General features: G+C 64.7%; 54 protein-coding genes and 1 pseudogene (2 of these 55 cut by a window edge). 26 read left to right on the forward strand and 29 right to left on the reverse strand.

Features of this window, described 5'->3' with window-relative positions:
- From DES45_RS05770 to DES45_RS05810, 10 genes are all read right to left on the reverse strand, one after another.
- A protein-coding gene (locus DES45_RS05770; RefSeq protein ID WP_114769039.1) for a branched-chain amino acid ABC transporter permease crosses the window boundary here: on the reverse strand, window positions 1–677 show its 5' portion. Its footprint begins 445 nt before the window's first position; only the first 677 of its 1122 coding nucleotides appear in the window; it begins with the start codon at window positions 675–677; its stop codon lies off the left edge, out of view.
- Window positions 674–1696, reverse strand: coding sequence for a branched-chain amino acid ABC transporter permease (locus DES45_RS05775; protein WP_114769040.1), 1023 nt, complete (start codon window positions 1694–1696; stop codon window positions 674–676). The genes DES45_RS05770 and DES45_RS05775 overlap by 4 nt, the downstream gene beginning before the upstream one ends.
- Window positions 1693–2418 carry an ABC transporter ATP-binding protein gene (locus DES45_RS05780; RefSeq protein ID WP_114769041.1) on the reverse strand — a complete coding sequence of 242 codons (726 nt, stop codon included), beginning with the start codon at window positions 2416–2418 and terminating at the stop codon, window positions 1693–1695. Before DES45_RS05780 ends, DES45_RS05775 begins: the two co-directional genes overlap by 4 nt.
- Window positions 2411–3175, reverse strand: a complete 765-nt coding sequence (locus tag DES45_RS05785; RefSeq protein ID WP_114769042.1) for an ABC transporter ATP-binding protein — start codon at window positions 3173–3175, stop codon at window positions 2411–2413. Before DES45_RS05785 ends, DES45_RS05780 begins: the two co-directional genes overlap by 8 nt.
- Before the next feature lie 18 nt (window positions 3176–3193).
- Window positions 3194–4384: a substrate-binding domain-containing protein gene (locus DES45_RS05790; protein ID WP_114769043.1), complete on the reverse strand. Its 1191-nt coding sequence runs from the start codon at window positions 4382–4384 to the stop codon at window positions 3194–3196.
- A gap of 88 nt (window positions 4385–4472) precedes the next feature.
- Window positions 4473–5390, reverse strand: a complete 918-nt coding sequence (locus DES45_RS05795; RefSeq protein ID WP_114769044.1) for a DMT family transporter — start codon at window positions 5388–5390, stop codon at window positions 4473–4475.
- Between the two features lie 85 nt (window positions 5391–5475).
- Complete coding sequence (locus DES45_RS05800; protein ID WP_114769045.1) at window positions 5476–6390, reverse strand: SMP-30/gluconolactonase/LRE family protein; 915 nt, start codon at window positions 6388–6390, stop codon at window positions 5476–5478.
- A 15-nt stretch (window positions 6391–6405) separates the two neighbouring features.
- Entirely contained in the window at window positions 6406–7242 is an 837-nt protein-coding gene (locus DES45_RS05805; protein ID WP_170151403.1) for a universal stress protein, read from the reverse strand.
- Between the two features lie 44 nt (window positions 7243–7286).
- The gene (locus DES45_RS25025) at window positions 7287–8093 is read right to left on the reverse strand and encodes a GNAT family N-acetyltransferase (RefSeq protein WP_170151404.1); all 807 of its coding nucleotides are present in this window, start codon (window positions 8091–8093) and stop codon (window positions 7287–7289) included.
- A 29-nt stretch (window positions 8094–8122) separates the two neighbouring features.
- Window positions 8123–8947, reverse strand: a complete 825-nt coding sequence (locus DES45_RS05810) for a polyphosphate kinase 2 family protein (protein ID WP_114769047.1) — start codon at window positions 8945–8947, stop codon at window positions 8123–8125.
- 141 nt (window positions 8948–9088) lie between these two features.
- Between DES45_RS05810 and DES45_RS05815 the strand changes: the two genes are divergently transcribed.
- Window positions 9089–9724, forward strand: coding sequence for a glutathione S-transferase family protein (locus DES45_RS05815; RefSeq protein ID WP_114769048.1), 636 nt, complete (start codon window positions 9089–9091; stop codon window positions 9722–9724).
- A gap of 6 nt (window positions 9725–9730) precedes the next feature.
- Here the strand turns inward: DES45_RS05815 and ligD are convergent, their stop codons facing one another.
- From ligD to DES45_RS05850, 8 genes and pseudogenes are all read right to left on the reverse strand, one after another.
- Entirely contained in the window at window positions 9731–10612 is an 882-nt protein-coding gene (ligD, locus tag DES45_RS26310; protein WP_425374268.1) for a non-homologous end-joining DNA ligase, read from the reverse strand.
- Between the two features lie 54 nt (window positions 10613–10666).
- Window positions 10667–11314, reverse strand: a pseudogene (locus DES45_RS26315) (DNA polymerase ligase N-terminal domain-containing protein); the annotation flags it as partial.
- Window positions 11315–11355: 41 nt separating this feature from the next.
- Window positions 11356–12990 (reverse strand): ABC transporter ATP-binding protein, encoded by a 1635-nt coding sequence (locus DES45_RS05825; protein WP_114769050.1) that lies wholly within the window; start codon window positions 12988–12990, stop codon window positions 11356–11358.
- A 1-nt stretch (window position 12991) separates the two neighbouring features.
- On the reverse strand, window positions 12992–14134 hold the full coding sequence (locus DES45_RS05830; protein ID WP_114769051.1) for an ABC transporter permease subunit: 1143 nt from the start codon (window positions 14132–14134) through the stop codon (window positions 12992–12994).
- 8 nt (window positions 14135–14142) lie between these two features.
- On the reverse strand, window positions 14143–15063 hold the full coding sequence (locus DES45_RS05835; RefSeq protein ID WP_114769052.1) for an ABC transporter permease subunit: 921 nt from the start codon (window positions 15061–15063) through the stop codon (window positions 14143–14145).
- A 78-nt stretch (window positions 15064–15141) separates the two neighbouring features.
- A complete protein-coding gene (locus DES45_RS05840) occupies window positions 15142–16725 on the reverse strand; it encodes a peptide ABC transporter substrate-binding protein (protein ID WP_114769053.1) in 1584 nt (527 codons plus the stop codon).
- A 152-nt stretch (window positions 16726–16877) separates the two neighbouring features.
- Window positions 16878–17312, reverse strand: a complete 435-nt coding sequence (locus DES45_RS05845; protein ID WP_114769054.1) for a GlcG/HbpS family heme-binding protein — start codon at window positions 17310–17312, stop codon at window positions 16878–16880.
- Window positions 17313–17378: 66 nt separating this feature from the next.
- A complete protein-coding gene (locus tag DES45_RS05850) occupies window positions 17379–18605 on the reverse strand; it encodes a urate hydroxylase PuuD (protein ID WP_114769449.1) in 1227 nt (408 codons plus the stop codon).
- Between the two features lie 212 nt (window positions 18606–18817).
- On the opposite strand from DES45_RS05850, the gene uraH reads away from it, so the two are divergent.
- From uraH to DES45_RS05880, 6 genes are all read left to right on the forward strand, one after another.
- Window positions 18818–19171 (forward strand): hydroxyisourate hydrolase, encoded by a 354-nt coding sequence (gene uraH, locus DES45_RS05855; RefSeq protein WP_114769055.1) that lies wholly within the window; start codon window positions 18818–18820, stop codon window positions 19169–19171.
- Between the two features lie 6 nt (window positions 19172–19177).
- Window positions 19178–20620: an allantoinase PuuE gene (gene puuE, locus DES45_RS05860; protein WP_114769056.1), complete on the forward strand. Its 1443-nt coding sequence runs from the start codon at window positions 19178–19180 to the stop codon at window positions 20618–20620.
- An 85-nt stretch (window positions 20621–20705) separates the two neighbouring features.
- Window positions 20706–21152, forward strand: a complete 447-nt coding sequence (gene lysM / locus DES45_RS05865; protein WP_114769057.1) for a peptidoglycan-binding protein LysM — start codon at window positions 20706–20708, stop codon at window positions 21150–21152.
- 69 nt (window positions 21153–21221) lie between these two features.
- Window positions 21222–21539, forward strand: coding sequence for a rhodanese-like domain-containing protein (locus tag DES45_RS05870; protein WP_114769058.1), 318 nt, complete (start codon window positions 21222–21224; stop codon window positions 21537–21539).
- Window positions 21540–21680: 141 nt separating this feature from the next.
- On the forward strand, window positions 21681–22118 hold the full coding sequence (locus DES45_RS05875) for a c-type cytochrome (protein WP_114769059.1): 438 nt from the start codon (window positions 21681–21683) through the stop codon (window positions 22116–22118).
- A gap of 60 nt (window positions 22119–22178) precedes the next feature.
- Window positions 22179–23138 carry a c-type cytochrome gene (locus DES45_RS05880; protein WP_114769060.1) on the forward strand — a complete coding sequence of 320 codons (960 nt, stop codon included), beginning with the start codon at window positions 22179–22181 and terminating at the stop codon, window positions 23136–23138.
- Window positions 23139–23152: 14 nt separating this feature from the next.
- On the opposite strand, the gene DES45_RS05885 is transcribed toward DES45_RS05880, so the two are convergent.
- Together DES45_RS05885 and DES45_RS05890 are read right to left on the reverse strand one after the other, a co-directional pair.
- On the reverse strand, window positions 23153–23770 hold the full coding sequence (locus DES45_RS05885) for a helix-turn-helix domain-containing protein (protein WP_114769061.1): 618 nt from the start codon (window positions 23768–23770) through the stop codon (window positions 23153–23155).
- Between the two features lie 137 nt (window positions 23771–23907).
- On the reverse strand, window positions 23908–24840 hold the full coding sequence (locus tag DES45_RS05890) for a DMT family transporter (RefSeq protein ID WP_245429764.1): 933 nt from the start codon (window positions 24838–24840) through the stop codon (window positions 23908–23910).
- A gap of 190 nt (window positions 24841–25030) precedes the next feature.
- On the opposite strand from DES45_RS05890, the gene DES45_RS05895 reads away from it, so the two are divergent.
- Both DES45_RS05895 and DES45_RS05900 read left to right on the forward strand, forming a co-directional pair.
- Window positions 25031–25846: a UDP-2,3-diacylglucosamine diphosphatase gene (locus DES45_RS05895; RefSeq protein ID WP_114769063.1), complete on the forward strand. Its 816-nt coding sequence runs from the start codon at window positions 25031–25033 to the stop codon at window positions 25844–25846.
- The gene (locus tag DES45_RS05900; protein ID WP_114769450.1) at window positions 25846–26853 is read left to right on the forward strand and encodes a glycosyltransferase family 4 protein; all 1008 of its coding nucleotides are present in this window, start codon (window positions 25846–25848) and stop codon (window positions 26851–26853) included. The genes DES45_RS05895 and DES45_RS05900 overlap by 1 nt, the downstream gene beginning before the upstream one ends.
- Window positions 26854–26871: 18 nt before the next feature.
- Here the strand turns inward: DES45_RS05900 and DES45_RS05905 are convergent, their stop codons facing one another.
- Entirely contained in the window at window positions 26872–27423 is a 552-nt protein-coding gene (locus DES45_RS05905) for a hypothetical protein (RefSeq protein ID WP_147282352.1), read from the reverse strand.
- Window positions 27424–27551: 128 nt separating this feature from the next.
- Between DES45_RS05905 and DES45_RS05910 the strand changes: the two genes are divergently transcribed.
- The gene (locus DES45_RS05910; protein ID WP_114769065.1) at window positions 27552–28724 is read left to right on the forward strand and encodes an MFS transporter; all 1173 of its coding nucleotides are present in this window, start codon (window positions 27552–27554) and stop codon (window positions 28722–28724) included.
- Here DES45_RS05910 and dgcA read toward each other — a convergent pair.
- Window positions 28703–29686: an N-acetyl-D-Glu racemase DgcA gene (gene dgcA / locus DES45_RS05915; protein WP_114769066.1), complete on the reverse strand. Its 984-nt coding sequence runs from the start codon at window positions 29684–29686 to the stop codon at window positions 28703–28705. The genes DES45_RS05910 and dgcA overlap by 22 nt on opposite strands.
- A gap of 119 nt (window positions 29687–29805) precedes the next feature.
- Between dgcA and DES45_RS05920 the strand changes: the two genes are divergently transcribed.
- Genes DES45_RS05920 through DES45_RS05935 form a run of 4 tightly spaced genes read left to right on the forward strand, consistent with a single transcriptional unit; the run spans window position 29806 to window position 34018 of the window.
- Window positions 29806–30918, forward strand: coding sequence for an ABC transporter permease (locus DES45_RS05920; protein WP_245429765.1), 1113 nt, complete (start codon window positions 29806–29808; stop codon window positions 30916–30918).
- A 4-nt stretch (window positions 30919–30922) separates the two neighbouring features.
- Window positions 30923–31723 (forward strand): ABC transporter ATP-binding protein, encoded by an 801-nt coding sequence (locus DES45_RS05925; RefSeq protein WP_114769068.1) that lies wholly within the window; start codon window positions 30923–30925, stop codon window positions 31721–31723.
- 8 nt (window positions 31724–31731) lie between these two features.
- Window positions 31732–33300: an MlaD family protein gene (locus DES45_RS05930; RefSeq protein WP_114769069.1), complete on the forward strand. Its 1569-nt coding sequence runs from the start codon at window positions 31732–31734 to the stop codon at window positions 33298–33300.
- Window positions 33301–33328: 28 nt separating this feature from the next.
- A complete protein-coding gene (locus tag DES45_RS05935; protein WP_342633505.1) occupies window positions 33329–34018 on the forward strand; it encodes an ABC-type transport auxiliary lipoprotein family protein in 690 nt (229 codons plus the stop codon).
- 176 nt (window positions 34019–34194) lie between these two features.
- Here DES45_RS05935 and DES45_RS05940 read toward each other — a convergent pair whose 3' ends face one another.
- A complete protein-coding gene (locus DES45_RS05940) occupies window positions 34195–38964 on the reverse strand; it encodes an apolipoprotein A-IV repeat region-like domain-containing protein (RefSeq protein ID WP_114769071.1) in 4770 nt (1589 codons plus the stop codon).
- Window positions 38965–39280: 316 nt separating this feature from the next.
- On the opposite strand from DES45_RS05940, the gene DES45_RS05945 reads away from it, so the two are divergent.
- A complete protein-coding gene (locus DES45_RS05945; protein WP_114769072.1) occupies window positions 39281–39601 on the forward strand; it encodes a 2Fe-2S iron-sulfur cluster-binding protein in 321 nt (106 codons plus the stop codon).
- A gap of 15 nt (window positions 39602–39616) precedes the next feature.
- Window positions 39617–40042 (forward strand): universal stress protein, encoded by a 426-nt coding sequence (locus DES45_RS05950; protein ID WP_114769073.1) that lies wholly within the window; start codon window positions 39617–39619, stop codon window positions 40040–40042.
- 107 nt (window positions 40043–40149) lie between these two features.
- Here DES45_RS05950 and DES45_RS25995 read toward each other — a convergent pair whose 3' ends face one another.
- The 5 genes from DES45_RS25995 to DES45_RS05970 form a co-directional block, all read right to left on the reverse strand.
- Window positions 40150–40281: a hypothetical protein gene (locus DES45_RS25995; protein WP_281024064.1), complete on the reverse strand. Its 132-nt coding sequence runs from the start codon at window positions 40279–40281 to the stop codon at window positions 40150–40152.
- A 184-nt stretch (window positions 40282–40465) separates the two neighbouring features.
- Entirely contained in the window at window positions 40466–41035 is a 570-nt protein-coding gene (locus DES45_RS05955) for a hypothetical protein (protein ID WP_114769074.1), read from the reverse strand.
- Between the two features lie 6 nt (window positions 41036–41041).
- Entirely contained in the window at window positions 41042–42217 is a 1176-nt protein-coding gene (locus DES45_RS05960) for a vWA domain-containing protein (RefSeq protein ID WP_114769075.1), read from the reverse strand.
- 75 nt (window positions 42218–42292) lie between these two features.
- Window positions 42293–44137 (reverse strand): cation:proton antiporter domain-containing protein, encoded by a 1845-nt coding sequence (locus DES45_RS05965; RefSeq protein ID WP_114769076.1) that lies wholly within the window; start codon window positions 44135–44137, stop codon window positions 42293–42295.
- Window positions 44138–44309: 172 nt separating this feature from the next.
- Window positions 44310–45596 (reverse strand): cystathionine gamma-synthase family protein, encoded by a 1287-nt coding sequence (locus DES45_RS05970; protein ID WP_114769077.1) that lies wholly within the window; start codon window positions 45594–45596, stop codon window positions 44310–44312.
- Between the two features lie 100 nt (window positions 45597–45696).
- Between DES45_RS05970 and DES45_RS05975 the strand changes: the two genes are divergently transcribed.
- From DES45_RS05975 to DES45_RS05990, 5 genes are all read left to right on the forward strand, one after another.
- The gene (locus DES45_RS05975) at window positions 45697–46548 is read left to right on the forward strand and encodes an AAA family ATPase (RefSeq protein ID WP_114769078.1); all 852 of its coding nucleotides are present in this window, start codon (window positions 45697–45699) and stop codon (window positions 46546–46548) included.
- Window positions 46549–46783: 235 nt separating this feature from the next.
- The gene (locus DES45_RS24730; RefSeq protein WP_147282353.1) at window positions 46784–47515 is read left to right on the forward strand and encodes a hypothetical protein; all 732 of its coding nucleotides are present in this window, start codon (window positions 46784–46786) and stop codon (window positions 47513–47515) included.
- A 149-nt stretch (window positions 47516–47664) separates the two neighbouring features.
- Entirely contained in the window at window positions 47665–48420 is a 756-nt protein-coding gene (locus tag DES45_RS05985; RefSeq protein WP_342633506.1) for a recombinase family protein, read from the forward strand.
- A gap of 436 nt (window positions 48421–48856) precedes the next feature.
- Window positions 48857–49252 carry a hypothetical protein gene (locus DES45_RS24735; RefSeq protein WP_147282354.1) on the forward strand — a complete coding sequence of 132 codons (396 nt, stop codon included), beginning with the start codon at window positions 48857–48859 and terminating at the stop codon, window positions 49250–49252.
- Entirely contained in the window at window positions 49249–49974 is a 726-nt protein-coding gene (locus tag DES45_RS05990; RefSeq protein WP_114769081.1) for a ParB N-terminal domain-containing protein, read from the forward strand. The genes DES45_RS24735 and DES45_RS05990 overlap by 4 nt, the downstream gene beginning before the upstream one ends.
- 146 nt (window positions 49975–50120) lie before the next feature.
- On the opposite strand, the gene DES45_RS05995 is transcribed toward DES45_RS05990, so the two are convergent.
- On the reverse strand, window positions 50121–51362 hold the full coding sequence (locus DES45_RS05995) for a DUF6538 domain-containing protein (RefSeq protein ID WP_170151405.1): 1242 nt from the start codon (window positions 51360–51362) through the stop codon (window positions 50121–50123).
- Between the two features lie 203 nt (window positions 51363–51565).
- Here DES45_RS05995 and DES45_RS26000 point away from each other — a divergent pair, with 203 nt between their 5' ends.
- From DES45_RS26000 to DES45_RS06020, 5 genes are all read left to right on the forward strand, one after another.
- On the forward strand, window positions 51566–53224 hold the full coding sequence (locus DES45_RS26000) for a calcium-binding protein (protein ID WP_114769083.1): 1659 nt from the start codon (window positions 51566–51568) through the stop codon (window positions 53222–53224).
- Between the two features lie 151 nt (window positions 53225–53375).
- On the forward strand, window positions 53376–53900 hold the full coding sequence (locus DES45_RS06005; protein ID WP_114769084.1) for a SixA phosphatase family protein: 525 nt from the start codon (window positions 53376–53378) through the stop codon (window positions 53898–53900).
- A gap of 79 nt (window positions 53901–53979) precedes the next feature.
- The gene (locus tag DES45_RS06010; RefSeq protein WP_114769085.1) at window positions 53980–55053 is read left to right on the forward strand and encodes a hypothetical protein; all 1074 of its coding nucleotides are present in this window, start codon (window positions 53980–53982) and stop codon (window positions 55051–55053) included.
- Window positions 55054–55122: 69 nt separating this feature from the next.
- Entirely contained in the window at window positions 55123–56571 is a 1449-nt protein-coding gene (locus tag DES45_RS06015) for a YcjX family GTP-binding protein (RefSeq protein WP_114769086.1), read from the forward strand.
- Window positions 56568–57181, forward strand: the 5' portion of a protein-coding gene (locus DES45_RS06020) for a YcjF family protein (protein ID WP_114769087.1). Its footprint extends 373 nt past the window's final position; 614 of the gene's 987 nt are visible here — the first part of the coding sequence; the start codon lies at window positions 56568–56570; the stop codon falls past the right edge of the window. Before DES45_RS06015 ends, DES45_RS06020 begins: the two co-directional genes overlap by 4 nt.

A 57181-nucleotide genomic window follows, 5' to 3' on the forward strand; every position in this document is an offset into this window, starting at 1 on the left:
AAGGGGGAGTTCACGACGCGCAGCAGAAGCAGGAACACGCCTAACGAGACGAAGAACACGAGGTAATAGGCGAGAAGGCGGCCGTTGACGGCCGTGCCGAAGACCGGCTCGGACAGGAGACGAAAGGCCGGGCGTAGCGCCGGAGGCAACTGGAACGAGAGACCATCCTCGCCGCCGGTGATCTCCGAAAGCTGCGATGCGAGCACCGCCATCGCCGAGGCGACCGCCAGGGTGATCATGGAGAAGAAGATCGCACGAACGCGCAGGGACAAAAGGCCGATGGCAGCCGCGAGGGCAGCCGAAAGCGCCAGGGCGGCCAGGAGGCCGATCCCCACAGACGTCCAGGCCGCTCCAAGGCGCTCGAGGGCGATGGCGACGCCGTACCCGCCGATACCGAAGAACATGGTGTGGGCGAAGGACACGATGCCCGAATAGCCCAGCAGAAGATCGTAGCTCGCGACGAGCACGATGAAGACGCAGATCTTGGCGGCCGTGCTGAGCGGCTGGCTGCCCGAGAACAGGAAGGGCGTTGCCGCAAGCAGGAACAGAATCGCCACAAGGATGAGAGACAGCACCCGCGACCGGGGCGGATCGGAGGAGAGAAGGCTCTGCAGAACGCCGCTGCGGACCTTGGTCTCGTCGAAGGGAATGTTCGTCGGGGCGGAGGTCGCGGTCATCGGCGTGCTACCGGGAAGAGGCCCTGCGGGCGCCAGATCAGCACCAGAGCCATGACGAGGATATTGGAGATCAGAGCCAGTTTCGGCGCCAGGAAGCCGACGTAGTTGGCGACCAGCGCGACCAGGATCGAGCCGACGAAGCAGCCCCCGACGGAGCCGAGGCCGCCGATGATGATGACGATGAAAACCAGCACCATCACCTCCATGCCCATGCCGGCCGTCAAGGTCTGACGGTAGAAGGCCCACATCACGCCGCCGAGGCCCGCGAGTGCGGAGCCTGCCACGAAGACGCTTACGAAGAGACGTTTGATCCGGTAGCCGAGAGCCTCGACCATCTCCGGGTTCTCGACCCCAGCCCGGATGAGGAGGCCGATCCGGGTGCGGTTCAGCATGAGCTGCATGGCGACGAACACCGTCAGACCCACGGCGACTGCGACCACGCGATAGCGCTCCATGACGATGTCGCCCAGAACGAAGGCACCGCGCAAGGTTTCGGGCAGCGGAATCGGGATCGGGGAGGCGCCCCAGATGGCATGGATCGCCTGTTCGGCGACGATCAGCCCGCCCATGGTGACCAGGATCTGCTTGAGGTGGCTGCCATAGACGGGGCGCACGATCACGCGTTCGAACACGGCGCCGACGACCCCGGTCACCGCCATGGCGACGAGAATGCAGAGAAGGAGCAGCGCGAGGTTCAGTCCGACCGAGTCGGCCTGCGCCCAGCCGGCGAGGGGGCCGAGCACCAGAAGGGTCGCGTAGGCTCCGAGCGAGATGAACACGCCGTGCCCGAAATTGATGATGTCCATAAGGCCGAACACAAGGGTCAGGCCCGAGGCCATGAGGAAGATCATCATGCCCATGGCGAGGCCCGCGACGGTGAGTGTCACCCAGGTGGAGGGCTCACCGACGAAAGGCAGCGCAAGGAGCGCCAATGCCGGGACGAGGGCGAGGGGAACCCAGTCCGTCTTCGTGCGCGGAAGCTCGGCAGCGGTCGTGGCGTCGGCGGTCATGTCGCTCATTGGTGGGCATCCAGGGAGAGGCCGAGCAGGCGCTGCTGAAGGGATTGGTCCGCCACGAGGTCGCTCATGCGGCCCGAATGCACGATGCGGCCGTCGTCCATGATCAGCACGTCGTCCCCGAGCGCCGACGCTGCATAAAAGTTCTGCTCCACGAGGAGGACCGTCTCTCCTGCCTCCTTGAGTGCCTTGAAGGCCTCGATCATGCTGCGCACCATGACGGGCGCGAGCCCCTTGGTGGGCTCGTCGACGAGCAGGAGCCTGCGCGGCTCCGCGATGGCCCGCGCGATGGCGAGCATCTGCTTCTGCCCGCCGGAGAGATTGCCTGCCGGAAGGTTCCAGAACCGCCTGAGCGCGGGGAAAAGCCCCAGCATCCAATCGAGCCGGGCACTGTCGATGGGACCGCTCCGGGCCGCCAGCACGATGTTCTCGCGCACCGTGAGATCCGTGAAGATCCCCATGGATTCCGGTACATAGGCGATACCCGCGCGGGCGATGTCGGGTGTGGCGCTCGCGGTGATGTCGCGCCCGTCGAAGCGGATGCGGCCCGCCGAGGCCCGCCAGAGCCCCATGATCGTGCGCAGGGTCGTGGTTTTGCCGGCACCGTTGCGGCCGAGCAGCATCGTCAGACTGCCGGTCTGAACGCCGAAGCTGACGCCATGAAGGATATGATAGGGGCCGATATGGGTCTGGACCGCCTCCAGCTGGAGCAGGGGCTCAGGCACGGGCTGCCTCCAGTCCGAGATACGCCTCCTGCACGACGGGCGAGGCGATCACCTCCGCCGGTTCGCCATCGGCCACGAGGGAGCCGTTGTGCAGCACGACGATGCGGTCGGCGAGCGAACGCACCACATCCATCTTGTGCTCGACGAGGAGCACGGTGGTGTCACCGCGTTGCTTGATGCCGTGGATCAGTTCGAGCACGGTCGGAACCTCGTCGACGCTCATGCCGGCGGTCGGCTCGTCGAACATGAACACCTTCGGCTCCATGGCGATGAGGAGCGCCACCTCGAGCTTGCGCTGGTCGCCGTGCGAAAGGGCTTTCGGCGCCACGTGCCGCTTGTCCGACAGGCGCACGCGCTCCAGCACGGCCTCGGCCTTCTCGATCAGGTCGCGACGGCTGTTCCACACCTTGAAGAGAGACCAACCGGCATCAGCGCGGCTCTGGACCGCGAGGCGGACATTTTCGAGTGCGGTCAGCTGGGGAAAAAGATTGGTGAGCTGAAAGGCGCGGCCGAGGCCTCGCCTGGTCCGGGCCGACGCCGGGAGCGTGGTCACGTCCTCGCCTTCGACCAGCACCTGTCCCGCGCTGGCGCGAAGCTGGCCTGAAACGAGGTTGAAATAGGTCGTCTTGCCGGCGCCGTTCGGGCCGACGATCGCGGTCAGCGTGCCGGGCGTGAACCGGCACGAGACGTCGTTGACGGCCACATGGCCGCCGAAACGAATGGTGAGCCCGCGCGTCTCGAGCGCGGGCGCTGTCATTGTCGAATCCACCGGCGATCAGCGCTTGTTGCGGACCGGGATCGGCATCTTGTCGGCCGGGATGGTGTCGACGAGATCGAGCAGGTCGTTCGCGTCCTTGCCATCAGCCTTCACCTTGAAGTGATACATGACCTGCAGGGCCTGGTGATCCTCCTTGCGGAAGGTCATCGGTCCCTTCGGCGTCTCGAAGGTCATGCCTTCCATGGCCGTGATGAGCTTCTCGGGATCCGTGCCGCCGGCCTTCTGGATGGCCGTCACGGCCGCGGACGCCGCCGCGAATCCGCCGGCGGTGAAGAAGTCCGGCGGCGAGTTGTAGCGCTTCTGGTGCTCCGCGACGAGCCAGTCGTTCATCGGGTTCTTCGGGAAGGCGTAGTAGTAATAGACGGCGCCTTCCATGCCCGGATAGTTCTTGTAGATCTGCATGGCGGGCAGGATGTTGCCGCCGGGCGCGATCTCGATGCCGAAGCGTTCAGGCTTCAGGTCCGCGATCTTCGGCAGCGGATGCTGGCCGGCCCAGATGATGTTGATGATCTTCTTGCCCGGCTTGTCCTTGAGGGCATCGAAGATACGCTGAGCCGAGGCGGTGAAGTCCGTCGCATTCTGGGGCGTGTATTCCTCGAACACGACCTTGGCGTTGGGGCGGATCTGCGAAAGCGCGCTCTTGAGCGCCGCCACGCCGTCGCGGCCGAAGGCGTAATCCTGCGCCAGCGTCGCGATCGAGACGTCGCCGCTTGCCGGAATTGCAGCAGCGGCGCCGTAGGCGTCCTGGGTCGAGTTGCGGGCGGTGCGGAAGATGAAGCGGTTCCACTTCTCGCCGGTGATTGCATCGGCCACGGCGGGCTCCACGATCAGGACTTTGCCGTTCTCCTCCGCGACGGGAAGCATGGCGAGCGCGGCGGCCGACGAGGTCGTGCCGACGGCAAGATCGACCTTGTCGTCGTTGTATGCCTGCTCGAGCAGCGTCTTGGCGAGATCGGCCTTGAGCTGGTCGTCCTTGACGATGACGGAGATCTTGCGACCGTTCAGCGCCATGCTGCCCTTGGTGAGGTATTCCAGCCCCATCATGAAGCCGGCCTCGGTCTGCTTGGCATAGGCCTCGAGCGGACCGGTCTTCCCGGCGATCAAGGCGATCTTGATATCCTGCGCGAAGGCGCTGGAGGACAGCAAAAGCGCTGCCGTTGCGGCAGCAATATTGAGCGTCAGGCGCATCGAACTCCCCATTGTCTTATATAACGTCATTCACGCTTCCGGCCGCGCGACTGTCAAGGACGACTCTCGGACCATCTGTGGAGGGCCTTTAAGCCTCCGGAAGGATGGGCGGTGCGACGTCCCGCTCGCGCTTGGCCGCTTCGCGTTCGAGGATGAGAAGGCCGAGCCCGGCGGCGCAAATCACGCCCGCCCCGACCAGCGTCCAGAACTGGACGACATCTCCAAAGAAGATGTAGCCGAGCACGATGGCCCAGACGATGAGCGTATACTGGTAAGGCGCCACGATCGACGCGGGGGCGACCTTGAGCGAGCGGTTGACGCAGGCATGGCCTGCCATCGACACGATGCCGAGAAGGAAGAGGCCGGCGAGGTCGAGCGGTCCGGGATTGACCCAGGCGAAGGGGGCGGCCGCCAGGCCGAAGATCAGGGCCCCGAGGATCTGGCCGAGGACGAGCGTGGCGTCGTGGGTCTCGCGCAGCTTGCGGGTCGTGATCATGAGCAGGGCATAGAAAACGCTGCCCGCGAGGGCGATCAGCGCCGGCAGCGAGATCGTGGCCGGCGAGGGGCGCAGGGCGATCAGCACGCCGACGAAGCCAACGGCGATCGCGGTGATCCGCGGCCAGTCGAGCCGCTCGCCGAGCCAGAACACCGCAAAGGCCGCCACGTAGATCGGCGCCGCGAGGTAATAGGTCATCACGTCGGCCAAAGGCAGATAGGTGACGGCCCAGTAGAAGCAGGCGACTTCGAGCGTCGAAAGGGTGATCCGCACCGCGTGCAGGCCAGGCTGAGGCGGGATGGCGAAGGAAACCCTCTGGCGTCGCATGAGGGGCAGCAGGACCGCCAAGGCGGCGATGCTGCGCAGGAGCAGGACCTGACCGACGGAATAGGTCGCGACGAGCCACTTGCCCATGACGTCGTTCATGGAAAACAGGAAAACGCCGAGCAGCATCAGGGCGATGCCGAAGGGCACGCCCGAGCGAATCTTGGAGGTATCTGGCAGGGACATGGGCAACCCGGATCAAGCGCCGCCGGCGCGACGCATCCATGGGTGATCCGTACGCAATTGACAAGCGACTGCTTCGAGGGAGCGCCTAGAAGGTCTTGGCGCCGTTCACCGGCAGCATGATGGCGTAGAGGGACGTCGTCGCACAAATGAAGAGGCGATTGCGCTTCACGCCTCCGAAGACGACGTTCGCCACCGCTTCGGGCACGAGGATCTTGCCGATCAGGGTTCCATCAGGGTCGTAGCAGTGGACCCCGTCTCCCGCACTGGTCCAGATGCGACCTGCTTCGTCGAGCCTGAAACCATCGAAAAGACCGCTGGTGCAGGTGGCGAAAACCTTGCCGCCGCTCAAGCGGCCATCGTTGCCGACATCGAAGACACGGATGTGCCGCGGACCATCCGGAACATGGGTCGCGCCCGTGTCCGCGACATAAAGCTTTGTCTCATCAGGCGAAAAGGCGAGGCCGTTCGGTCGCACGAAGTCGCCAGCGACGATCGCGACGTCGCCGCTGTGGGGATCGATGCGGTAGACGTGGCAGGCCCCGATCTCGCTCTCCGCCTTATGACCCTCATAGTCGGAGTCGATGCCGTAGGCCGGGTCCGTGAACCAGATCGAGCCGTCCGACTTTACGACCACATCATTGGGGCTGTTGAGGCGTTTGCCCTGGTAGTGGCTGGCGAGCACCGTGATCGTGCCGTCATGCTCCGTGCGCGTCACACGGCGCGTGCCGTGCTCGCAGGTGACGAGGCGTCCGCGTCGGTCGACGGTGTTACCGTTGGAATAATGGGACGGCGCCCGGAAGATGCTGACCGCATCCGACGTCTCGTCGTAACGCAGCATCCGATCGTTCGGAACGTCGCTCCAGACCAGATAGCGTCCGGCCGGGAAATAGGCGGGGCCTTCGGCCCAGCGGCATCCCTCGGCCAGTTTCTCGAGACGGGCGGTCGGGATGACGAGACGCCGGAAGCGCTCGTCCTGGATCACCGCGACATCCCTGATCATCGTGGGGCCGCCCGCTCAGTGCGCCATCAGGACGGGGATGGCGGTGTTGCTCAGGATGTGGCTCGTGGCGCCGCCGAAGAACATCTGGCGGAGACGGCTCTGCGTATAGGCCCCCTTCACCAGGAGGTCGCAGCCGAGGGCACCGGCTTCGGACAGGATGACCTCGCCCGGCCGGTTGTTCGGATCCGGCACGGTGAGCGTCTCCGCCTGGATGCCGCGCCGGCCGAGGGACCGGACCAGTTCGACGCCGGAGGGGCCGGGAACGCCCCAGTCCTCCAGTTCGAGCACGACGACCCGGCGTGCCTTTTCAAGAAGCGGGATCGAGCCGAGCACGGCCCTGGCGGTTTCGGTGCTCCGGTTCCAGGCGATCACGACCGTTTCGCCCAGCGTCTGCGGGAAGGTCGGCGGTGCGATGAGGACGGGACGGCCGGTCTCGAACAGGGAGGCCTCGACGGTCGACAGACGGGTCTGGCCGTTGCCGCCATCGGGGCGACCGACCACGGTGACGTCGAAGACCCGGCCATAGGCACCGAGGAACGCGTCCTCCATCAGGCCATCCTGACGCCAGCCATAGCTGAGAGTGGCGAGGCCGGCGGCGGCGCGCTGGACCTGCTTCGTCACCATGAAGGCCTCGAAGCGTTCCCGGCAGGCCCGCGACATCTCCATGCGGTTCTCGGGTGTGATAGGCGAGGGGACACCGATCGCGATGTCCACCGGGAGCACGACCGGATAATCGGGCGTGATCGCAAGGCCCTCGATATAGCTGTCGAAGGCTCGGCCCAGGAGAAGGGCGGTCTCGAGGATCGGCTCGACCACGCCGTGGTCTTCGATGGGAACGAGGATGCTTTTCATATCGGTATTCTTGCGCTCAAAGCTCCCCTCGGCAAGCCCTACGGTCAAGGTTGTGCCCGATCCTTGGCCGGCGACCAGACGAAGGGGGTGATGACCGAGAGGGCTTGGAAGCCGCGCCGTTTGAGGATCGGAAGGCTCATCGGGCTGCAATCCACCGTCAGCCAGCGGCATCCCCGCTCACGCGCATTTACTGCCCGGATGGCGACGAGTGCTGAGTAGATGCCCTGGCCCCGCCAATCCGGCAGTGTCGAACCACCCCAGAGGCTGCCGAAACTGTCGCCGCGCTTGTGGCGCATCCAACCGACGCTGACCGGCCGGTCGCCGTCATAGGCCGCAAAGATGTCGATGCTGTCGGGATCCGCCTGCTTCTCCCGTGCAATCGTGCCTGCGAGCCACGAGGCATGAGCGGCATCGCCGTATACGGCCTGGTTCACGGTGGCGATGGCGCCCAGACGGGACGGTTCGACGAGACGCTCGATCCTGATCGATTCCGGAACTGGCGGCGCATCGAAGCCGAGTGCGGTATCCAAGGCGACGAAGGTTTCCGGCTCCTCGGGACGGAAACCCGCTGCGAGCAGCCGGTCCGGGAGGTCGGCCGGTTCATCGTGGCTATGGTGCTTCCATTCGAAGGCGTGTCCCAGGGCGCTGAAATAGCCGATCTGTTCGGCAATCGCTGAACCGACATCGGCTGCCGGATCGATCCACAGGACCGCATTGCCATGCGCCTCGGGGTCGGGGCCGACCAGGCGGATCACCGGTCCGACTCGGTCAGCGCGAAAACCCGGTGCCGGACTGCCGGTCCTGCAACGCACTTCCCTGTCATACCGGCTCAAGATATCGGTCGCTTTCATCGGATTCCGTACGTCCCTGTGGATCGACGCTAAACGACCTTAAAGTCCTTCGGGTCCCATGAGACCTTCGGGTAGGTCGGGTTCATCTCCTCCAAAGTCGCCTTGACGATCGACGCGATGGCGGCGTTGCGCACCCATTTGCGGTCGGCCGGGATCACATGCCACGGCGCCCAGGCAGTGGAGCAGCGATTCAGCATGGTCTCGTAGGCGTCCTGGTACTCGTCCCAGAGCTTGCGGTCGTCGAGATCGCCGGCGTTGAACTTCCAGTGCTTCTTCGGGTCGTCCAGGCGCTCCTGGAGCCGCTCGGCCTGCTCCTTCTTGGAGATATGGAGCATGAACTTGAGGATGACCGTGCCGTTCTCGGTCAGCATGCGCTCGAAATCGTTGATCTGGGCATATCGCTGCTCGATCGTCTCCTTTGGGGCAAAGCCGCGCACCTTCGCGATCAGCACGTCCTCGTAGTGCGACCGGTTGAAGATGCCGATCGTTCCCCGCTTCGGGCAGACCGCATGCACACGCCAGAGATAATCGTGTGCCAGCTCGTTCTCGGAGGGCTGGCGGAACGCCGTGACCGACACGCCCAGCGGACCCGTGGCGTTGAAGACGCCGCGGATCGTGCCGTCCTTGCCCGAGGTGTCGGTGCCTTGGAGGATGACCAGGAGGGCGCGCTGTCCCTCGGCATAAAGCCGGTCCTGAAGCGCGTCGATCTCATGGGCGACCATTTCCGTTTCGGTCTTCGTCGCTTCATCATCGTCAAAGCCGCATTTGTCGCGGGGGTCGCGATCCTTCAGATCGAACGGCTTGCCCGGCTTCACGCGGAGCTTTTCGATCAGTTCCTTGCCACGATCCGCCATGTCCGTCCTCCCAGCGTCGCTCAGAACGATAGTGCATGCATCTGCGAAAGGAAGATCTGGATGGGGGCCGCAAGCATCTTTACGGCCTCCGGCGTGAACCTTACCAAAGGAGCATCACCGACGGATTCGAGGGCCAACATAATGCTCGTGCTCTACTATTTTCCCGGCAACGCCAGCCTGCTGCCGCACATGATGCTGCGGGAGATCGGAGCGCCTTTCGAGATGCGCCTCGTGGATCGGAGCCAGAACGCGCAGAAGAGTGCAGATTATCTAAGGCTCAACCCGAACGGCCGCATTCCGGTCCTCGTCGACGGCGACCTTGTCCTGTTCGAGACGGCAGCCATCGCCCTGCACCTCGCCGACAAGTTTCCGGATGCGGGCCTCGCTCCAGCCGTCGGAACGCCGGAACGGGCAGAGTTCTACAAGTGGATGGCGCACCTCACCAACACGCCGCAGGCGGAATACCGCGCATGGTTCTACCCGCACGAGCACGTCAGCGACGAGGCGGCGGCGCCGAGCGTGAAGGAAGCGGCCCGGCAGCGGCTCGAGCGCATGTTCGACGTCATCTCGGACCAGCTCGGCGACCGGCAATGGCTGCTCGGCGACCGGTTCTCGGCCGCCGATCTCTTCCTCCTCATGCTGATCCGCTGGGGACGAGGCATGCCGCGTCCGCCGCGCGATATCCCGAACCTGAGGGCCTTCGCCGATCGAGTCCTGGCGCGGCCGGCCGTGCAGGAAGCCTTCCGGGTCGAAGGCATCCAAGCACCCTACATCTAAGACGGATTAGCGCTTGGCCTTGCGCCGGGTGCTCTTCGCCTCCGGCAGAGTTTGGTCGATCGACGGCAGATCGGACCACGGATCCTTCTTGAGCCTGCGAAGCCTCTCGGGCAGGTTCTCGACGGTGAACCCGTTCGGCCTCAGATCCGGCGTCAGCTCGTCCCATGAAACCGGTGTCGCGACGGGAGCGCCCGGCCGCGACCGCGTCGAATAGGGAGCGACCGCCGAGGCCTCGCGGTTGTTGCGCAGGTAGTCGATGAAGATGCGGCCCTCGCGTTCCTGCTTGACGGAGGTGGTGGTGTAGCGGTCGGGCTCGTCGGCCGCCATGGCCTCGGCAAAGCCGCGCGTGAAGGCCAGCGCGTCCTTCCAAGCCGCGCGGGGGGTCAGCGGCACGACCACATGCAGGCCCTTGCCGCCGGTCGTCTTCACGAAGCTCACGAGGCCCATGCCTTTCAGACGCTCGCGCACGGCGGTTGCGGCCTCGATCACCTGGGGCCAGTCCACGCCCTCGCCCGGATCGAGATCGAAGATCAGCCGGTCGGGCCGCTCCAGGTCCTGGAGGGTCGCGCCCCAGATGTGCATCTCCAACACGCCGGACTGAACGAGCGCCACCACGCCCTGGATGTCCCGCACGGTAAGCACTTCCTGCTTGCCATCCTTGTCGTCGGACACCATCGACCGGTGAATGAAATCGCTCAGTCCGGCCCAGGAATGCCGCTGGACGAAGCATTTTTTCGCCGAGCCGGACGGGCAGCGGATGAGGGTGAGGGGGCGGTCGACGAGATGCGGCAGGATCCAGTCGGCGATCCCGACATAGAACTCCGCCAGCTCCTGCTTCGTCAGGCCCTGTTCCTCCCACAGCACCCGGTCGGGATGGGAGATGGACACGCCGGCAACGTCGACACGGTGGTCGCCTTTGGCTGTCGCCGAAGATGATGCCCGCCTCGTGGCACCTTTCGGTGGATCGGCCTTGGTGGCGGATTTTTTCGCAGCGGCCCGCTTCTTGGGGGCAGCCTTGGATGGCTTGCCGGAAATCTCCTCGATGGCGCGGCCGGTCTTCACCGAGAGCGGCGCTTCCTCGAGAATATCCGTATCGTCTTCGCTCCGGGCGAACGCGTCTTCGGCCTTGATCAGGAGCCATGATTCCTGGCGCTCCCGCGGGCGCTTCGCCATGCGCACGAGATGCCAGGTGCCACGGAGCTTCTCGCCGTCGAGCCGGAAAGTCAGACGGCCCTTGTCGTAGCCCTCGTGCGGATCGCCCTCGGGCTCCCAGGTGCCCCGGTCCCAGAGCAGCACGGTGCCGCCGCCATACTGGCCTTCCGGGATCGTGCCTTCGAAATCCCCATAATCGACCGGGTGATCCTCCACATGGACGGCGAGGCGCTTCTCGCCCTTGACGAGGCTCGGTCCCTTGGCGACCGCCCAGCTCTTCAAAACGCCGTCCAGCTCGAGGCGGAAGTCGTAGTGGAGCCGGGAGGCCTCGTGCTTCTGGACGGCGAACGAGAACCCGGTCCTGCGGGCGGCCTTGCCCGCGGGCTCGGAGGTCTTGGTGAAATCGCGCTTGGCGCGATAGGGAGCGAGCTTTGCCATGGCGCGGAGTCAAATCCGCGCCCGGCTTTCGGTTCCAGCCCTCAGGTTGCGAGCGGTTCGCCCGCGGGTGCCCTCGGAGTGCGCTCATGCAGGAAGGCCGCGGCGATCAGGTCGCGGGTGTAGTCCTCCTTCGGCCGCTCGAAGATCTCCTCTGCGGTGCCGCGCTCCACCACCTTGCCGCTCTTCATGACCATGATCTCGTCCGAGAGCGCGCGTACGACCGCAAGGTCGTGGCTGATGAAGATGTAGGCGAGGCTATGGGCCCGCTGGAGGTCGCGCAGGAGCTCGACGATCTCCTTCTGGACCGAGCGGTCGAGAGCCGAGGTCGGCTCGTCGAGGACGACGAGCTTCGGGTGCAAGATCATGGCCCGCGCGATGGCGATGCGCTGGCGCTGGCCGCCCGAGAACTCGTGCGGGAAGCGGTTGCGCCAGGCCGGATCGAGGCGCACCTCCTCGAAGGCCTGGGAGGCGCGGCGGTCGCGCTCCTTGCGCGAGATGCTGGGCTCATGGACCAGAAGGCCCTCGGTGACGATCTCGCCGGCGGTCATGCGGGGCGACAGCGATCCGAACGGGTCCTGGAACACGAGCTGGAGATGGCGGCGGAGGGGGCGCATGCCGCCCCGGTCGAGCGGCATCAGGTTGCGGTCCTCGAAGCGGACCATGCCGGAGGCCGGCAGGAGCCTCAAGATCGCCCGGCCGAGGGTCGACTTGCCGGAGCCGGATTCCCCCACCACGCCTACCGTCTCGCCGGCCCGGACCGACAGGCTGACGCCGTCGACGGCCCGCAGCACATGGGTCGGGCGGCCGAGGAAGTCGGACTTGAGGGTGAACTGCACCTCGACGTTCTTGGCGTCGAGCACAAGGGGCGAGTTCATCGAGACCGGTTCCTTGCGCCCGGTCGGCTCGGCATCGATCAGCATCCGGGTGTAGGGATGCTTCGGGGCCGAGAAGATCTCGCCCGTCCCGCCGCTCTCCACCACCTCGCCGCGCTTCATCACATAGGTGCGGTCGGCGAAGCGGCGCACGATGCCGAGGTCGTGGGTGATGAACACGATCGACATGCCGAGGCGCTTCTGCAGGTCGCGCAGCAGCTCGAGGATCTGCGCCTGGACCGTCACGTCGAGCGCAGTCGTCGGCTCGTCGGCGATCAGCACGTCGGGGTTATTGGCGAGCGCCATGGCGATCATCACGCGCTGGCGCTGTCCACCTGACATCTCGTGCGGATAGGCATCGATCCGCCGTGCAGGGTCGGGGATGCGCACGAGCTCCAGCAGTTCGATGGCGCGCGCCCGGGCCTTCGACTTGCTCATGCGGCCATGGGCCATGAGCGGCAGGGCGAGCTGGTCGCCGATCCGGTAGAGCGGATCGAGGGAGGTCATCGGCTCCTGGAAGATCATCGTGAGCTTCGAGCCGCGGTAATCGTTGAGCTTGTCGGGCGAGAGGCCGACGAGCTCGTCGCCGCGATACTTCACCGAGCCTTCCGCCCAGCCGTTGGAGGCGAGAAGCCCCATGACGGACATCATGGTCTGGCTCTTGCCCGAGCCGGATTCACCCACGATGGCGACGGTCTCGCCGGGGTTCACGTCGAGATCGATGCCCTTGACGGCGTGCAGGATGCCGTCGCCGGTGCGGAAGCGGACGTGGAGGTTTCGGACCGTGAGAACAGGTTCGGCCATGTCAGCGGTCCTTCGGGTCGAGCGCGTCGCGCAGTCCGTCGCCGATGAAGTTGAGGCAGAACAGGATCGCGACGAGCGTGATGGACGGATAGATCAGCATCCAGGTGGCGCCCTGGATGTTCTTGGCGCCCTCCGAGATGAGCACGCCGAGGCTGGTGTTCGGCTCCTGGACGCCCAGCCCCAGGAACGACAGGAAGCTCTCCAGCAAGATCACCTTCGGGACCAGGAGCGTCATGTAGACGACCACCGGACCAAGCGTATTCGGGATCACGTGGCGGCGGATGATGCCCTTGGTCTCGACGCCCAGAGCCTCGGCAGCCTGCACGTATTCCTGGCGCTTGATCGACAGGGTCTGGCCGCGGACGATGCGGGCCATGTCGAGCCATTCGACGGCGCCGACCGCAATGAACATCAGGATGAAGTTACGGCCGAAGAACACCACCAACATGATCACGAAGAAGATGAAGGGCAGCGAGTAGAGGATGTCGACGACGCGCATCATCACGAGGTCGACCTGCCCACCGAGATAGCCTGATGTCGCGCCGTAGATCACCCCGATGAGAATCGCCACGAAGGTGGCGAGCAGGCCGATCGCCAGAGAGATCTGCCCCGCCTTCATGGTGCGGGTCAGGAGGTCGCGTCCGTTGGTGTCGGTCCCGAACAGGAAGTACTGGCGCTTGACCGGCACGTCGATCACCAGCCGGCGGCCCTCCTCCTGGCGTTCCGCCACCTGGGCCGTGCCGAACAGGTCCGAGCGTTCGAAATAGGCCAGGAGACGCTCGTCGATGGGGCGGCTGCTCGAGCTGACCAGGGTCATGCGGACCGTGTCGCCGTTGATGGCGATGCCTTCCGGTTTGGCGCGGACCCGGGCTCCGATGCGCTCGATGTTCGGCTCGATCTGGTCGGCCTTGGGATAGGCTTCGAGGGAAGCCGGCACCTTCACGTAGTCGGGATAGACCCTGTCGAAGGGATGGCCTGTGAAGAACGGTCCGAAGATGCAGGCGATCGCGATCGCGGCCAGGACCACGATGCTGGTGACGGCGGCCCGGTTGCGGGCGAGCCGTCCTCGTGCCTCGGCCCAGAGCGAGCGCCCTGTGACCGTGTCCTTCATGGTTTCGACGGGAAGTACGGCGCCTTCAGCCATGGCACGCCTCAATCGTAGCGGATGCGCGGATCGATAAGCGCATAGAGGATATCGACCACGAGGTTGAAGAGGAGAACGAAGACGGCAACCACCACGACCGTGCCCATGACGAGCGTATAGTCGCGGTTGAGGGCGCCCTCGACGAAGTAGCGGCCGATTCCCGGCAGGCCGAAGATGGTCTCGACCACGACGGAGCCGGTGAGCAGGGCCGCCGCCGCCGGGCCGAGATAGGAGATGACCGGAAGCGCGGCGCCGCGAAGCGCATGGGTCACGATCACCCGTGTCGGCAGCCCGAGGGAGCGAAGGGTCCGGATGTGGTTCGAGCGCAGGTTCTCGATCATCGCCGCGCGGGTCATGCGCGCGACAACCGCCACCTGGGGCAGCGCCAGCACGAGCACGGGGAGGATCAGGTTGCGCGGCGAGCCGTTGTTCCAGCCCGCAACGGGCAGCCAGGCGAGGGCGAGGCCGAACACGATCTGGAAGATCGGCGCCACGACGAAATTCGGGATGGTGAGCCCGAGCGCGCCCATGCCGGTCACGACGTAGTCGACCGAGCTGTTCTGGCGGAAGGCCGCGATCGCGCCGAGCGTTCCGCCGACCAGGATCGCGAAGGAGAGGGCGAGCGCGCCCAGCGTCATGGAAATCGGCAGGCCGCGGGCGAAGAGTTCGGCCACGGTGAAGTCGCGCAGGATGAACGAGGGGCCGAAATCACCGCGCATGACCGCGCCGAGATAGAGCCAGTACTGCTCGATCAGGGGCTTATCGAGCTGGTAGATCCGGTTGAGGTTCTCCATCACCTTGGCTTCGAGCGGACGCTCCAGGTCGAAGGGGCCGCCGGGGGCAAGCCGGATCAGGAAGAATGAGATCGTGACGATGAGGAACAGCGTCGGGATCGCCGAAAGAAAGCGGCGAAAGATGAAGGAGAGCATGGTCGCTCCTCCCGAAAGTCGCGTCTGGATATAAAAATAGGGCGGCCTGCAGCACAGGCCGCCCCGTCTACGAAGAATTTACTGGGTCTTCGAGAGGTAGCGGGTCGGGTACACGCCGCGGGTGTTCTGCACGAAGCCCTTGATCTTCGGGGAGATCAGGTTGCTCTTGCCGTAGTACATGATCGGGATCCAGGGCATGTCCTTCATCAGGATCGCCTCGGCCTGCTTCATGAGGTCGGCGCGCTTCTTGAGGTCCAGCTCGGTGGCGGCCTGATCGAGGAGCTTGTCGAACTGCGGGTTGTTGTACTTGCCGTAGTTGAAGCCCTTGTTGTCGCTCTTAAGCAGGAACAGGAAGTTGTTCGGGTCCGAGTAGTCGGCGATCCAGCCGTAGCGAGCCACGTCGAAGTCGCCGCCGTCACGCAGGTGAGCGAAGTGGGTCTTGCCGTCCGTGTTGATGAAGGACGTCTCGATGCCGACCTGCTTCCACTGCTCGGCGATCGCGATCACCGTGTTGCGGTTGTTGTCCGTGGTGTTGTAGCGGATCTCGACCTTCAGCGGCTTGCCGGGGCCGAAGCCGGCTTCCTTGAGGAGCTCCTTGGCCTTCTCCTCGCGGTCGATCGGGGACTGGTCCTTGTACTCCATGTAGGCCGGCTCGCCGTAGTTGCCGACGCCGGGCGGCATGAAGGAGTAGCCGGGCTGCATGGTCTGGCCCCAGATCTGCTCGGCGATGAACTCGCGGTCGACCATCATGGAGAGGGCCTGACGCACGCGCACGTCGCTGAAAGGAGCCTTGGACGAGTTCACGACCATGTACCAGGTGCCGAGATACGGGCCGAGCTTAACCTGATCCTTGAAGCGCTCCTTGAGCGACTTCATCTGGTCGGCCGGCACGTCGTCGGTGGTGTCGAGCTCGCCGGCCTCGTAGCGGCGGACCATCGCGGCGAAGTCCGGGGTCGGATAGTAGTTGACCGTGTCGATCTGGACGTTCTTCGCGTCGTAGTAGTTCTCGTTCTTGACGAGCTTGATGTGCGAATTCGGCACGAACTCGGCGAGCTTGTAGGCGCCGTTCGTCACCATGTTGCCGGGCTTCACGAAGTCCTTGCCGAACTTCTCCACCGAGGCGCGGTGCACCGGCAGGCTGGTTTGGTGGGTGAGGAGCTCGATGAAGTACGGGGTCGGCGCCTCGAGGGTGATCTCGACCGTCTTCGGATCCACGGCCTTGACGCCCAGCTCCTCCGGCTTGGCCTGGCCCTTGTTGATCTTCTCGGCGTTCTTGATCGGATACAGGATGTTCGCGTACTTCGCGCCCGTCTCCGGGGTCATGATGCGACGGTAGGAATACACGAAGTCTTCCGCCGTGACCGGGTCGCCGTTCGACCACTTCAGTCCGTCGCGGAGGGTGAAGCGGTAGGTCTTGCCGTCGTCGCTGACCTCCCACTTGGCGGCCTGGCCGGGAACGGCCTCGCCCTTGGCGCTGTAGGTGACAAGGCCTTCGAGCATGTCGCGCAGGATATGGGCTTCCTGCACGGTCGAGGTCTTGTGGGTGTCGAGCGTCTCAGGTTCGCCAGAATTGGCGCGATTATAGACGACTTCAGCCGAAGCGGCGCCCATCAGGGCTGCCGTTGCGACGGCCGCAAGTGCCGTGCGTTTCAACCAGGACATTGACGCGTTCCCTTACTATTATTCCTAGGTTTCGGATCGTTTCGGCCTCAACCGCCGGGCGAGACCTTGGCTCATTTGTTGTTCAAACAACTGTTTATGTCTAGAGGATATTCGAAACCTTTGAAAACCAAAGGTTTGAGGCTTCCCTAGCGTTAAGCGCCGGTGTCGAAAGCCAGTTTGACTGCCTCAATTCCCGCCGCCGCGGCGATCTCGTCATTGTCCGAGGTGTCGCCCGAAACGCCGACCGCACCGAGAATGTTTCCCTGCGAATCCTTGATCAGGACGCCGCCCGGCACCGGGACCAGCAGGCCGCCGACCGCATGGGTCACGCCGGCGATGAAGTAGGGACGATCCACAGCCATTTTGTGAAGGGCCCGGGAGCCGAGCCCCATGGCCAGGGCGCCGTTGGCCTTGCCCATGGCGATCTCGGCGCGCCGGAGGCTGGTGCCGTCGTCGGACAGGAGGACCTTCAGGGCGCCTCTCTCGTCGTAGACCGCCACGGAAAGGGGCTTGAAGCCCTTGTCCCGCCCGGCCTTGAGAGTGGCGGCGGCAATGGTCTGGGCGGTTTCGAGTGCGAGTGCGGACAAGGCCGTTCCCTCCCTGGTTGGTGCGGGGTTGATTGAGCAAGGTTATAGAGCAGCGCCACGACGCGCCTAGCGGAGGGTCGCGTCCTTCTGGGCAAGCCAGGAGGCGACGGTTTTCCGCTCGTCAAGCGTCATTTCCGTGACGTTGTTGGGCGGCATCGCGTGGGTCAGCACGCTCTGGACCCGGATCAGCTCCGCGTGGCGGGCGATCTCCTCGGGCGTGTCGAGCCTGACCCCTTTAGGGGCTACGGCGATGCCGTCCCAGACCGGCTCCGCCGCATGGCACATGGAGCAGCGGGACTGGATGGTCAGAACGGCCTCGTCGAAGGAGGCGGCGACCGTCTCGGTTGTGGGCGGCGTCGTCAGAACCGCCAGATTGGCGTTGCCGGGCTTGCCGACGATCGACAGCCAGATGGCGAGCGCGATGCAGGCGGCGGCGACGCCCCAGCTCCACCAGGGCGATCCCTTGTGGGCATGGCGGGAGTTGAAGAAGTGCCGTACCACGGCGCCGGCGATCACGATCAGCCCGATGATCGCCACCGCATAACGGGACGACCACGCCAGCGGATAATGGTTCGACAGCATCAGGAAGATGACCGGCAGCGTCAGGTAGTTGTTGTGGGTGGACCTGAGCTTCGCTTCCTTGCCGAGGCGCGGATCGGGGGAGCGGCCGGCCAGCAGGTCGGCCACCACCTTCTTCTGGTTGGGGATGATGATGAAGAACACGCTCGCCGACATCCAGGTGGCGATCATCGCGCCCGTGTGCAGGAAGGCGGCGCGCCCGTTGAAGACCTGGGTGAACACGAAGGCCGCGAGCAGGATGTAGAAGAACAGAACGACGCCGAGGACGACGCCGTTCCTGCCCAGGGGCGAGCGGCACAGGACTTCGTAGACCAGCCAGCTCAGCAGGATTCCGCCGATGCCGATGGCGGCCGCCTGCCAGGGCGCCAGCGCCCGCACGGCCGGGTCGATCGTGTAGAGGTCCGCGTGGAGATAGTAGACCCAGACGATCAGGAAGAAGCCCGAGATCCAGGTGGAGTAGCTCTCCCATTTGAACCAGGTCAGCTCCTTGGGCATTTCGGGCGGGGCCACGAAATACTTGCGCATGTTGTAGAAGCCGCCGCCATGGACCTGCCAGGCCTCGCCGCCGACGCCTTCCGGCAGCCCCTCGCGCTTCTTCAGGCTGAGATCGAGATGGATGAAGTAGAAGGACGAGCCGATCCAGGCGATGGCGGTGATGACGTGGATCCAGCGGAGGAGCTGGCTGATCCATTCGGAAATCTGCGGGTCGATCATGCGGCCACTTGAAATGATAAGGAGCGCGTAGCCTAGGGCGGCGTTCCCGATTGCGAAAGGCCCGCCCGGAGGCTTTTTCAACAGGAACCGGAGCCCGAATTCCTTCACTTTGCCCGGGCTGCCCGCCATGGCGGCTTGACGGCCGGACACGGCATCGAAAAGCTTCCACCCCTCCGTCATGCTCCGTTCGCGGGCTCACATCCGAGGTTCCCATGGGACGCCTGTCCACCCACGTGCTGGATACCGTCAACGGCAAGCCCGCCAAGGGCGTGGCGATCGAGCTCTTCGCACTCGACGGCGAGGCCCGCCGCTCGGTCGTGCGCACCGCCACAAACGGCGACGGCCGCACCGATGCGCCGCTCATGACCGGCGAGGGGTTCCAGACCGGAACCTACGAGCTCGTCTTCTATGTCGGGGACTACTTCCGGTCCGTCGGGACGGCGATCGCCGATCCGCCGTTCCTCGACGTCGTTCCCATCCGTTTCTCCATTGCCGAGCCGCTCGGGCACTACCATGTGCCGCTCCTGGTCTCGCCGTGGAGCTATTCCACCTACCGAGGAAGCTGACCGACCATGGCCGAGGCCTCTTATCCCCGCGATCTCGTCGGCTACGGCCGCAATCCGCCCCATCCGCACTGGCCGAACGATGCGCGCATCTGCGTGCAGTTCGTGATCAACTACGAGGAGGGCGGCGAGAACAACGTCCTGCACGGCGACCGTGCCTCGGAAGCGTTCCTGTCGGAGATCGTCGGCGCCCAGCCCTGGCCGGGGCAGCGGCACATGAGCATGGAATCGATCTACGAGTACGGTTCCCGCGCCGGCTTCTGGCGCCTGTGGCGGATATTCACCGAGCGCGGCATGCCCGTGACCGTCTACGGCGTCGCCACCGCCCTCATGCGCAACCCTGAGGCCGTCGCCGCCATGCAGGAGGCGGAGTGGGAGATCGCGAGCCACGGCCTCAAGTGGATCGACTACCGCGACTTCTCGTCCGACGAGGAGCGGGCGCATCTCAAGGAAGCGATCCGCATCCACACGGAAGTGACGGGTGAGCGACCGCTCGGCTGGTACACGGGCCGCACCTCGGAGCACACCAACCGACTCGTGGCGGAGGAGGGCGGCTTCCTCTACAGCGCGGATTCTTACGCGGACGAGCTGCCGTATTGGGAGACGCACGGCAAGCACACCCAGCTGATCGTGCCCTATACGCTCGACGCCAACGACATGCGCTTCGCGACGCCCCAGGGCTTCAACGCGGGCGACCAGTTCTACGCCTATCTCAAGGACACGTTCGACACGCTCTATTCGGAAGGCATGAGCGCGCCGAGGATGATGTCGGTCGGGCTCCACTGCCGGCTCGCCGGCCGGCCGGGCCGCGCGGCGGCGCTCGCCCGGTTCCTCGACTACATCGCCTCGCACGACCGGGTCTGGGTGGCGCGGCGCATCGATATCGCCCGCCACTGGATCAGGCGCCACCGCCCGGCGGGCCTGAAGCCCAGCACCATGAGCCGGGCGATGTTCGTCGAGATGTTCGGGGACATCTTCGAGCACTCGCGGTGGATCGCCGCCCGCACCTACGAGGGTGGCCTGACGCCGGCTCAGGACACTGCCGAGGGACTCCATGCCGCCATGGTGCATGTCCTCTCGGAGGCGAGCCGGGAACAGAAGCTGGCCCTCATCCAGGCCCACCCCGATCTGGCGGGCCGGCTCAAGCTCGCCGATCTCACGGACGATTCCCGCGGCGAGCAGAGATCGGCGGGTCTCGACAGCCTCACGGAAGCAGAGCGCGATCGCTTCCTCGCCCTCAACGAGACCTACCGGCGCAAGTTCGGCTTTCCCTTCATCATGGCCGTCAAGGGTCGCACGAAGGAGGAGATCCTCGCAGCCTTCGAGGAGCGGATCGAGCACGAGACGGACCAGGAGTTCGACACCGCCATCGTGCAGATCGAGCTGATCGCGCTCCTGCGCCTCAAGGACCGGCTGCCTTCCCTGGCGGATGTGTTCTCCTCGCTGGCCTGACGGAACTGTTTGCGCGGATCGCGCGTCTTCGTTTCAAGCTTGGCCGGCAGCCTGATGCCGGCCTGGAAGAAAGAGGAGGCGTGACATGGGTCTGTTCAAGTTCATCAAGGAAGCGGGAGCCAAGATCTTCGGCGGCGGCGCCCAGGCTGCGACTCCGGACAAGCTGCAGCAGGAGGTCCAGGGGCACGGCTTCGACGCGAGCAAGCTGAGCATCGACGTTCAGGGCGACAAGGTAAAACTGGGCGGCCAGGCGATGAGCCAGGAAGAGGCTGAGAAGATCATCCTGTCCCTCGGCAACACCTACGGCGTGGCCGAGGTCGACACGAGCGAGCTGCAGATCCAGCAGCCCGCCCAGCAATCGACCATGTATACGGTCCAGAAGGGCGACACCCTGTGGGAAATTGCCGAGAAGCACTACGGCAAGGGGAAGGGCGCCAAGTACACGGAAATTGTGAAGGCGAACTCGCCGCCGGTGAAGGATCCCGACATGATCCAGCCCGGCTGGGTCCTGCGGATTCCGCCGCTGCCGTAGGATAAGGCTGATTGCTCTCCTTCGTGCCCGATCCTAAATGAGGGGCTCAAGGCACGAAGGGAGCTTTTCATGAACGCACCGTCAGGGCATGTCGATCTCGACCGCGAGGACGTGAAGCGGGGACTGGCGGACGGTTCGATCCATCTGGTCGATGTCCGCGAGCCGCACGAATTCGCGGCCGGCCATATCCCCGGTGCGATCTCCCGTCCGCTGTCGACCTTCGACCCGGCGAGCCTGCCGACGGACAAGAGGATCGTGTTCTCCTGCGCGGCGGGCGTACGGTCCTTGCGGGCCATCGAGTTCGCCCAGGCGGCGGGGCGCGACGTGCGGGAGCACTACAAGGGCGGCTACAAGGATTGGGTGATGTCCGGAGAGCCGGTCGAGTGACCGGCTCCGGCTCCAACGGTCCGATCACATAGATGTGTTCTAAAGTAGAGTGCTCAAGCTTCGCCGGATATGCAGTAGTGTTCCCCCGCCGGAAACGGCTCGCAATGAAGCCGTAGCCCGTGCCCATTTGAGGGGAACTGCATGAAGCGCACTATCGTCGTCGCCAGCTTGCTTGCGCTGGGTGTGAGCGCGGCCATCGCGCAAAGCAACGTCGTCGAACAACGCCAGAATCTCATGAAGGAGATGGCCGCCCAGACCCGCCCGATCGGCGGGATGCTCCGCGGTCAGGAGGCCTTCGACCTCGCCAAGGTCCAGAGCGGGCTGAAGGTTTTCGCCGAGAACCCGAAGAAGGCGGCTTCGCTCTTCCCCGAGAGCTCGAAGGATGCGCCGAAGACCGAGGCCCTGCCGACGATCTGGGAGAACAAGGCCAAGTTCGACTCCATCATGACCAAGCTGAGCCAGGACGCACAGACCGCCATGGCCAGCATCAAGGACGAGGCGACCTTCAAGGCCGAGATGCCGAAGGTTCTCCAGAACTGCGGCGGCTGCCACAACGACTTCCGCAAGAAGAGCTCCTGATTTATTGCAGGTTCCTGGCGGGCGGCCTTCCCGGCCGCCCGTTTCGTTTGGAGGGCAGGCATGCGCAAGGCGTTCTTCGGGCTTCTGGTTCTGGCCGTTCTCGGGGCTGCGGGCTTCTGGTTCCTGACCTCGCCGTCCGCCTATGCGCTGATCCGCGGAAACGGGCAGGTCACACCGATCACGCCAGTCGGGCTCGATCGCCAGCCGAACATCGATAACGGCCGGCTGCTGTTCTATGCGGGCGGCTGCACCTCGTGCCACGCGACGCCGAACCAGGACGACAAGCTGCGCTTAGGGGGTGGGTACGCCCTGAAGTCCCCGTTCGGGACATTCCACGTCCCCAACATCTCGCCCCACGAGCGGGACGGCATCGGATCCTGGAGCACGGCCGACTTCGTGCGGGCCATGCGCGAGGGCCTCTCGCCCGACGGCCGCCATTACTATCCGGCCTTCCCCTACACGTCCTACCAGCGCATGAGCCCGGCCGATCTCGGCGATCTCTTCGCCTTCATGAAGACGCTTGCGCCCGTCGAAGGCCGGGCGCCGGATCACGAGCTGCCGTTCCCGTTCAACATCCGGCGCGGCATCGGCCTATGGAAGCTCGCCTTCCTCGACGGCCGCACCTTCGCGCCCGATTCCAGCAAGCCGGCGAGCTGGAACCGCGGCGCCTATCTGGTAAACGGTCCCGGCCATTGCGCCGAGTGCCACAGCGAGCGGAACTTCGCCGGTGCGATCATCGAGGACCGTCGCTTTGCCGGCGGCCCGGATCCGGAGGGAAGGGGCGTCGTGCCAAACATCACGCCTCACCCGAGCGGCATCGGCGGTTGGACCGTGGGCGATCTCAGCACCCTGTTGAAAACGGGGGAAACTCCGAATTTCGACACGGTCGGCGGCCCGATGGGCTCGGTGGTGGGCAACACGTCCCACCTGTCCGATGCGGACCGCGAGGCGATGGCCGAGTACCTCCTGTCCCTCCCTCCGCGGGAAGGCTTCAAGAAGCCTCAACAAACTGGGGGCTAGCTGGGGAAAACCTGTTAGTCCATCACGGCGGCTTTGAGGATGCACACCATGGTGGCGCGCCCCGGCGCGTCGCCGACGCACCGCACCGAATGCGGGCGGTCGCAGCGATAGCGCAGGGTCTCTCCTGTCTTCGCCCGCTGAGTCACGCCGCCGACCTCGACCTCGAACTCTCCGTCGAGCACCGAGAGGCATTCGATCGAGCCGCGCTGATGGCTGTCGGAGTCGAGCACGCCGCCGGGCTCCGACTGCACGTCGTACCATTGCAGCCACTCGATGGTCTTGAGCCAGCCGATGATGGCGAGGCGCATCTTGCCATCCTCTGAGACGAGGATCGGGGTGTCGGCCCGCGACGACTTCTCGATGAAGGGCTCCTCGTCGCTCGTCGCAAGGACCCGCTCGATCGAGACGTCCAGCGCCTGGCTCAGGCGCCAGATGGTGGCTAGCGTCGGGTTGGTCTCGTTCCGCTCGATCTGGCTGATGATCGACTTCGCGACGCCGGACTGCTCGGCAAGTTCGGACAGGGACAGGTTGTACGCCTTGCGCAGCCGTTGGATCGTCTTGCCCATGTGGCCGGACAGGACCTGGGCGCCCGTCTCGAGATCCCGGTTCCGCTCTTTGCCCTCAACGCCCATGTGCCTGCCTTGTTCTGAAAGATCGAACGTTCGTTCCTCAAAACGGTTTTGGGACACCAGCCATGATGGGTCAAGCCGGAGGGGTGTCGCGGCGGGCTTTTTCCCCCGTGGGGACGGGTTCGGGGACGTCTCGGCCGTCAGCCGACCGGTTTGGGCGAGGCCGCCTTGAGCTCCTGGGCGCGCATCAGCCCGAGCTGGTGCTCGCGCCAGACGATGAATAGGCCCGTGCCGGCCACGATGGTCGCTCCCGTCAGCATCGTGGAGGTGGGGAGATCGCCGAACATGAACCAGCCGAACAGCAGCGCCCAGATCATCGTCGTGTACTCGAACGGCGCGATGATCGACGTGTCGGCGAAGCGGTAGCTCTGGGTCAGCAGGATCTGTCCGATGCCTCCCAGGATGCCGCCGACGACGAACAGCATCATGTCGGTGGCGTCCGGCACCCGCCAGCCGAGGAAGATGGTGAAGAGCGACAGGACCGAGGCCAGGATGAAGAAATAGAACACGATGGCGCCGGTCTTCTCCGTCGCCGTCAGGCGGCGCACCTGGATCATGGCGCCGGCGGAGCAGAAGGCGCCCAGGAGGGCGAAGAGCGCCCCGAGCGACGGGCCGCCGTCGAAGCCCCCGGTGAAGGTCTCGATCTTGAGATAGGGCGACAGCATGATCAGCACGCCGACGAAGCCGATGCCGACCGCGCTCCAGCGATAGGCCCGAACCTTCTCCTTGAGGAGGACCGCCGCCAGGATCACCACGATGAGGGGCGAGGCATAGCCGATGGCGATGGAATCGTGCAGCGGCAGGTAGGAGAGGGCGGCGAAGCCCAGATACATGCCGGCGGTCCCGATGAGCCCGCGTTTGATATGTCCGCCTAGATTGCGCGTGCGCACGGAATTGATCAGGTCGCCCTGCCAGGCCAGCCAGACCAGGAGCGGGAGGAGGGCGAAGGCCGAGCGGAAAAAGACGACCTCCCCGACGGGATATCGGGTCGTAAGCGTCTTCAACGTAGCCGACATGAGCGTGAAGACGAGCGCGGAGATGACTTTGAGGGAGATCCCCAGGAGAGGTTTCAAGGCGTGAGTCGCTTCGGTTGGAGGTGCAACCAAACACGATGCGGCCCATCCGTGAAGACCTTTCGGGCGCAAAACCCCTGCGTCAGACACATGCGTGCGGCCCGGGCTGTCACAATTCCGCAAGGCTAACGTCACAGGCGCGAGACACGAATCCGTTCTGGTTCGTCCGACACGACGAGCGAGGACCCGCATGGCCGAAGCATTCGAGCCCCTCCGCGTCAGGACCCTGTTCCTGTCGGACCTGCATCTCGGCACCAAGGGCTGCCAGGCCGGTCCCCTGCTGGCCTTCCTCAAGGCCTACGACGCCGACACCATCTATCTGGTGGGGGACATCGTCGACGGCTGGCGCCTGAAATCCGGCTGGTACTGGCCCCAGGCCCACAACGACGTGGTGCAGAAGCTCCTGCGCAAGGTCAGGAAGGGCGCGCGCCTCGTCTACATTCCGGGTAATCACGACGAGTTCCTGCGCGACTACGTCGGCGTTACTCTCGGCGGCATCGAGCTCGCCGACCATGCGCTGCATGTGACGGCGGACGGAAAGCGCTATCTCGTCATCCACGGCGACCAGTTCGACATCGTGGTCCGGCATGCCCGCTGGATCGCCCTGCTGGGCGACGGGGCCTATACGGCCGCCCTGTTCGTCAACACGCACCTCAACATCCTGCGGCGGCGTCTCGGCCTCACATACTGGTCGCTGTCGGCCTGGGCCAAGCTGAAGGTCAAGAACGCGGTCAATTTCATCAGCCGCTTCGAGGAGTTCCTCGCCTCCGAGGCGCGGCGGCAGGAGGCGGACGGCGTCATCTGCGGCCACATCCACCACGCGGCCATGCACGGGGATTTCGGCGTCGCCTACGTCAATACGGGCGATTGGGTGGAATCCTGCACGGCCGTCGTGGAACACTATGACGGAAGGCTCGAGCTGATCCGCTGGACCAAGGAAACGGCGGCCTCGCGCGAGCCGCTCGTCGAAGTCGAGCGTCTGGCGGAGGCAAGGCGGGTGGCATGATGCGGCTCCTCATCGCGACCGATGCCTGGCGCCCGCAGATCAACGGCGTCGTGCGATCCCTCGAGTACATGGCCGCCGAAGCATCCCATTTCGGGGCGGAGGTGACGATCCTGTCGCCGGACCGGTTCCCGTCCATGCCGATGCCCGGCTATCCCGAGATCCGCCTGGCGCTGGCCCGGCCCGGTCCGGTGGCGCGGATCGTCGATCAGGTGAAGCCGACCCATGTCCACATCGCTACGGAAGGGCCGATCGGGTTCGCCGTCCGCGCGGCCTGCCGCAGGCGCCGCATGGCCTTCACCACGAGCTACCATACCCGCTTTCCCGAATACCTGTCGGCGCGCGCGCCGATCCCGCAGGCTTGGTCGTACCGGGCCCTGCGCTGGTTCCATGGCGAGGCGCGGGCCATGATGGTGAGCACGGCGTCCCTGGAGCGGGAGCTGGAGGGGCGCGGCTTCCGGCGAATCCGGCGCTGGACGCGGGGCGTGGACACGCAGCTCTTCCGGCCGCGCCATGAACGCGTTCTCGACAGCCGGGCTCCGATCTTCCTGTCGGTCGGCCGGATCGCCGTCGAGAAGAACCTGGAGGCGTTCCTGGCGCTCGATCTGCCGGGCACCAAGGTGGTCGTCGGCGACGGGCCGGCGCGCCACGACCTGCAGCGGAGATTCCCGCGGGTTCGGTTCCTTGGGGCTCTGACGGGCGAGGACCTTGCACGGGTCTATGCGTCGGCGGACGTCTTCGTGTTCCCGAGCCTTACCGACACCTTCGGGATCGTGCTGCTGGAGGCTCTGGCTTCCGGCCTGCCGATTGCGGCCTATCCGGTCACCGGACCGGCGGATGTGATCGGCTCCTCAGGTTGTGGAAGCCTGTGCGAGGACCTGCGGGAGGCGGCGCTGGCCGCGCTCGACATCCCGCAGAGCCGCTGCCGGGCCTATGGCGAGACCTTCACCTGGCGCGAGAGCGCGCGGCAGTTCTTCCGCAATATCGAGGAGGCGCATGCCGGGGCGTGACCGGAGCCGCGTCTCGCTTCACATCAGGAAGGACGGGTGCGGGCCGGGATGGACCGTGGCTTCCTCGGTCACTGGGCGCGTCTCCGGAAAGGAGGACCTCTCATCGGCCGGAGCCTGCTGTTCCGGCGCGGAGACCGCGACCATCTCCTGCACGCGCCCCTCGACATAGCGCAGGGTCTGGATGATCCGGCGGATGCGGTGCTCGGCCCAGGCCTCGAACTCCTCCTCGGATTCGGGCGCGCCGTTAGTGAGAAAGTCGCCGAGATCGTCCTGGCCGCGGTGGCGCGGCAGGAGCCCGACCTCGCCCTTCGTGCGGGCGATCGTCGTCGCCATGGCCCGGAGGCTCTCCTGGATACGCGCGAGGCGGCGCGCGGTTTCGTCGTCGCGGGCAGCCTCCTCGAACCGGCGGAGCTCCGCCAGGACCGCCTCCGTGTCGGCATTCCGGTTGCGCCTGGCATATTCGCGCAGGAACCAGCGTCCGCGTTCCGTCTCCATGACGGCCGCCTCGATGGCGTCGAAGTCAGCATCGCTGAACGTGACGCGCGTCTCCTGATCCGTCATGGTAGACATATCCCTTTCCGCGGGGTTCGCGATTCCCATTGTGTCGAAAGCCCCGGACAGCTCAACCCCTCCAAACCCTTCCTTAACGGTATTTTCACCGTGTTCCGTTCCATGAACCTCGATTCGGTGTCCGTCCCGTGACCCGGCCCGCGCGCAGTCTCGGCTTCCGCCTGGGCGCCCTCCAGGGGGCGAGCTTCGTCAGCACCGGGGTGTACCTCCCGTTCTTCCCCCTGTGGCTGCAGAGCAAGGTGCTCCCGCCCACGGTCATCGGGATCGTGGTCGCCATCCCGATCATTGTCCGGATCCTCGTCTCGGCGCCGCTCCTGATCCTCGCCGACCGGTCCTTCGGGGCCCGGCGTCTCCTCCTCTTCAGCCATCTCGGCCAGATCCTGGGGTTCCCCCTGCTTCTCATGGTCGACGACGGCATCGCCATCATGGCCATCGTGGCCATGGTCGCCGTCGCTCAGGCAGCCGTCATCCCCGCCAACGATCTCGTGGTCACCAACGCGGTCCAGCGGCAGCGCGGGCTGAACTACGGCTGGATCAGGGGAGGCGGGTCCGTGGCCTTCTTCCTGGCCAACATCGCGGCCGGGTATCTCGTCGGGGGCTTCGGGGCGGGTGCGGTCATCGTCGCGCTCACGCTCATCCCGATCCTCGGGATCTCGGCGACCCTTTCGGCGGTGCCGCGCGAGGCGCCGGAGGGGCAGACGACAGGCGCAGACCGGCAGACGCCCGCCTCGCCATCCTTGCCGAAAGTCCTCTGGCTCATCCTCGTCGCGGCATCCCTCACGCAAGGGACGCACGGAGCCCTCAATGCCTTCGCGAGCATCCACTGGAGCAGCCAGGGCTTCTCGGATTCCACCATCGGGTATCTCTGGGCCGCAGGGGTCGTCGCCGAAATCCTGGTCTTCTTCATGCTCGGCCAGGCGGTCGGCCGGCACTCGGGCGTCGGGCTGGTCCTGGTCGGATCGGCGGCCGCAGCTGTTCGCTTCGCGGTCATGTCGCTCAATCCGGGCCTCGGCCTGACCTTCGTCCTGCAGGCGATGCACAGCCTGTCCTTCGGGGCGACCCATCTCGGCACCATGGCGGCGCTCGCGGCCTTCGCGCCGTCCGGCGCCCGAGGGCGGGCGCAAGGGGTCTATGGCTCGCTCGCGGCCCTGGTCATGGCGCTCTCGACGGTCGCGAGCGGCCTAATCTATCGGGAGGCAGGGGCCGCGGTCTTCGCCGCGATGGCGCCCTTGGGCGCCATCGGCTTCATCCTCACCCTGATCGCAGTGCGGTTCCTGCCTCAGCCCCACAAGGCAGGCTGAGGCGGATAGACGATGCTGCCCTCGTAGGTCAGGCCCGGCTCCCGGTCCTTCGCCAGGAGGAGAGGGCCGTCCAGATCGACGAAGCGGGCGCGGGGCGCCAGGATCAGGGCCGGCGCCATGGCGAGCGAGGTGCCCACCATGCAGCCGATCATGAGGGAGAAGCCCAGGGCTTCCGCCGCGTCGGCGAGGGCCAGCGCCTCGGTCAGGCCGCCGGTCTTGTCGAGCTTGATGTTGATGACGTCGTAGAGGCCGACCAGCCGGTCGAGCCCGGCCCGGTCGTGAACGCTCTCGTCCGCCAGGATCGGTACCGGGCGGGCGATGCCGCGCAGGAACTCGTCCTCTTTCGCAGGTAGGGGCTGCTCCACCAGCGCATAGCCCGCATCCGCGCAGGCCGCGAGGTGCGACCCGATGGTCTCCTCGGTCCAGCCCTCGTTGGCATCGGCGATGAGCGTAGCCTCCGGGGCGGCCCTGCGCACGGCCGCGATGCGCTCGAGATCCCCGCCGGGCCCGCCGAACTTCACCTTGAGGATCGGCCGCTCCAAGGCTTTCGCGGCGGCCTCCGCCATGGCCTCCGGGGTGTCGAGGCTGATCGTGTAGGCGGTGGTCACCGGCGGCCACCGGTTCACTCCCGCCGTCACGTGGGCCCGGATTCCGGAGCGCTTGGCGTCGAGGTCCCAGAGGGCGCAGTCGACCGCGTTGCGGGCGGCGCCGGCCGGCATGGTGGTCTGAAGCGCCTCCCGGGTGAGGCCCGCCTCGATCTGCGGCCTCAGGGCCTCGATGGCGGCCGCCACGCCTTCCACCGTTTCACCATAGCGGGGGTAAGGGACGCATTCGCCGCGCCCCACGGCGCCATCCTCGGTGATGGTGGCGGTGACCACAACGGCCTCGGTGCGCGAACCCCGCGCAATCGTGAATTTCCCCGCGATGGGAAAGCGATCGATCGTGACCTCGAGCTTACGCATTCTCTTATGCTTCTCCACAACTTCGGCTCGACTTGTGGCGCAGCAACACGCTATCACCAAGCGGAATCAGTGCCGGAAGGATCATCGTGGCGCAGAGCACCTTGGCTCAAGAGCCGCAAGTGAAAATCGAGCGTGGCGGAGACAGGGTCACGGCAAGGCTTGCCGGCCACTGGACCTCGGAGCACGCCGAGATGGTCGAGTCCCTCGCGGCCGAAATCGCCGCCGAGGCCGACCAGTCCCACATGATCCTCGACCTCGCCCAGGTCCGGCGGCTCGACACCCTGGGCGCCTGGGTGCTCGACCGGACACGGCACGAGCTCGGCTCCCGCGATCTCGGGGCCGACTTCGCCAATGCGAGCCAGGAGCAGCAGATCCTCCTCGACGAGGTGGCCTATCGGGGCTTCCAGGAGCAGGCGAAGCCCCGCCGCTCCAAGGCGGTCGACTTCCTGGTCGACGTGGGCCAGAGCGTGGCGGGCGCCGGCCGGGACCTCGTGGACGGCATCGCGTTCCTGGGGGAGCTCGTCTCGGCCCTGATCCGGGTCGTGGTCAATCCCCGGCGCTTCCGGGGCACGGCCGTCATCAACCAGCTCGAGCAGATCGCCTACCGGGGCGTCCCGATCATCGTGCTGATCTCGTTCCTGGTCGGTTGCATCGTGGCCCAGCAGGGCATCTTCCAGCTCGTGCGGTTCGGCGCGACGCCGTTCGTGGTCGACCTGATCGGGATCCTGATCCTGCGCGAACTGGCGCTCCTGCTCACCTCGATCATGGTGGCGGGCCGGTCGGGCTCTGCCTTCACGGCCGAGATCGGCTCCATGAAGATGCGCGAGGAGATCGACGCCCTGCGGGTCATGGGCCTCGACCCGATCGAGGTCCTGATCGTGCCGCGCGTCCTGGCGCTGGTGATCGGCTTGCCGCTCCTCACCTTCATCTCATCCATCGCGGCCCTATCGGGCGGCGGCGTCACCGCCTGGCTCTACGGCGACGTGAGCCCGGACGTGTTCCTCTCGCGCCTGCGGGCCGCCGTGAGCTTCAACACCTTCATGGTCGGCATGATCAAGGCGCCCTTCATGGCCCTGGTGATCGGGATCATCGCGACCCTCGAAGGCCTTGCGGTGCAAGGATCGGCCGAATCCCTCGGCCGCCACGTGACCTCGTCCGTGGTGAAGTCGATCTTCATGGTGATCGTGCTCGACGGCCTCTTCGCCATGTTCTTTGCGGCCATCAGGTACTGACACGATGCTCGACCGCGTTCATCCCCCCATCGACCGGAACCGGGAGGTCGTCATCCGCGTCCGCGGCGTCGAGGTCGGCTTCGGCGAGAAGACGATCCTCAGGGGCCTCGACCTCGACGTCTATCGCGGCGAGATCCTCGGCTTCGTGGGCGCCTCCGGCCAGGGCAAGTCGGTCCTGACCCGGACCATCCTGGGCCTGGTGCCCAAGCGGGCCGGCACCATCGAGGTGCTGGGCCAGAACCTGGACGAGCTCTCCCCTTCGGAGCGACGCCTCCTGGAGCGGCGCTGGGGCGTGCTCTTCCAGCAGGGCGCGCTGTTCTCGGCCCTCACCGTGAAGCAGAACGTGCAGGTGCCGATGCGGGAATACCTGCACCTGTCGGAGCGGCTTCTCGACGAATTGGCGATGCTCAAGATCGAGATGGTGGGCCTCAAGCCCGATGCGGCCGACAAGCTGCCGTCGGAACTCTCGGGCGGCATGATCAAGCGCGCGGCGCTCGCCCGCGCGCTTGCGCTCGATCCCGACATCGTCTTCCTGGACGAGCCGACCTCGGGTCTCGATCCCATCGGCGCGGGCGAGTTCGACGAGCTGATTGCGACATTGCAGAGGACTTTAGGCCTCACCGTATTCATGGTAACCCATGACCTCGACAGCCTTTACACGGTCTGCGACCGGATCGCGGCTCTGGGTGAGGGCAAGATTTTGGCGGAGGGGCCGATCGAGACGCTGCTCGAATCGGACAATCCCTGGATCCGCTCCTATTTTCACGGGAAACGGGCTCGTGCGGCCATGGCCAGCGGCGCGTAAGGGTTGCAATGGAAACGCGTGCAAACTACGCCTTGATCGGGTTGTTCACCATCGCGGTGATCGCGGCGGCGTTCGGCTTCGTCTACTGGTTCTCCGGGGGCGATCGCGGCCAGGCGCGGCAGACGGTCCGCATCGTGTTCTCGGGCTCCGTGTCCGGCCTGTCCAAGGGCTCCACCGTGTCCTTCAACGGCCTGCGGGTCGGTGAGGTCACGGACATCAGCCTGCTGCCCGAGGACCCCCGCCGGGTCATGGCCATCGTGCAGGTCGAGAACAGCACCCCGATCCGCACCGACACCCGCGCGCGCCTCGAATACCAGGGCCTGACCGGCGTCGCGACCATCGCGCTCTCGGGCGGCGAGCCGAGCGCCCCGCCGCTGGCGGCCGGGCCCGGTCAGCCCCTGCCGACCATCTTCGCCGACCGCTCGGACTTCCAGGACCTCATCGAGACCGCCCGCAACATCGCCCGCCGGGCCGACGACGTGCTCGAACGGGTCGGGCGCGTGATCTCGGACAACGAGGGCGGCATCAACCGCACCGTGCAGAACGTGGAGCGCTTCTCCCAGGCGCTCGGCGAAAACGCGGAGGGCATCGACCGCTTCCTGGCCCAGGTCGGTCAGGCGGCCGAGAAAGTCGGGCCGCTCGCCGAGAAGCTCGAGACCCTCGCGACCAACCTCGATCAGGTGGTCCGCTCGGTCGAGCCGCAGCGGGTCACGCGGATCGTCGAGAACGTGGAAAGCTTCACCCAGGCGCTCGGCGACAACCGGGAGGCGATCAGCAACACCTTCCGGGACGCCCAGAGCCTGACGGCCCGCCTCAACGAGGCCGCGCCCAAGCTCGACGCGGCCCTCAACGACCTCTCGGCCATCACCCGGACCATCGACCCCGCAAAGGTCGGCCGCACGGTCGACAACATCGATCAGGTGGTCCGCTCCATCGACAGCCAGCGCGTCGCCAGCATCGTCCAGAACACGGACGAGTTCACGAAGGCCCTGGCCCAGAATCGGCAGGCCATCGACAACGCGCTACGTGATGCCGCGAGCCTCGTGGGCCGCCTGAACGACTCCGCCCCGAAGCTCGACAGCGCCCTCAACGAGATCAACAACCTCGCCAAGGCGATCGATTCCCGGAAGGTCGGCCGTACGGTCGACAGCATCGACACCTTCGCCCAGACCCTGGCCCGCCGCAGCCCCGACGTGGACAAGGCGATCCAGGAGGCGCGCTCGATCACCGAGAAGCTGAACAAGTCGGCCGACCGCATCGATGCGGTGCTCAAGGGAGCCGAGGGCTTCCTGGGCTCGGCCTCGGGCGAGTCCGGGAAGGGGGCCTTCGACCAGATCCGCGAGGCGGCGGTCTCCGTCCGCGAGCTGGCCGACAACCTGAACCAGCGCACCGAAGGCATCCTGACGGGGGTGGGGCGGTTCACCGATTCCGGTCTGCGGGAATATGAGGCCCTCGCGGTCGAGGGCCGCAGGACCCTCGGCGAGATCAGCCGCGCGGTGCGCAGCATCGAGCGTAATCCACAGCAGTTTCTGTTCGGGGGACGCTCATCCCTCCCCGAATATAACGGCCGCCGTTAGTTTCCCTATCAGTATGTCTGGATCCACAGTGCCATCCTCCCCCATAGATCGGGTCGGTCCGCTGCGGCGCGTTGCGCCCGCGCTGGTTCTCGCCGCCCTGGCGGGCGCCTGCTCGTCCGGACCCGCGCCGACGACCTACGACCTGTCGGCGCCGACCTCGCGCATCAGCGGATCGTCCGGCGTTCAGGTGCTGGTGGCGGAGCCGGCCGCTCTTCAAACCCTCTCGACCCAGCAGATCATCGTGAAGGATGCGAGCGGCGCGATCTCGTTCCTCGGCGGCGGCCAGTGGGCCGACAACCTGCCGCGGCTGATTCAGACCCGGCTCATCAACACCTTCGAGAACGCCTCCCAGATCCGCGGCGTGTCACGCCCCAGCAGCGGCGCGGTGGCGGACGTCCAGCTGATCTCGGAGCTCCGCAGCTTCGAGATCGCCACGCCGAGCAACGAGGCCGTGGTGGAGATCTCGGTCAAGATCGTCAACGACTCCAACGGCCGCATCGTCAACGGGCGGATCTTCCGCGCCCGCGCCCCGGTCGCCTCCGTTGATGCGGCGAACGCCGCCCGCGGCCTCGACGAAGCCCTGTCGGTCGCCATGCTCGACATCGTCCGTTGGGTGAGCGGCAGCCGCCTCCCGCGCCGGGAGGATCCCGCCGCCACGGCCAGCACTCTCCCGGGCGGGGAGGAGCGCCGCAACACGGCCGGCACGCCGCCGGCGTAGTCAACCGTCAGGAATGAGTTGGTCATGACACGCGGCCTTCTGGCCGCGTTTTCGTTTGCGCGTCAGGGACGTCCCGGGCTCAGCTCCGACCGCTCAGCAGAAGCCGGGTGAGGCGGAAAAAGGAAAGGGCCGGTGCTGAGCCGGCCCCATTATCTGTCAAAGTTTCCCAGAGTCCCTTAGTCGAACCGGCCGCTGGCGTGGGCCAGCATCGTGTAGACCTTGCCGGTCTCCGAGGTCAGGTAGGTCTTCGTCAGCATCGAGTCGCGGTCGTCGCGGGAGACCTCGGCGAGCAGGCGCTCGAACTCGTCCACATAGCGGTCGACGGTCTGCTTGAACTCCTCATCCGACCGGTACTTGCGGCGGATCTCGTCGAAGGTCTGCTGGCCCTGGATCGTGTAGAGCCGGCGCGTGAACACGTTGCTCTCGCCGCGCTTATAGCGGTCCCAGAGCTCCACGGCCGCATCGTGATCGATCATCCGGGCGATATCGACCGAGATTGAGTCGAGCGATTCCAGGCTGTTGAGCCGAGAGCGGTCGGGCTTGGCCGGCCCGCGGGCGGGCTCGTCCTCGCGCGAGGCGCGGTTCAGCAGGTCCGACAGCCAGCCACCGCGCATCCCGGGGTCGCGAGCAGGCGCCTGGGCTGGGCGCTCGGCCGCCGGAGGAGCCTGGCGCACCGGGGCCGGAGCCGGCGCGGGAGCGGTCGGTGCGGGAGCCGGGGCAGGGGCCTGGACGGTCCGGGCCTCGACCTGGCGCGCGACCACCGGAGCCGGGGCGGGCGTCGGGGCAGGAGCCGCGACCCGCTGCTCGACCGCGGCCGCGACGGCTGCCATGGTAGCCGCCACGGAGGGCTGCTCGTTCACGCGACGGGCCTGGGGCTGTGCGGCCGGAACCGCGTCCACCCCGCGGCTCGATCGGGCCACCAGGGCCGACAGCTCGTTGAGCGCCTTGATCTGGTCGGCGACGACGCGGCGCATGTTGGCCGTGGTCTCCTGAGTCTCCTGCGGGATCTCGACCACGCCGCGGCGGAGTTCCGCCCGGGTGTTCTCCAGCTCGCGCTGGATCTGGCCGGTCATGCCGCGCAGTTCGCCCATGGTGTCGCGGAACTTGGTGGTGGCGTTGTTGAGGGCTTCGGCCATCTCGGCTGCGGCCTGCTCGTAGGCGGTGCGCAGGGCGGCGGCGGTGCGCTCGCCTTCCTGGCCCGTCGACGAGCGGATGATCTCGAACTGCTCGCCGATGGCGCGGGTCGTCGCCTGGGCGGATTCGGACAGCACGGTGCCGATCTGGCGCGCCTTGCCTTCCGCACTCTGGAGGGAACCCTCCACGAGCGCCGTGAAGGTGCGCGTGACGGTCTCCAGCTCCTGGGAACGGTCGTTGATCCGGGTCAGGAGCTCGTTGAGGGCTTCCTGACGGCCGCTGAGCGCCACGTCCATGCGGGCCTCGACCCGCTCCAGGGCCGCGGCGGCCTCGGTGAGGGTCTGGATCTGCTCGCGGGTCGCGTCGGTCAGCGCGCGGCCGCGCGCCTCCAGGCTGCCCGCGAGGGCGGAGGCCTGCTGGATCGCGCCCGTCGACACGGAGCGCAGCGCCTCGACCTGGTCGCCCACCTGAGCGGAGGCCTGGCTCGTCTGGGCGGCGACTTCGGCCAGAAGGCTCTGGATCTGCTGCACCTGCCCGCCGAGGCCTTCCTCGATGGCGCCCAGGTTGCCGCTGGCGCTCGCCGCGACCTGCTGGAGCAGGCGGTTGGCCTCCTGAAGCCGGTCGAGCACGTCGGACAGCTCGCCGCGCAGGCGCTGGTTGGTGCCCACGAGGGTCTCGACGGCCTGGCTGGTGGTGACGTCGATGGAGCTGCGCAGGGCTTCTGTGGACTGCGCGTAGGCGGCGGAGAGCTCCATGGTGCGCTCCTGGAGAGCCGACAGCATGGTGCTGCTGCGGTCCTGCAGGCTCGTCACGATGGCGTTGCTGCGCTCCTCGAGGGCGCGGAGCGTCGTCTCGCTGATCGCCGTGACCTCGCGGCCGAGGGAGGCGCCGCGCTCGTCGAGGCTCGACACGAGGGCCGTGCCCTGGTTGTCGAAGAGGCCGCGGATCTCGTCGATCCGGCCGCCCAGGGAGGCAAGCACCGTCTGGCCGCGCTCCTCGATCGCGCCGGCGACGCCGTCGAGGCGGTTCACCACGCGATCCTCGAAGCTCGTGACGCGCTGGTCGAGGGTGGAGGCGATCTCCTCGGCGCGGGTGCCGAGGGTCTGGTTGATCTCGAAGGCCCGGGCGCCGAGCGTCTCCGTGATCTCGCCGGCGCGGTCGCTGAGGATGCGGTTGATCGCGGTGGCGCGGGCGTCGAGCGCCTCGCCGATCTGCTCGGCCTTGGCGGAGATCGTCTCGGCGATGGCGCCGGTGCGGGCCGTGATGGCCTGGCTGATCTCGTCCACGCGGGCCTGGAGCGAGTTGGCGACGTCGCGTCCGCCTTCGGCCATGACGCGTGCCATCTCGCCGGTGCGGACCACCAGGGCCTCGTTGAGGGCCGCGGCGCGGGCGCCGAGGGTCTGGTCGACCCGCTCCACGATGGTGTCGAAGTTGGCGGTGATCTCGGTCGCGCGGCGGGAGGCGCGCTCCTCGAGGGCCGAGAGCTGCGTCTCGATGGCCGTGGTGGCCTCGCGGGCGCGCTCGCCGAAGGACTCGGCCATGGTCTTGCCTTGGACCGAGATGAGACGGTCCATCTCCTCGAAGCGGCCGCTGATCGTCTCGGTCAGGCTGCCCACGTCGTTGGAGATGCGCTCGGCCACTTCGCCGCCGCGGCGCATGACGTCCTCGAAGGCGGCGAGGCGGGTGCCGAGGGTCTCCTCCATCTCGCGGCCGCGGGTATCGACGGTCTCGGCGGTGCGGTTGAGGGCCTCGTTGACGCGCGAGCCTTGGCTTGCGATGGCCAGCACGATGCCCTTGCCGGTCGTGGCGAGGTTGAGCTGCGCCTCGTCGGTGTGGCGGGCGAGGGTCTCGGAGAATTCCTGGCTGCGGTTCTCGATGGCGGACTGGAACTCCTCGACCTTGGAGCCCATGAGCGAGGCCACCCGGTCGCCGGCCTCGGTAAGGCTGGCTTCCAGAGCCTGGCCCTGCACGGTGACGGATTCGCTGACACGCTGGCTCGCCGTCTCAAGGCGATTGGCGAGGTCCTCGACGCGGGTGCCGATCGCCTCGTCGGCGAGGCGCACCGCGCCTTCGAGATGCTCACGCACCTCGGTGCCGCGCTGGGTGATCTCCCCGACGATCTCGTTGCCGGTGGCGGCGAGCTGCTCGCGCAGGGCCGTGCTGCGGGCGACGATCACGTCCGCGATCTCGATTCCGGTCGAGGCGATCTGGTCGCGCACCACGGTGCCGCGGGTCGACAGATCCGTCAGAAGCGCGTTGGCGGTCACGGCGAATTCGGTGCGCATGGCGCCGCCGCTGGTGGTCAGCTCCTCGACGATGGAGGTGCCGGTGGAGGAGAGTTCCTCGCGCAGCTGCGTGCCGCGGGCGACGAGCTCCTCGCTCACGGTCGCGCCGGCCGCGGCGATCTGGTCGCGCAGGTCCGCGGTGCGGGCGGAGATGTCGTCGGCGATGACGCCCCCGGTGGCGGCGAGCTTCTCGGTGATCTCGCTGCCGCGCTGGGTGAAGCTGTCCTCGAGGGTGCGGGCCGTTTGCTCGAAGGCCTCGCGCACGTCGTTACCCTGCTGGGCGAGGGCGTCGATGACGCCGCGGCCGGTCTCGGCCAGGGTGCGGGTGACTTGGCTCGCGCCGTCCTGAAGGTGACGGGTGAGCACGTCGCCGGTGCGCTCGAATGCGCCGGTGATGTCCTGCGCCTTGCTTTCCAGGGCACCCGTGATGGTGGTGCCGACCTCGGCGATGCCCTGCTTGATCTCCTCGCTGGTGCCGGTGATGCGCTCCACGAGTTCGACGCCGCGGCTCGCCATCTCGTCGACGACGCGCTCGCCGGCGCGGCCGAGGGCCTGGGTGATCTGCTCGCCGCGCTGATCGAGGGAGACGGTCACGCGCTCGCCGGCGCCAGTGACGCTCGACACGACGCGCTCGGCCGCCTCGTCGAGATCCTGGATCAGGCTCTGATGGACGCCCGTGATGGCGCCGCGGACGCGCTCCGCGTTGGTGACGATGGCCTCGCGCTGGGTGACGAGCTCGTCCACCAGGGAGCGGATGCGGATTTCGTTGTCGGAATAGGCGCGCTCGAGCGTCGCGATCTCGCTGCGCACGAGGGTTTCCAGCTCGCCGGCGCGGGCAAGCGCGCGCTCCACGCCGTCGCCGACGGCCGCCACCTCGCGGCGCACCGCCTGCGACACGGACAGGACCGCATCGGTCGAGAAGCTCTCGGGCTGGGCGAGGCGCACGGCGACCTCGCTGATCGCGCGGGCGACGAGCTTCATCTCCTGCGAGCGCACGGTGAGCATCGCGGCGATGTAGAGAAGAACGATGGGACCTAGCAGGAGGGCGGCGCCGATGCCGAGCTGGCGCGGCGTGAAGGTGGCCAGAAGCTGGTCGGGAGTCGTGATGCCGAGGGAATAGACGTAGGCGACGGCTGCGCCGATCCACACGAGGGAGAGGAGCGTCGCGACATTGTAGGGCCGACCCGAGGGGCGGACCTGAAGCGCTTGGAGCATCACCCCGACGTTCTGGCGGTCGTCGTTGGCCACCGAGGCGCGGTCGGGAGCGACGAACGGGCGTGGAGTCTCGTCCGACCGGGCGGCGGGCTTGGACTCGCGCTCGTCGGACGCATCCGGGTCCATCCCGAAGGGGCCCCTGGTGAAGTCATGGTCGTCGATGTCGGGCAGCCGGGGCTCCCCGCGAGAAGCGTTGTCGTCCGACCGGCCGGGCGGCTGGATCGCGAAGGTGTCTTCGAGATTGAGCGCCTGCTCGACGGCCGAAAGGGCCGCCTCAGCCGGATCTTTGATCTTCTTCTTCTCGATCGCCATGATCTGCCTCGTGACGCAACTGATGAAGGTTGCAGCTGGACGTATCCCATTGACGGAAAATGGAAAACGCGTGGCCCCAACCCGATCCGGAACCCTCCCAGAAGGGTTCCGTATGGTAATCTACTATTTACCAAACGAGTTTAGCGGCCGGTCTGTATGAAGGGAACCCGATGTCCCCTGCCACTTGCGAACGTCGTTAACGGGTCGGTAACCAGTGGTGCCGGGGAAATTGAGGCAAAAAGACGGCGGGCTGCGTGCGTCACTCGTCTTCCTGTGCGCCTTCGCTTAAATATCCGCCGTCAGTTAGAGGTCCGCAATGATCAAGATCACGTTCATCGATGCCGAAGGCACCGCCCGCACCGTCGACGCCGAGGAGGGCTCGACCGTCATGGAGACGGCGATCCGCAACGGCATTCCGGGAATCGAGGCCGAATGCGGCGGCGCCTGCTCCTGCGCGACGTGCCATGTCTACGTGGCCGAGGAGTGGGAGGCGGCCACGGGCCAGCCCCAGCCGATGGAAGAGGACATGCTTGACTTCGCGTTCGACGTCCGCCCGAATTCCCGCCTGTCGTGCCAGATCCGCGTGAGGCCCGAGCTGGACGGCCTCGTCGTTCACACGCCCATCCGCCAAGGCTGATCCGGAGAGTTCCCCATGTTCAAGACGATCCTCGTTCCCGTCGACCTTGCCGAGGTCGAGGCCGCCAAGCCCGCCATCGACAAGGCCGTGGAACTCGCCAACGGCGCCGAGGGCACGCTGCGCCTCGTCTATGTCCGGCCGGTCGTGCCGGTCACCTATATGGAATTCATGCCGCCGGCCTTCGACGAGGAGCAGCAGGCGGAGGCCGAGAAGACCCTTGCGGAACTTGCCTCCACCGTGAACCTGCCGGCCGAGCGCGTCTCGGCGGTCGTCCGCCTCGGCTCCATCTACAATGAGGTCCTGGACGAGGCCGAGAAGACCGGCGCCGATCTCGTGGTCATCGGCTCCCACCGGCCGACCATGGCGACCTACCTGCTCGGCTCCAATGCCTCGACCATCGTGCGCCATGCCCGGTGCTCGGTGCTCGTGGTCCGCACCTGACGGAGCACGGCCTCGAGAAACGCGAGGCGTAAAGAAAAAGCCGCGGCAAGAGGGATGTGCCGCGGCCGTGAAGTCGGTTCAGTGACGTGACCGAACGGGGCGTTCGGTCAGCGCTTCCACTGGGTCGGGTCACCCGCGAGCACGATTCGCTCTTCCTTCTGAAACATCATGGTGCCGGCCACCGCCGACCCGATGAGGGCGAACGCAAGCGCGAGCTTGACGAGCATGTTGATCTTCATAGCCGTTTCCCTTTGCTGGAGCCCCAGGCCCGGAGGGGCCGAAGCTTAACAATGTTACAATATGGGCGCGGCCAGACCCGTCAATGGGAATTCTGCCCTGACGAAGACGGTTTTGCGCAATAATCGCAATGACTTCGCGGAATCGGCGGGGGTGACGCAGCGGCCCGTCACGCTACGGTTGCGCTCAGGGCTGGCCCGGCAGGAGCTCCGGCGGCGGCGCGTCGGGGCGGAAGGGCCGCGGCTTGTTGAGGCGCACCATCGGCTCGATCTGCCAGACCCCCACCAAGGCGAAGAGGCCGCCCAGGAAGGCGACGCTGGTTGATCCCATCTGTAAGGCGCGCCAGATCAGGATCGCCATGGCCAGGAGCGACGCGACGGCCAGGAGGGTCGTGGACAGCCAGATCCAGTAGGGCTTTCCGGCCTCGAAGCGCGCATCCGGGTTGGCTTGCGCGATCGCCGAGAAGAGGGCCTGGGCGAAGGCCCGGTAGGCGTCGGTCCGCTGCTCGGCCTCGATCATGCTCTTCCAGCTGACGGACGTGAAGGAGAAGGTCTTGCCGTCCTTCATCCGGACCTTCGTGCGATAGGCCTTCTGGCCGAAGCGGCCGGGCTCGTAGACCATGCGCACGGACTCGACGGCCCCGAGCCGCACCTGGTGAACCTTGCGGCCGGTATCCACGACGAGTTCGCCGCCCTTGAGGGTGAAGCTGACCGGCCCGCCGACGGGGCGGGGATTGTGCTCGTAGGTCTGGGTCATTCGTGTCTAGCGCACCAGTTCGCGCATCGCCTGATCGATGCCTTCCAGGTTGAGCGGATACATGCGGTCGGCGAAGATCTGGCGCATGAGGTTGATCGACTGGGTATAGCCCCAGTGGGATTTCGTCACCGGGTTGAGCCAGACCGCCCTCGGAAAGTGATCGACGATGCGCTGCATCCAGAGCTGGCCGGGCTCCTCGTTCCAGTGCTCCACCGAGCCGCCGGGCACCATGATCTCGTAGGGGCTCATCGAGGCGTCGCCCACGAAGACCACCCGGTAGTCGGAGCCGTAGGTGCGGATCACGTCGAGGGTCGGGATCTTCTCGTCGAAGCGCCGGCGGTTCTCCTTCCACACATGCTCGTAGACGCAGTTGTGGAAATAGAAGTGCTCGAAGTGCTTGAACTCGAGCCGCGCGGCCGAGAACAGCTCCTCGGCGGCCTGGATGTGCCAGTCCATCGACCCGCCCACATCGAGGAAGAGCAGCACCTTCACGGCGTTGCGGCGCTCGGGCCTCAGGCGCACGTCGAGATAGCCCTTGTGGGCAGTCTCGTGGATCGTCTCGTCGAGGTCGAGCTCCTCCGGCGCGCCCGTGCGGGCGAAGCGGCGCAGGCGCCGGAGCGCAATGCGCATGTTGCGCACGCCGAGCTCCACGCCGTCGTCGAAATCCTTGAACTCGCGCTTGTCCCACACCTTCACGGCCCGGAAATTGCGGTTTCTGTCCTGGCCGATGCGGATGCCTTCCGGGTTGTACCCGTAGGCGCCGTAGGGCGAGGTGCCGGCGGTGCCGATCCACTTGCTGCCGCCCTGATGGCGGCCCTTCTGCTCCTTCAGGCGCTCCTTGAGGGTCTCGAAGAGCTTGTCCCAGCCCATCGCCTCGATCTGGCGCTTCTCCTCCTCGGTGAGGTAGCGCTCCGCGAGCTTGCGCAGCCATTCATCGGGGATCTCGGCCGTGCCGAGCGCCTGCGCCAGGTTCTCGATGCCCTTGAAGACATGCCCGAAGACCTGGTCGAACTTGTCGAAGTGCCGCTCGTCTTTCACCAGGCAGGCGCGGGAGAGGTAGTAGAACTCCTCCACGCTCTTGTCGGCGAGATCCTGGTCGAGCGCTTCCAGCAGGGAGAGGTATTCCCGCAAGGAAACGGGAATCTTGGCCGCGCGCAGCTCTGTGAACAGGGTGAGGAACATCGGGTCAATGTCCGGCAACCGCCTTCCAGGTCAAGCCACAAAGCCGTCAAGCCGAATGAAATCCGGTCTGTCCGTTCAGCTTCTGGCCTGATTGACGGGCTCGGCCGCGGGCGCCGCGGCCGTCGATTTCCCGATCGTGCGCCGGGCATGGAACTGAGCCCGCTCGGGATCGCGCTTGCGGTTGCTGCTGCGCAGGATCGTCCTGAACTCGTCGCGCCGCTCATGGATCGACGCGATGACGAGCCCCATGGGAACGCCGATGTCGCTCAGGACCGCCTCGCTCAGCTGCAGCGATGCCTCGATGGTCTCCGGCACCGCATCGTCCACCCCGAGATCATAGAGCTGCACCGCATGGCGGGCATCCCGGGCACGGGCCACGATGGTGATCTCCGGATTCTCCTGCCGGGCGGCCGTCACCACCGCCTCGATGGAGCTCAGGGTATCCAGGGTGATCACGAGGGCGAGCGCGCGGTCGATGCCGCAGGACCGCAGGAAGTCCGGGTGCGAGCCGTCGCCGAAGAAGACCGGCTTCGAGCCCTTGCGTTCCGCCGCCACGCGGACCGGGTCCATGTCGATGGCCAGGTAGGGGACCTTGTGGCGCTCGAGCATGTCGCCCACGAGCTGGCCGACGCGGCCGTAGCCGGCGATGATGACGCGGCCCACCTCGTCGAGGGGCGGGGGCACCGCAACCGCGGCGTCCGGCGGGCGCCGCCTTTCGATCCGGCGGCTCAGGTTCCGGCCCATGCGGGCGAGAATCGGGATTGCGATCATCGTCAGCGTCGTCACGAGCATCAGGACCTGACCCATCCCGGTCGGCACGAGGCCCGCCAGGATGGCGCTGCCCAGGATCACGAGGGCGAACTCGCCGCCCGGTCCCAGGAGAAGGCTGGTCTCCGCCGCCTCCGCCGAATTGAGGCCGAAATGCCGCCCGAGGGCGAAGATGATGGCGCCCTTGACGGTGATGAGCAGGGCCGCCACGGCCAGGATCGTGAATGGCGCCTCGAGAAAGTGGAACACGTCGAGGCTCATGCCGACGGACACGAAGAATACGCCGAGGAGCAGGCCCTTGAAGGGCTGGATCGTCACGTCCACGGCCCGGCGATATTCGGTGTCGGACAGAAGGATGCCGGCGATGAAGGCGCCGAGCGCCATGGACAGGCCGCTGACCGCCGCCACGAGGCTCGTGACCAGCACCACGAGCAGGCAGGCCGCCATGAAGATCTCGGGGCTCTTGGTGGCCGAGACGAGCTGGAAGAAGGGTCGCAGGACGATGCGCCCGAGGCCGACGATGCCGGCAAGCGCGAGGGCGGCGTAGACGAGCGCCCAGGCGAAGGACGAGAGGGTGACCTCCGGCTGGCTCGTGTCGAGCACCGCGATCGTGAACAGGATCGGCGCGACGGCAAGGTCCTGGAACAGGAGGGCCGAGAAGCTAGCGCGCCCCGCCGTGCTGTTCAGGCGCTTCTGCTCGGCCAGGACCGGGATCACGATCGCCGTGGAGGACAGGGCGAGGGCAAGCCCGATGACGGCCGCTCCGGTGATGCTCCCGGCGGAGGTGAAGGCAATCGCACCAAGCGCGACCGCGCAGAGAGCGACCTGGAGCGAGCCGAAGCCGAAGACCATCCGGCGCAGGGTGCGCAGGCGCTGCCAGGAGAGCTCGATGCCGATGGTGAAGAGAAGGAAGACGACTCCGAACTCGGCGAGATGCGAGGTCCCCTCAGGGTTCGTGAAGGTGATCCAGTTGACCCACGGATGCTCCGGCACCAGCCGGCCGAGGCCGTAGGGGCCGAGCAGAGCGCCCACGCCGAGAAACCCCAGGACCGGGCTGAGCCTGAGGCGGTGGAAGAGCGGAACGATGATGCCTGCCGTCGCCAGGAACAGGATGGGTTCCTGGTACGCCTGCAGGTTGATCGCGGTGGCCATCCTGTCTGTCCAATTCGGCCTATCATGGGTTCAACGAGCCCGGCGGTGCAAGGCTGGATTCCGTGCAAGCCGATCATGGATGCCCAAGGCTTGAGCCTGCTGCCCGTTTCGGGTCCGGGCCAGAGGCGCAGTCCACCTCTCCCGGGGGAGAGGTGGAACGGAGCGTTGCGGCTCAGCCGAGCGTCGCCAGGGCCTGCGAGAGGTCGGCCACGAGATCGTCCGGGTTCTCGATGCCGATCGAGACGCGGATCGTCGCATCGGTAACGCCGAGCCGGTCCCGGGTCGCCTTCGGGACCCCCGAATGGGTCGTCGAAGCCGGGTGCGAGATGAGCGACTCGGTGCCGCCTAGGCTGACCGCCAGCTTGAACACCTGAAGGGCGTTCAGGACCTTGAACGCCTCGGCCTCGCCGCCGGCCACGTCGAACGAGAAGGTCGAGCCCGGCGCGGTGGACTGGGCGTCGTACACCGCCTTGGCGCGCGAGCCCTCCGGCAGGTAGGCGAGGTGGTGCAGCTTCACCACCTTCGGGTGCTCGTTGAGGAAGGCCGCGACGATCTCGGCATTGCGGTTCGCGGCATTCATGCGCAGCGCCAGGGTCTCGAGCGAACGGCCGAGCATCCAGCAGGAATGCGGGTCGAGCTGGGTGCCGATGGCCGAGCGCAGCAGGCGCACCTGCTTCATCAGGTCCTTGGAACCGAGCGCCGCGCCGGCGATGAGGTCCGAGTGCCCGCCCACGTATTTCGTGAGCGAGTAGACCGAGATGTCGGCGCCGTGCCCGAGGGGCTTCTGGAAGACCGGGCCGAGCAGGGTGTTGTCGCAGACGACGACCGGGCGATGGCCCTGGGCGGAGGCGATCTCCTCCGCGACCGTGCGCATGAAGCCGATGTCGACGAGGGTGTTGAGCGGATTCGACGGGGTCTCGATCATGATGACCGACACGCGTCCCTTGGCCTGCGCCTCCTTGGCGGCGGCACGGATGCCGGCCTCGTCGACGCCGTCCCCGAAGCCGACCGCCGAAATCCCGAGATTGGCCAGGGTCTTGGCGATCAGGGTCTCGGTGCCGCCGTAGAGCGGCTGGGAGTGCAGAATCACGTCGCCGGGCTTGGCGAAGGCCAGGATCGTCGTCGCGATGGCCGACATGCCGGAGGAGAACAGAAGGCCCGCCTCGGCCTCCTCGTAAATCGCGAGCCGATCCTCGACGATCTCGGAGTTCGGGTGGTTGAAGCGGGAGTAGACGAGGCCCGCCGCCTCTCCTTGGGGCGGCTCGCGCCGGCCGGCCACGTAGTCGAAGAACTCCTTGCCGTGCTCGGCGCTGTTGAACACGAAGGTCGAGGTCAGGAAGACCGGCGGCTTCACGGCCCCCTCTGAGAGGGTCGGGTCGTAGCCGTAGCCTAGCATCAGGGTCTCGGGCTGGAGCTTGTGATTGCCGATTCGGTCCTTGTGGTAGCGGTTATATGCCATGGTGTGGTCCTCTCCTTTTGTGATCGGCTTACCCTATGAAGACGGTTGTCGAAAGGCAGCGACAGGTCATAGGGTCGCGATAGCAACAGGGAAGGGCGGAATGGCGCGTTTCACGGGTACCGAGTCGTATGTCGCAACCGAGGATCTGACCGTGGCGGTGAATGCCGCGATCACCCTGGAGCGCCCGCTGCTGGTGAAGGGCGAGCCGGGCACCGGAAAATCGGTCCTGGCCGAGGAGATCGCCAAGTCCCTGAACGCGCCGCTCCTGACCTGGCACATCAAGTCGACCACCAAGGCCCAGCAGGGGCTGTACGAATACGACGCCGTCTCGCGCCTGCGCGACAGCCAGCTCGGCGACCCGCGGGTCTCCGACATCCGCCACTACATCAAGCGCGGCAAGCTGTGGGAGGCGTTCCAGTCCGACACGCGGCCCGTGCTGCTCATCGACGAGATCGACAAGGCCGACATCGAGTTCCCGAACGACCTGCTGCTCGAACTCGACCGCATGGAGTTCCACGTCTACGAGACCGGCGAGACCGTGCGGGCGGCGCGCCGGCCCATCGTCATCATCACGTCGAACAACGAGAAGGAGTTGCCGGACGCCTTCCTGCGCCGCTGCTTCTTCCACTACATCAAGTTCCCCGATGCCGAGACCATGGCCAGGATCGTGGAAGTGCACTATCCGGGCATCAAGCACCGCCTCGTGGAGGAGGCCCTGAAGGTCTTCTTCGAGGTTCGCGAGGTGCCGGGCCTGAAGAAGAAGCCCTCGACCTCCGAGCTGCTCGACTGGCTCAAGCTGCTGCTCTCGGAGGACATCGGCCCCGAGCAGCTTCGCGAGCGCGACACCCGCAAGCTGATCCCGCCGCTTCATGGCGCGCTGCTCAAGAACGAGCAGGACGTGAGCCTCTTCGAGAAGCTGGCCTTCCTTGCTAGAAGAGACCAAAATAGATAGATATTTCAATGAGTTGCTTAGTGGAAAGCAATTTCGCTCAAAGGTGATTAGTGTCCAGTTTGTAGTGCAGATTGTGGGTCACATTGGACGGCGTCAGGGCTGGGCAGGAGCACTCACAGTGAATGGTACAGCTTTGAGCAGAAATTCCTGAGGAAAAGTGCACTGGTAGGTGCGTTTTAGCATCGGAAATGTGATGCAAGGGTGCACGTTGAGCCAACGTGACTAGGACCTAGCCGTGAAGATCAAAGACCAGTGGCCTGCAATCACCTTCGTGGTTGCTATCGTCGTTCTCACCCTGATTATCCTCATAACTGACGCAAATGCTTGGTGTGGTTCCGATCCTGCTCCAGCTTGTGCGCGTAATTGGGTTTCATCGGTCGGTACCGTGATTGTAGCAATCGCAGCCGCTTGTTTCGCCTACGGGCAGTGGCAAGCGTCGTCGAGACAAGTGTATCTTCCAAGACTTGAGCGTAAGCTTCAGATTGCCCTAGAAGTTAAGGCTATAATTGTCTCTCATCTTGCCAGTTTAGGTCGATTTAAAGACCTATTTGATAGAATGATTGTGTATTCAGAAGAGACGAACTTGAAAGAAATCAATTATGGTCTTGTTTATGCGACCAGAGACCTTTGCGAAACTGTAGTTAAGAATCGTGACTCTTTGAGCAAGATTCATATCGACGAAGTGGATCGCGAACTTCAATCAACGATAATACACGTATATTCGATGATATTAGACAACACCGATGATTTGATTGAACTTAGAGTTTACACCAATGCGCTTATTGACAATAAGGACGGCAACGCTGCGAGTAATAACAAGTCATTTATAGATCATATGTCTGCAATATCGCCAAAGATCAACGTCTTTGTAGGCAAGATAGATGGCTATAAGAAAATTCTCAGAATGGAGGGCTATAAAGTCACAACCATAATTCAAAACATACATTCGGAAATTCGAGGCAAGTAATAAACCTAAGTTTTGCATGCCGCCTTGGAATTTGGCGAAAAAATCTCTGAAGCTTTTCGCTGGCCCTTTGTGGAACGGCTTCCCCCCATGCCAGTCCTGTTGCCCTTTTATTCTGGTCTAGAAAGATCTGCGGAGAGCACTCACCAGACTTGACCTTGAAGGGCCCATCTGTAACTTTTTCTCAGGATATCGATACAAATACGGGGATGAACGTTATGGCAAGCAAGGGTAAGACAAAGGCTGTGGCCTATCTCAGAACCTCGTCAGCGGCGAACGTTGGGGCGGATAAGGATAGCGAGAAGCGCCAGCGTCAGGCCATCGAGGCTTATGCTAGGGCTGCGGGGTACGAACTCGTCTTCTCCTACTACGATGAGGCGGTATCAGGGGCGGATCACGTTGCGGATCGTCCTGGCTTTACGACGATGATGGAAGGCATAGCGACCAATGGCGTGAGGACTATCATCGTTGAGACGGCCAGCCGCTTTGCGCGTGATCTGATCGTACAGGAGACGGGTTACGCCATGCTCAAAGAGCGAGGCATCAACCTCATTGCCGCTGATAGCCCCGATTCCTTCCAGGACGACACCCCAACAGCAAAGCTCATCCGTCAAGTCTTAGGTGCCGTCTCTGAGTTTGAAAAGACTATGCTTGTCACCAAGCTTAAGGGTGCGCGTGACCGTAAGAGAGCTACGGGTGTCAAGGTTGAGGGTCGTAAGTCTCACGCTGAGCTTAACCCTGAGCTAGTTGCTCTGGCTAAGAAGCTCTATCGTTATCCGGTGAATGGTAAGCGCAGGTCTTTACGTGAGGTTTCGGCTGAGTTAGCGGCTAATGGCTTTGTTGGTTCTAATGGTAAGCCGTATCAGGCAATGAGTATTAAGCGTATGATTGAGGCTCAATATCGGTAACCAATGTAAGGTACTGTGTTGAAGATGCTTACGTTATCGTAATTATTCGAGGTAACATTTCTAAATGATAAAAAAATAAAATCAACTCTAGTAGCCAATCTATAAATTGTTAGTTTCTTCTATCGCCTGTCTTTTCGGGTATGGGCGCTAGAAGAGGAATACATTGAATCGCGTATGTAAGGCTGCGGGATGCACCAAGAGGGCCGCGTCTCGCTTTGGGAATTACTGTCACTCACATCGGTCGCGGCTGAGGCGGCATGGCGCATTAAACCAGGACGCCGTCACCAAAGCCGATCTGAAAATCTACAGACAATTGGTCAGAGAAAGGATTGAGAAGAATAAGGATAAAGCACTTTGGAATAAGCTTAAGGCTGTATGGGTAGCACTCATCAACGATGCTAATGTTGTAGTTGAGCGATGGCGTAAAGGAACGCCTATGGCCGACTACAATAGAATAACAGCATTTGAGCTAGTTAAGCTATCTAATGCGGTTGAACCTGAGGACGTGGTACAGACAGTGCTGGCTATGTATCTTCTTCAGGATCAAGAGCCTAAGAAGATCAAGGGTGATAAAGCCTTTCTTACCCAAATGGTACGTAGGGTTAGAGGTCTGACTAACCTTAATGCCGGTACTTGGACTGATAATGCTACGGGTAGAACCAAGACTGCTTATAGAGAACTCAGCCCGAAAGCTGTTGAGCGTCTAGGGATGAAACTGGCTATAGCTTTTGGTCCTGCGGGATTGACCCTGGCTAAACTTGAGAGGAAAGACCACGAAAGGAAGATGAGAGAATTAACCGAGTATCACCAAGCTTTAGGGGATATTCAATGAGTAAGAAGGTAGTGAATGATGTTGATCTTGAAGTTAAGCAGGTTGATATATCACAGCTAGTTAGAGATCAGGCTTACCAAGTACGTAATAAATTAGATAAGGTTACGATTAAGCGTTACGCTGAGGTTTATAGATCAGGTAAGACTATAGACCCTGTCAGGGTATCGCTGGTCAACGGTGTGCTTATCCTTGTTGATGGATGGCATAGAGTAGCCGCATTGGAGTTGATAGGGATTCCAAGAGCTGATGCTATTATCACTGAGAATACTGAGGCTGAGGCTCTTTGGATAGCGGCTAAGGCTAATCTAGAGCATGGTCTAGCTCTTAAGGCGGCTGAGTTTAGATCAGTGTTCCGGGCTTATATTAGAGCCAGACAGCATATTAAAGGGAAGAATAACTATAAGAGCTATCGTGAGATAGGGCTGGATATTGGTAGACGACATACGACTATCCGAAACTGGATGATTAAAGACTTCCCTAAGATAGCTCGTAAAATGGGCGGAACTGATGAGTTTAAGGGTAAGGGTGAGCCTGAGTGGTTTAGCGGCTCAGACCACAGGGAGCCAGCTATACGAGGGTTAGACAAGGTCTATCAGACGTTTCAGGCTATGGCTGATCCTGAGGCTAGGGGATCAGTTATTAGCCATGCGGAGCAAGTAATTCAGGCTATGAAGGCTAGCTCTAACTGGACTCTACCGAAGTACGAGGCCCCTGACTTTTGATGGCGTGAAAGCCTTGTGTAGCAAGGGATTGAGCCTATCGCTGTTCAAAATGAACACCTGTAAATAACATGGGATAGGTTCAATCCCTTACAGACTAAGCATTTCAGCCGGTCAACTGTGCCTAGTCGCGTATCAAGAGCAGTCATTTATTCCGAAACGGACGGATATTTCAGTAGCTCAAGTGCGGGCCTAAGCGAATCTGGGTCAACCTTGTTTGAGTACATGCGTGTAACGCCCCTTGGGGCATGACCTAGAAGCCGCGCGATGGAAGCTTCATCGGCTCCTGCCTCAGCAAGCTTAGACGCAAAAGTATGGCGGAAGGCGTGCAAGTCCCGTTTGTGAGGCTTGCCGTCTATCTTAATCTCCTTCTCCACATTCGCCGCCTCAATCACTTGAGGTAACCGTGAGGACAGCATGTGGACTGAGAGGCGATCACGTATGAAACGTTGGACAGCCTCCCGCGCCTCAGGGTGACAAGGAATACGCCGGATGGAATCCTTAGTTTTAGAGAACGCAGCCTCAACTACGATCTGGTTTTTGGCTTCGTCATACCTGAATTGCGCAATTTCTTGGCGTCTCATGCCAGTGTAAGCGGCAATGGTCAGTGCATCGGCCATGCGAGGGTCAACCTTGCGTGCCGCTTCAATGAGCCTGTGAACTTCGCCATCGGTCCAAATCCCACGATCAGTGTTCTCCTTGCCTGGATAGAGCTTGTGCTCCTTCCACACAGAAGGATCAAACCCATGAAAGGCATAAAGGGACGAAGCCGCCGCAATAAGGTTCTTGATAGCCTTCGGCGTATGCGTCTCAGCATAAGCTTGTAGGAATATCCGAGCGGTTTTCCGGTCGATGTCAGAAATGTAGGGAAAGCGGTCGCAGACGACGTTTAATGCCGACCGATAAAGCCGCTTCGTGCTGTCTTTGAGCGTAGCTCTAGCGAGAAACTCAGTTACAGCATCCTCCATGCTTTTGAGTTCGCCAGTCGCCTTCCCTTGGAACTCCGCCGCAGCTTTCACCGTCAATTGGTCTTCAATCTGCTCCGCAATTTTCCCTGTAATGCGGAGAGTCGCCTCATCATCGGGAAGATCAGCTAGGATGTTGCGGATGGTCGCAGCCAGCGATGCTAACTCAGGGGACATATGGCGGGTCTTGAGAGCATCCCGGATGATGTTCCACCGAGCCTTATGGTGAGCTTCAAGCTGGTCGCGCTTGCGCCGTGCCTCCGTTAGATTGCTGGTCTTGAGGCTCTCTTGAATGAGCTTCTTACCGACAACAGGCGCAACGTCAGTAGGAACCCGCAGGACGAAATGATAATTATCGCCTCTGAGCTTCAAGTGCTGGTCCCGCTTTCTCATCTTCTCCCCTAAAGTTTGCAGAATGTAGTGCAATATGTAGGGCATAACTCCTTATGAGACAAGGAAACTCAGTGAAATCAACGTGCATTTGGCAGGACGTGAGCCTGTTCGAGAAGCTCGCCTTCATCGCCCGGCGGGAAGGGCGCTAAACCCCGTGCATAACGCTTTATTCGTAATATAGTTGCAAATCTCCTGGCCCGGTTATAAGGTTATCTTCCTAAAAGGGAGGAGCCAGCATGGCCGTCGTGTACAATCCCACCAGACAGCGATGGGAACTGGATGCTGAGGAACTAGACTATACACTGCCTGCGGGAACGGCCGACGACGGCGTTCTCGGCAATGATCTTGCGAACAGACTGACCGGAAATGCAGGATCGAATCTGCTCGATGGCGGGTTGGGCGCCGACATCTTGGCCGGCGGCGACGGCGACGATTATTATTACCTGGACGATCCCCTGGATCAGGTCGTCGAAACGCAGAATGGCGGCACGTCCGATGCCGCTTACGTTTCATTCGATGGCTACACCCTCGGAGCCAATCTCGAAGGGCTAACTCTTCTCGGTGAAGACGATCTGAACGCGACCGGCAACGATGCCGACAACTTCATGGTTGGCAATGTTGGAAACAATCGGCTCGTCGGCGGGCGTGGCCAGGACGTCCTCACTGGGGGTGGTGGGGATGACGAACTGATAGGTGGCCTCGGAAACGACTATTACGACATCGATAGCGCGTCGGATATGGTAGTCGAGGCAGAGAACGAGGGGTTCGACACCGTTGAGTCCACGATCACCTATTCGCTAGGGTCGAATGTCGAGGGCCTGGTCCTAGCTGGGGATGGCCATATTAACGGCACCGGGAATGCTCTGAACAATAGGATTACTGGCAATTCAGGAAATAACATCCTGGATGGCGGCGCCGGTCGAGACACGATGTCCGGTGGAGCGGGGGACGATACCTTCATCGTCGACGATGCCCTCGAACTTCCGTCCGAGCAGAAGGGCGCCGGTACCGATACGGTCATCGCATCCGTCAGCTTCTCGCTGAAGACGATCTTCAATATCGAGAACCTCAAGGCCGCTAATGGCACGGCCGCGATCAACCTCACCGGGAACGATCTCGACAATCTCATCGTTGGAAATGATGGTGCCAACAGCCTTGATGGCGGTGCCGGAATCGATGAACTGATCGGCGGAAAAGGTAACGATACACTCGACGGCGGCGTAGGGGGTGGCATAGCCGTTTTCTCGGGAGCGCGGTCGGATTATCGCATCTCGGCAAATGCTGACGGCACGTTCACGGTCGCCGATCTGCGCGGGAATCAGGATGGCTCCGATCTGCTCAGAAATGTAGGATCGGCTCGCTTCAGCGATCAGACGATCAGGCTGGATCCAGACGCTTTCCTTGACCTTCCTGCCAGTAGAAATCTCACTGGCACGGCTGGGCGAGACGTCATCATCGGGGGCGATGGTCACGACAGCCTTTCCGGCGGCAACGGCAACGACCGGCTCGAAGGCGGTCTTGGAGACGATTGGCTTTCGGGCGGCAAGGGCAAGGATCAACTCCTCGGCGGCGGCGGTCGCGATACATTCGTGCTCGACACCATGGTGAAGTCGAATGCTGACGTCGACACCATTCTCGACTTCAGGAGCGGCGAGGACAGAATTGCTCTCGGGAAGAGCTTCTTCAAACCTATCGGCAAAGCCGGCGCTCTCAAGAAGGGTATGTTCGTGGTCGGGAACAAGGCCAAGGACCACAACGACTTCATCCGTTATGAGAAGAAGACCGGCAAAGTCTTCTACGACAAGGACGGAAGCGGCCATCATGCAGCCGTTCAGATCGCAAAGCTCGAGAAAGGTCTCGACAAGATATCCTACAGCGACTTTCTGCTGATCTAGGCAGCGCCCTCGACTGGCATGAACAAGGAGGGCTCCTACTGTCGGAAGCAGGAGCCCTCAGGCGTTTCCGGTCCCTTTGGTATTGTCATAGAGACATTCTCCCCTGATAGGTATGGTTTCAAACCGGAGCAACCTCAGGAGGAAGTACCCTTTGATCCGCCTCATGCTGCTGCGTCACGCCAAGGCGGCCTGGCCTTCCGGCGTCCTCGACGTCGACCGTCCCCTCGCCAAGCGCGGCCGGGAGGCGGCGGTCCGGATGGCGCACTACCTCAAGGACGAGGATCTCGTGCCGGACCTGGTCCTCGTCTCGCCGGCCCGCCGCACCATGGAGACCTGGGATCTCGTGCAGCCGATCCTCGGCGACGTGGAGACCCGCCGGGACGGACGCATCTACGAGGCTCCGGTGGCGCGCCTCCTGGGCGTGCTGCACGAGGTCGAGCCCGAGGCGCGCACGCTTCTCATGATCGGCCACAACCCGGGCTTCGAGGACCTCGCGGCGCTGCTGATCCGCGACGGCGACCATGAGGGCATCCTCCGCATGGGCCAGAAATACCCGACTGCGGGACTCGCGGTGATCGACTTCCCGCACGAGAACTGGCGCGAGGTCGGCCGCAAGTCGGGAAGGCTCGAGCGGTTCTCGACCCCGAAATCGCTCGGCACTGGCGAGGACGACTGACTGAACTATCTGCCTCCACCATCGTTCTGCCTGAAACCCGGCAAAGGTTTCTCGTGCAAACAAGGGGGCGGATCCGCACATGGTGGCTCAAACGCTGATCGCGCTCGTCCTCGCCGGCCGCGCCGCTCTCCCGGGCAATCTCGACTTCTTGGTGGAAGCCTCCGGTCGCGCTGACCCGGCCGAGCGGGCATCCGCTGCCCGCTACGAATCCGCCACCCGAGAGGTCACGAACTGGCGCCTCGAGGCCATGGACGCGCTCGGGCCGAAGCCCGTCGTAGCCCTCGCGGCGCTCCTGAATGCGGGGCGTCCGGTCGTCACCCGCTGCGTGCGCCTCAACAATTACTGGTGCATCAAGAGCGCCCGCTGGAACGGGGAACTCGCCACCGACGGCGAGGGGCATGTGGGCTTCGCCTCCGCCGATCACGGCGCCGAGGCCGCCGCGACCCTGCTGCGGCGCTACTATCTCGACTTCAAACGCAAGTCCGCCCTCGACATCGTGCGCCGCTGGGCGCCCGCGGAATGCGGAATCGCCACGAGCCTCGGCGGCGCGGCGGTGCTGGCCGTCAAGGGCATCGGCGGGACCCTGCGGGCGCGCTATCTCGCGTCGAAGCGCAAGGGCGGGAGCGTGCGGTACACGGCGACGGCCGGTCCCGGCGGCAAGCCGGGACGGGTCTCCATGGTGCTGCCGGTCCGGACGCCGCAATACCGTGTGCCCGACATCATGGCCGGAGGAGGCGAGCGGAAAAAGCCCGAGCCGGCAGTCCGCCCGTCGAAGCCCTCACCGGTCGCGATCGCCATGGCGCGCAAGCCGCAACCGGCCCCCAAGGCGACCGCTTCCGCCGCCCCAAAGCCGGTTCCGCAGCCTCAGGCTGCGACCGCCTGCGCGCCCGACGAGCAGCGCATCCGCAACTACGCGGCCCGCATGGTCGAGGGGCTCGGCATCGGCCCGACCGACGACCTGAGGCTGTTCGAGGCGGACGGCACGCCGCTGCCGAACCTGACCCACATTATGCTCGCCATGTCGGGGTTCGAACTCGGCATGCTGAAGGCGGATCATGATCTGGTCGAGCGTGGGATCCAGCGCGCCGCCATGAAGTCGGGTGGGGCTTCCCGTGCCGAACTGTTCCGGGAGAGGGCCAGCGCCACCCGCTGAGCTTGACTTGCGGGCTGCCGCTCCAGACCCCACCTTGAAGCTCGGCTTGAGGAAAGCAGGTAAATATTCGTGTCCGTGATCACCAATTTCGCCTCCCGCGCCGGGTCGGCCGCGCAATCGCTCTGGGAGGCCTCAGGCCAGCTTGTCCAGCCTTCGCTCCGCCTCGGCGTCACGGGCCTCGCCCGCTCCGGCAAAACCGTCTTTACCACGGCGCTCGTTCATCACCTGACCCGCGGCACGTCACTGACCGCGTTCCGGGCCTCCGCCGAGGGGCGGATCCGGCGGGCGCACCTGGCCCATCAGCCTGACGACGCCATCCCGCGCTTTCCTTATGAGGAGCACCTGGAGGCATTGACGGAGGAGCGTCGCTGGCCGCAATCGACGGACCGGATCAGCGAGCTTCGGGTCGATATCGAGTACGAGCGCAGGTCCGGCTGGCGCACGGGGCCGGCCTCGCTCGCCCTCGACATCGTGGACTATCCGGGCGAGTGGCTGCTCGACCTCGCTCTGCTCGATGCGGGCTTCGCGGAATGGTCCAAGCAGACCGTGGAGGCGAGCCGCCGCCGCGACCGCGCCGCCATCGCCGGTCCGTGGCACGATTTCCTGAAGACCGTCGATCCGGCCGGGCCGGCGGACGAGGTCCTGGCCGGCAAGGCGAGCAACGCCTTCAAGACCTACCTCACGGCGCTCCGGGCCGGGGAGGAGGCGGTGGCGACGACCCCGCCGGGCCGCTTCCTCATGCCCGGCGACCTCGCCGGCTCGCCGGCCCTGACCTTCGCGCCCCTCGACCTCGCCGACGGGCAGGCGATCGCGCCGGGGAGCTTCGCGGCCCTGATGGAGCGGCGCTTCGAGGCCTACAAGACCCATGTGGTCCGGCCGTTCTTCCGCGATCATTTCCAGCGCATCGACCGGCAGATCGTGCTCGTGGACGTGCTCGCCGCCATCGATGCGGGTCCGGTCGCTCTGGCCGAACTGGAGGATGCCCTCGATCAGGTGCTGATGGCGTTCCGCATCGGGCGCAACACCTTCCTGTCCCGCCTGTTCTCGCCCCGGGCCGACCGGGTGCTGTTCGCCGCCACCAAGGCGGACCACATCCATCACACGGACCACGACCGGCTCGATGCGATCCTGCGCTTCCTTGTGAACCGCGCCGTGCGGCGCACGGAGGCCGCGGGCGCCCGGGTCGGGACGGTGGCGCTCGCCTCCGTGCGGGCGACCCGGGAGACCACGATCCGCGAAGGCCGCGAGACCCTGCGGGCCGTGGCGGGCGTGCCGGAGGCAGGCGAGCGGGTCGGGGACGAGGTCTTCGACGGCGAGACGGAGGCGGCGATCTTTCCGGGCGAGCTGCCCGAGACGGCCGAGGCGGTGTTCCAGGGCGCGGTGCCGCCCGGCTCCTTGCGATTCCCACGCTTCCGGCCGCCCAAGCTGCCGGTGGATGCGGCCGGCCGCATGGGCAAGCTGCCCCATATCCGCCTCGACCGCGCCCTTGAATTCCTGCTGGGAGACCGCTTCGCATGACCCGCCAGCCCCGCGCCTTCCGACTCGATGCCCCGGACGTGCAAAGCGGCGCCGTCGTGGTGACGGAGGAGCCCTTCGACGCCATCGAGGCCGCCGACGGCACCGTCGTGCCCATGGGCGGGCGGCGCCGCGCGCCCTGGGTCGGCATCCTCCTGTCGGCCCTGTCCGGCCTGCTGATGCTGGGCTTGGGCCTCGCGGTGGAGAATCTGATCGTCGAGCTTTATGCCATCGCGCCCTGGCTAGGCTGGGTGGCCCTGGCCCTCTCGGTCCTGGCTCTCGTGGCCTTCTTGGCGATCATCGGCCGGGAGGTGTCCGGCATCCTGCGCGAGCAGAAGATCGAGAAGCTGCGGGAGGCGGCCGTAGACGCGCTCGCCGTCAAGGATCACAAGGCCGCCAAGTCCATCGTGTCGGACCTGCTCGGGCTCTACAACGCCCGCGCCAGCGCCGTGAAGGGCAGCGCGCGGCTGATGGCCTCCATGGACGAGATCATCGATGCCGACGACCGTCTCGCGATCGCGGAGCGGGAGCTGCTGGCGCCGCTCGACGCCCAGGCGAAGCGCGCCATCGCGGCAGCGGCGAAGCAGGTGTCGCTGGTCACAGCGGTGAGCCC

The sequence above is a fragment of the Microvirga subterranea genome, assembly GCF_003350535.1.
GTDB lineage: Bacteria > Pseudomonadota > Alphaproteobacteria > Rhizobiales > Beijerinckiaceae > Microvirga > Microvirga subterranea.

Coding starts and splice junctions, on each gene's coding strand:
- DES45_RS05775 (WP_114769040.1), bottom strand. CDS start 1,696: ATGAGCGACATGACCGCCGACGCCACGACCGCTGCCGAGCTTCCGCGC.
- DES45_RS05785 (WP_114769042.1), bottom strand. CDS start 3,175: ATGACAGCGCCCGCGCTCGAGACGCGCGGGCTCACCATTCGTTTCGGC.
- DES45_RS05790 (WP_114769043.1), bottom strand. CDS start 4,384: ATGCGCCTGACGCTCAATATTGCTGCCGCAACGGCAGCGCTTTTGCTG.
- DES45_RS05795 (WP_114769044.1), bottom strand. CDS start 5,390: ATGTCCCTGCCAGATACCTCCAAGATTCGCTCGGGCGTGCCCTTCGGC.
- DES45_RS05800 (WP_114769045.1), bottom strand. CDS start 6,390: ATGATCAGGGATGTCGCGGTGATCCAGGACGAGCGCTTCCGGCGTCTC.
- DES45_RS05805 (WP_170151403.1), bottom strand. CDS start 7,242: ATGAAAAGCATCCTCGTTCCCATCGAAGACCACGGCGTGGTCGAGCCG.
- DES45_RS25025 (WP_170151404.1), bottom strand. CDS start 8,093: ATGAAAGCGACCGATATCTTGAGCCGGTATGACAGGGAAGTGCGTTGC.
- DES45_RS05810 (WP_114769047.1), bottom strand. CDS start 8,947: ATGGCGGATCGTGGCAAGGAACTGATCGAAAAGCTCCGCGTGAAGCCG.
- DES45_RS05815 (WP_114769048.1), top strand. CDS start 9,089: ATGCTCGTGCTCTACTATTTTCCCGGCAACGCCAGCCTGCTGCCGCAC.
- DES45_RS05825 (WP_114769050.1), bottom strand. CDS start 12,990: ATGGCCGAACCTGTTCTCACGGTCCGAAACCTCCACGTCCGCTTCCGC.
- DES45_RS05830 (WP_114769051.1), bottom strand. CDS start 14,134: ATGGCTGAAGGCGCCGTACTTCCCGTCGAAACCATGAAGGACACGGTC.
- DES45_RS05835 (WP_114769052.1), bottom strand. CDS start 15,063: ATGCTCTCCTTCATCTTTCGCCGCTTTCTTTCGGCGATCCCGACGCTG.
- DES45_RS05840 (WP_114769053.1), bottom strand. CDS start 16,725: ATGTCCTGGTTGAAACGCACGGCACTTGCGGCCGTCGCAACGGCAGCC.
- DES45_RS05850 (WP_114769449.1), bottom strand. CDS start 18,605: ATGATCGACCCGCAGATTTCCGAATGGATCAGCCAGCTCCTCCGCTGG.
- uraH (WP_114769055.1), top strand. CDS start 18,818: ATGGGACGCCTGTCCACCCACGTGCTGGATACCGTCAACGGCAAGCCC.
- puuE (WP_114769056.1), top strand. CDS start 19,178: ATGGCCGAGGCCTCTTATCCCCGCGATCTCGTCGGCTACGGCCGCAAT.
- lysM (WP_114769057.1), top strand. CDS start 20,706: ATGGGTCTGTTCAAGTTCATCAAGGAAGCGGGAGCCAAGATCTTCGGC.
- DES45_RS05870 (WP_114769058.1), top strand. CDS start 21,222: ATGAACGCACCGTCAGGGCATGTCGATCTCGACCGCGAGGACGTGAAG.
- DES45_RS05875 (WP_114769059.1), top strand. CDS start 21,681: ATGAAGCGCACTATCGTCGTCGCCAGCTTGCTTGCGCTGGGTGTGAGC.
- DES45_RS05880 (WP_114769060.1), top strand. CDS start 22,179: ATGCGCAAGGCGTTCTTCGGGCTTCTGGTTCTGGCCGTTCTCGGGGCT.
- DES45_RS05885 (WP_114769061.1), bottom strand. CDS start 23,770: ATGGGCGTTGAGGGCAAAGAGCGGAACCGGGATCTCGAGACGGGCGCC.
- DES45_RS05895 (WP_114769063.1), top strand. CDS start 25,031: ATGGCCGAAGCATTCGAGCCCCTCCGCGTCAGGACCCTGTTCCTGTCG.
- DES45_RS05900 (WP_114769450.1), top strand. CDS start 25,846: ATGCGGCTCCTCATCGCGACCGATGCCTGGCGCCCGCAGATCAACGGC.
- DES45_RS05905 (WP_147282352.1), bottom strand. CDS start 27,423: ATGTCTACCATGACGGATCAGGAGACGCGCGTCACGTTCAGCGATGCT.
- dgcA (WP_114769066.1), bottom strand. CDS start 29,686: ATGCGTAAGCTCGAGGTCACGATCGATCGCTTTCCCATCGCGGGGAAA.
- DES45_RS05925 (WP_114769068.1), top strand. CDS start 30,923: ATGCTCGACCGCGTTCATCCCCCCATCGACCGGAACCGGGAGGTCGTC.
- DES45_RS05930 (WP_114769069.1), top strand. CDS start 31,732: ATGGAAACGCGTGCAAACTACGCCTTGATCGGGTTGTTCACCATCGCG.
- DES45_RS05940 (WP_114769071.1), bottom strand. CDS start 38,964: ATGGCGATCGAGAAGAAGAAGATCAAAGATCCGGCTGAGGCGGCCCTT.
- DES45_RS05945 (WP_114769072.1), top strand. CDS start 39,281: ATGATCAAGATCACGTTCATCGATGCCGAAGGCACCGCCCGCACCGTC.
- DES45_RS05950 (WP_114769073.1), top strand. CDS start 39,617: ATGTTCAAGACGATCCTCGTTCCCGTCGACCTTGCCGAGGTCGAGGCC.
- DES45_RS25995 (WP_281024064.1), bottom strand. CDS start 40,281: ATGAAGATCAACATGCTCGTCAAGCTCGCGCTTGCGTTCGCCCTCATC.
- DES45_RS05955 (WP_114769074.1), bottom strand. CDS start 41,035: ATGACCCAGACCTACGAGCACAATCCCCGCCCCGTCGGCGGGCCGGTC.
- DES45_RS05960 (WP_114769075.1), bottom strand. CDS start 42,217: ATGTTCCTCACCCTGTTCACAGAGCTGCGCGCGGCCAAGATTCCCGTT.
- DES45_RS05965 (WP_114769076.1), bottom strand. CDS start 44,137: ATGGCCACCGCGATCAACCTGCAGGCGTACCAGGAACCCATCCTGTTC.
- DES45_RS05970 (WP_114769077.1), bottom strand. CDS start 45,596: ATGGCATATAACCGCTACCACAAGGACCGAATCGGCAATCACAAGCTC.
- DES45_RS05975 (WP_114769078.1), top strand. CDS start 45,697: ATGGCGCGTTTCACGGGTACCGAGTCGTATGTCGCAACCGAGGATCTG.
- DES45_RS24735 (WP_147282354.1), top strand. CDS start 48,857: ATGGCCGACTACAATAGAATAACAGCATTTGAGCTAGTTAAGCTATCT.
- DES45_RS05990 (WP_114769081.1), top strand. CDS start 49,249: ATGAGTAAGAAGGTAGTGAATGATGTTGATCTTGAAGTTAAGCAGGTT.
- DES45_RS26000 (WP_114769083.1), top strand. CDS start 51,566: ATGGCCGTCGTGTACAATCCCACCAGACAGCGATGGGAACTGGATGCT.
- DES45_RS06010 (WP_114769085.1), top strand. CDS start 53,980: ATGGTGGCTCAAACGCTGATCGCGCTCGTCCTCGCCGGCCGCGCCGCT.